Below are 55,061 nucleotides of genomic sequence, written 5' to 3'. Positions count from 1 at the left end.
ACGGCAACGACGGCAGCGACCTCCAACGGGGCCTGCTGGCCACCGACCCGGCCTACCTGGTCTCCGTCTACTTCGCCAACCGCGGCACCTTCAGCCTGACCTACACCCGCAACTCCTACCGCTGACCGCGCGAGTCGAACCTCCAGGTCCCGCGTGTCTCGGACGTAGGACACGCGGGACCTGGGCGTTCGAGGCGCGCGGCTTGAGGTTCGGTGGTGACGGGGGCGGGCAGGGGTTCGGTGGGCGGGGTGTCGGTGGGCAGGGGTCCGGTGGCTCGGGTGGCGGTCGTGCTCGGCGACCACACCACGGCGCAGGTCACCGTCGGCACGGCGCTCGGCGCGATCGTCGGCGGCACGGTGTTCTGGCTGCTCACGGCAGTGTGAGCGTGGTTACGCCCGGTCACCGCCGTCGAGGACTTACCCTCCGGTGATGACGCTGAGGCTCGACACCGCAGGCCCGGTCGCCACGCTGACCATCGACCGCCCGGCCAAGCGCAACGCCATGAGCTACGCCATGTGGTCGGCGCTGCCCGGCCTGCTGGCCCAGGTCGAGCACGACGACGCCGTGCGCGTGCTGGTCGTCCGCGGCGGCGAGCACTTCTCGGCTGGCGCGGACATCAGCGAGTTCTCCACCCTCCGCAAGGGCGCGGACGGCGCGGCGAGGTACGGCGAGGCCGTGCACAACGGCGAACGCGCCATCGCCACCCTCGGCAAGCCGACCATCGCCGCCATCACGGGCTTCTGCATCGGCGGCGGCTGCGAGATCGCGCTGGCCTGCGACCTGCGCGTGGCGGCGGCGGACGCCCGGTTCGGCATCACGCCCGCCAAGCTCGGCATCGTCTACAACTTCACGTCCACCAAGCAGCTGGTCGACGTGGTCGGCCCGGCCTGGGCCAAGCAGATCCTGTTCGGCGGCGAGATCGTCGACTCGGCCACCGCGCTGCGCATCGGCCTGGTCAACGAGGTCCACCCGGCCGAGGCCCTGGACGCCAGGGTCAAGCAGCTCTCGGAGACCATCGCGGCACGCGCCCAGGTCAGCGTCCGCGGCGCGAAGCAGATCGTCAACCGGATCACCGACGGGCAGCACGACGAGGACGACGCCGTGCGCGCGCTGTACGACGAAGCGGTGCACAGCGAGGAGTACGCGGAGGGCGTGGCGGCCTTCCTGGAGAAGCGGGCGCCGAGGTTCTGAAACGCCGCATGCGGGTACCTCGACCGCATGACCGAACACCCGCTCGAAGGCGACCCGAACGACCCGGACCAGCACATCAACCCCGAACCGCCGCACTCGCCGGGCACGCCTGAGCCGCCCGACCTCGACGTGGACCCGGAGCAGTTCCTCGACGAGGGCGAGCGGCGCGGGCAGGAGGACGAGCCGCCCTCCTGAGAGGGCCCTCCCGGCGGGCGGGAGGGCCCTCCGGGAGGGTCAGTCGTCGTACTTGTTCGTGTCACCGGGCCATTCGCCGGTGAGCTTGTCGTAGCCGGTCGCGCCGCCCCGGTCGATCGCGGCCTTCACCAAGCCGAAGATCGCGCCCTGGACGGACGCGGCCAGGAGCACCTCGCCCCAGCCCCGGTCCTTCTGGGTCGGGGTGGGCGCCTCCTTGGTGCCGGTGATCAGCTTCCACACCTGGCCGAACAACGCGCTGGCGGCCAGACCGCCGAGCACGCCGAACAGCATGCCGAGGGGCCGGTACAGGAGCTTGTTCACGTTCACCGCCCCCTCCGCAGGAGCCTCCACAGCACGAGCACGACCGCCGCGACGCCCGCCGCGACCGCCGCCGGGTGCTGGCGAGCCTGCTGCACGCCCTGCTCGACGCGGTGCTGCACGGGCGGCGGCAGCGACTCGACCGCCTGCGCGGCCTTCGTGCCGACCTGCTCCGCGACCACCCCGGCCTTGAGGCTGACCTGATCGGCCACCTCGCCGGCCTTCTGGCTCACCTGCCCGGCCACCTCGCTCGCCTTGTGGCCGACCTGCTCCGCCACCTCGCCGGCCTTGTGGCCGACCTGGGAGGCCACGGCGCCCGCCTTCTCGCCGATCACGGCCGCCTTCTCGCCGACGGCCGCACCGGCCGCGCTCGCCGCCGCGCCCGCCTTGCCGACCTGCTCGCCCGCCTTGTCGGTGGCGTGGCCGACCTTGGCGGTGGCCTTGCCCGCCGCCGCCGACACCGCCGCGTTGGCCCGCGTAGCGGTCTCCTTCACCTGTTCCACTCCTTCGTGCGCCTTGTCCTTCACCCGCCCGGGCACGTCGGTCTTGTGCACGAGCGCTTCCACCGTGTCCCCGAGCTCCCGCCGGGTCTGCTCGACGTCGGCGCGCAACTCGTCCGGGTCGGTGGGGCCGTCCTTGCCGCTCATCGGTGTGCCCTCTCGCTCACGGTGGCGATGTCCTGCTTGACACCCGCCATGGCCTCTTCCGGCAACGGCGGCGTGCCGCGTTCGAGCTGCTTGCGGCCGACCAGCGCGAGCACGCCCGCGACGGCGAGCACGACCACCGCGACGACGAACGCCGCGATCCACGCCGGCATGACGGTCGCCAGCAGCAGCACCAGCCCGGCGATCACCGTCATCAGGCCGAACCAGGCCAGCACGCCCGCGCCGCCGAGCAGCCCGGCGCCCGTGCCGACGCGCTTGCCCTTCGTGCGCATCTCGGACACGGCCAACCGGATCTCGTCCCTGGCCAGCCTGCTCACCTGCTCGGACAGCCTGTTCACCAGTTCCGCGGTGGACGGTTCCCGCGCGGCGGCACCCGCCGTAACCCGATCGGTGCCCGCGTCAGCCGCGCGGGTGGCGGCGACGTGACTCATGGCCGTCTCCTCTCTCCACTCGCCCTCCGACTACCCGGAAACGCGTGGGTGTACGCACCGTGTTCGGGGGAAACCCGTCGCCCATGTCGCACGCACCGGAGGCGCCCACCCAGCTCCCGAAGCGCTCGTGGTGGGCAGTGTTGAAGCGGACGGTCAAGGAGTTCGACGACGACAACCTCACCGATTGGGCCGCCGCCCTCACCTACTACGCGGTGCTGTCGCTGTTCCCCGGCCTGCTGCTGCTGACCGCGCTGCTGGGCCTGCTCGGCCCGGACGCGGTGCAGTCCATTGTGGACAGCCTGGACGCGCTGGGGCCGGGCGAGGCCAAGGACACCGTCGCGGGCGCGCTGGAGAACCTGCGGAAGTCACAGGCCAGCGGCGTGCTGGCGATCGTCGGCCTGGTGACGGCGCTCTGGTCGGCCTCCGGCTACGTGGGCGCGTTCATGCGCGCGTCGAACTCGATCTACGACGTCGAGGAGGGCAGGCCGTTCTGGAAGGTCATCCCGCTGCGGCTGGGCCTGACCGTCGGCGTGGTGGTGCTGCTGGCGCTCACGGCGCTCGGCGTGACGCTCACCGGTGGCGTGGCCGAGTGGCTGGGCGAGGTGCTCGGGCTCGGCTCGACGTTCGTCACCGTGTGGGACATCGCGAAGTGGCCGGTGCTGTTCGTGCTCGCGAGCCTGGCCATCGGCCTGCTGTTCTGGGCCTCGCCGAACGTGCGGCAGCCCAGCTTCCTGTGGATCACGCCCGGTGGCCTGCTGACCGTGGTGGTGTGGGTCGCGGCCTCGCTCGGCTTCGCGTTCTACGTGGCGAACTTCGGTTCCTACAACAAGACCTACGGCTCGCTGGCCGGTGTGATCATCTTCCTGGTCTGGCTGTGGATCTCGAACCTGGCCCTGCTGCTCGGTGCCGAGCTGGACGCGGAGCTGGAGCGGGGCAGGCGGATGGAGGCCGGACAGCCCGCGGGGCGGGACCCGGTGGCCCCGCCCCGCGACACGGCTGCGATGGACTGAGCCGCCGGCGACCTACCCGCGTGGGCTCAGGCCTGCTGCTCGGTGACCTGCTTGCGCACTTCTTCCATGTCGACCTTGCGCGCCTGCTCGATGAGGTCCTCGAGCGCCGCCTCGGGCAGCGCGCCCGGCTGCGCGTACAGCACGACGCCGTCGCGCACGATCATCAAGGTCGGGATCGACCGGATCTGGAACGCCGCGGCGAGCTGCTGCTGCGCCTCGGTGTCGACCTTGCCGAACACGATGTCGGTGTGCTTCTTGGCGGACTTCTCGTAGGTCGGGGCGAACTGGACGCACGGCCCGCACCAGCCCGCCCAGAAATCGACCAGGACCATCTCGGAGCCGCCGACAACCTCGTCGAAGTTCTCCGCGGTCAGCTCCACGGTGGCCATAGGTCCTCCTTGCTGTGGACACGGGGGTCGCCCCCCTTGTACCCGGAGCAACGATGGTCACTCCCCGACAATTCCCTTCAACAAGCAGTGGACGTCTTCAACAGAACGTTGTAGCTTTCGGTTCACCCGAATGCAGGAGGTGCCCGTGCGCAGGACCGCAGCCCTCGCCCTGTCCCTGTTCGCGCTGGTGGCGTGCGGTTCGCCCGCCGAGGACCCGCCGGCCGGGACCGGCGACGACCTGCCGTCGTCCTCGGCGATCGTCGACGCGGTCACCAAGGACGACGCCCTGGCCGCGACCCTGCCGGCCGCCATCGCCCGATCGGGCAAGCTGCGCGTCGGCTCGAACATCCAGAACCCGCCGAACAACTTCTACGCCGCCGACGGCAAGACCCCGGTCGGCTCGGAGGTCGACCTGGCCAAGGCGCTCGGCGCCAAGCTCGGGCTGACCGTCGAGCACCAGGACATGGCGTTCGGCTCGCTCATCACGAGCCTGCAGGCGGGCCGGATCGACGTGACCATGGCCGCGATGAACGACACCCCGGAGCGGCAGCAGGCGATCGACTTCGTCGACTACTTCACCTCCGGCATCACGATCATGGTGCAGAAGGGCAACCCGGCGGGCATCAAGAGCCCCGACGACCTGTGCGGCAAGTCCGTCGCGGTCAACCTCGGCTCCAGCCAGGAGACCTACGCGAAGGAGTTCCAGTGCCTGTCCGGCGAACCCATCGGGGTGACCGCCACCGACAGCGACACGCAGAACCAGAACCAGCTGCGCACCGGCCGCGTCGCCGCCATCCTCAACGACCTGCCGACCGCCGTGTACGTGGCCAAGACCGCGGGTGACGGCGAGTTCTTCGAGGTCGTGGACCTGGCCCCGATCAACGGCGGCCCGTACGGCATCGGCGTCAACAAGAACACCCCCGAGCTGACCGGGGCGTTGCGGAAGGCGTTGCAGGCGCTGATCGACGACGGCACCTACGGCAAGATCCTCGAAGCCTGGGACGTCGAGCAGGGCGCCGTCACGAAGGCGACCGTCAATGGCAAGTGACACCGACGAGCTGGTCGTCGTCCCGCTGCGGCACTGGGGGCGGTGGGTCGTCGGCGCGGCGATCCTGGCCGTGCTCGGCGCGCTGGTCTGGGCGCTGGCCGGCGCGAAGATCGACTACGCCGCGGTGCCGGGGTTCTTCACCCACGACATCATGCTGCGCGGCCTGGTCAACACGGTCGTGCTGGCGCTGGCCGCGCAGGCGGGCGCGATCGTGCTCGGCGTGCTGATCGCGCTGCTGCGCCGCTCGGCCAACCCGGTCGCCCGCTGGTTCGCCGCCGGGTACGTGTGGCTGTTCCGCGGCCTGCCGGTGCTGCTGCAGATCCTGCTGTGGTTCAACCTGGCGCTGGTGTTCGAGAACATCTCCATCCCGGGGGTGTTCGAGGAGAAGACCAACGTCCTGGTGACCGCGTTCGTGGCCGCGCTGCTCGGGCTGGGCCTCAACGAGAGCGCCTACATGGCCGAGATCGTGCGGGCCGGGCTGAACAGCGTGGACCACGGCCAGGTCGAGGCGGCCAAGGCGATCGGCATGACGCCCGCGACCACGTTGCGGCGCGTCGTGCTGCCGCAGGCCATGCGGGTGATCATCCCGCCGACCGGCAACAACTTCATCAACATGCTCAAGGGCACGTCCATGGCGTCGGTCATCGGGTTCCTGGAGCTGATCCACGCCGCCAACAACATCGCCTCGCGCAACCTCCAGATCATGGAGACGCTGCTGGCCGCCGCCGCGTGGTACATGGTCGTGGTCAGCGTGGCGAGCGTCGGGCAGCACTTCCTGGAGCGCTACTACGGCAAGGGGGTGGCCCGGTGACCCTCGTGCGGGCGGTGGGCGTGCGCAAGTCGTTCGGGTCCACTCCCGCCGCCGGAGGTGGCAATCGGATACAAGTGTTGCGCGACTTCAACCTCACGGTGGCCGCGGGGCAGGTGGTGTGCCTGCTCGGGCCGTCGGGTGCGGGCAAGTCGACGTTCCTGCGCTGCGTGAACCACCTGGAGACGATCGACGCCGGCCGGATCTGGGTGGACGGCGAGCCGGTCGGGTTCACCGCGCGCGGCGGGAAGCTGTTCGAGCTGCGCGAGCGGGAGGTGGCGCGGCAGCGGCGCGGTGTCGGCATGGTGTTCCAGCGGTTCAACCTGTTCCCGCACCGCACGGCGGTGGAGAACGTCGCCGAGGGCCCGGTGCACGTGCTGCGGACGCCACGCAAGGCGGCCGTGGACGAGGCGCGGGCGTTGCTGGACCGGGTGGGGCTGGCCGACAAGGCCGACTCCTACCCGCACCAGCTGTCCGGCGGCCAGCAGCAACGGGTGGCGATCGCGCGGGCGCTGGCCATGCGGCCCAAGCTCATGCTGTTCGACGAGCCGACGTCCGCGCTGGACCCGGAGCTGGTCGGCGAGGTGCTGGACGTGATGGCCGACCTCGCCCGCGACGGCATGACCATGATCGTGGTCACGCACGAGATCGGGTTCGCCCGGCAGGTCGCCGACTCGGTGGTGTTCATGGTGGACGGCGCGGTGGTCGAGACCGGGCCGCCGGGTCAGGTGCTGGACAATCCGCGACAGCAACGCACGCAGCAGTTCCTCGCGAAGGTGCTCTAGGTGGTCATGCGCATCCCGTCGTCCTACCTCGTCCAGTTCCACGAGCCGGAGGGGTACCTGGACTTCGCCCGCTTCGGGCCGCCGTCGTTCGCCGTGGTGGACGCCTCCACGCGGCTGGTGGAGGCCTCGGTGTCGGCCGGGCCGTCCACGGTGGACGACCTGATGCGCCAGGAGCTGCGCGCGAAGGCCGCGGTGGCCCGGCTGTGCCGCGGCGACACCGACCACGTGACGCTGCTGCCGAACACGAGCACCGGCCTGTTCCAGACCGCGCTGGGGGTGACCGGCGAGGTGCTGGTGTCGTCGGGGGAGTTCCCGGCGAACACCTACCCGTGGGCGCGGTCGCCGTCGGTCGACGTGTCGTGGCTGCCGCCCGGCCCGGTGACGGCCGACGTGGTGCGGGAGGCGTTGACGCCCCGCACGACCGCCGTGTCCGTGAGCGCGGTGGACTTCCGCACCGGCTACCGGGCCGACTTGGCGGCGCTGCGCGAGGTGGTCGGCGATCGGCTGCTGGTCGTGGACGGCATCCAGGGCTTCGGGGTGGTCGACGAGCCGTGGGAAGTGGCCGACGTGCTGGTGGTCGGCGGGCAGAAGTGGCTGCGGGCGGGCTGGTCGACGGGGTTCATGACGCTGTCGGACCGGGCGCTGGGCAGGCTCGACCCGGTGCTGTCGGGCTGGACGGGCGCCGAGGACCCCGGGTTGTTCGACAACGGCATCCACCCGGTCGGCGAGGGGGCCGCGGGCTGGTCGATCACCAACCTGAGCCCGATCGCCTCGGGTGCGCTGGCGGCGGCGTTGGAGCTGGTCGAGGTGGCCGGGGTCGAGGCCATCCACGCGAGGATCGTTGAACGATCCGGCGAACTGGCCGAGGTGATCCGCGCGGCCGGCGGGGAGGTCGTGTCCGCGCCGGACCGCCGGGCGGGCATCCTCGCGTTCACGCTGCCCGAGCACGCGCCGTCGGTGATCGGCGCGGCGCTGGCGGACGCGGGCGTGGCGGCGACCGTGCGGCCGGAGCACGTCCGCCTGTCGCCGCACGCCTCCACGACGGCCGACACCGTCGCCCGCTTCGCCACCGCGTTGAAGGAGATCCGCAAGCCGGTCGTCGTCGAAGTGCCCGCGCCCGCTCCGGCGGTGACCTCCGAGGTGCTCACCGCGCTGATCCCGACGGTGAACAGCCTGGCCACCGCGTTGGGACCGGGCACCGAGGTCGTGCTGCACGACCTCGGCGCCCTGCCCAACTCGATCATCGCCATCGCGGGCGAGCTGACCGGCCGCAAGGTCGGCGGCCCGATGACCGACCTGCTGCTCGGCCTCGTCCGCCGCGGCACGACGCAGGACCTCGCCGGCTACGAGACCTACGCGCCGGACGGGCGGGTGATCCACTCGTCCACCGTGTTCCTGCGCGACGCCGACGGCGTGGCGGTCGGCTGCCTGTGCGTGAACAGCGACCCGGGCCCGGACCGGCGCCCGGAGCAGGCGGTGTCGGGTGCACCGGCGGTGGAGGCCTTCCCCGGCGACGTCGACACCCTTCAACGGCTCCTGGTCGAACGCGCCGTGACCGCCGTCGGCGTGCCCGTGGAGCTGATGAAGAAGTCGCACAAGTCCCAGGTGGTGCGGGTGCTCGACGAGGCGGGCCTCTTCCTGATCCGCGACTCGATCGACTACCTGGCCGGCGTGCTGGGCGTGACCCGGTACACGATCTACAACTACCTCAACGAGGTCAGGGGCTGACTGCCCTCGTGCACGGCCGCGTGGGCGGCGTCCCGCGCGGCGTTGGCGTCGTCGTCGGTCAGGGTGCGGGTCGGGTGGCGCAGGACCAGGCGCAGCAGCACGTTCTTCTGGTCCGGTCGCGCGCCCAGCCTCGCCACGGCCGCCGGCGGCAGGTCGGACACCGGGGTCTCGCCGACCACGGTGACCTCCTCCACCAGGTCGCCGACGGCGGCGCGCACGACGTCGCCGATCGTCTCGCCATCGGCGTCCGCGCCGACCGCGACGGAGATGTCCCGCATGACCGGCGGGTGCCTGGACACCGGCCGGTAGGGCGTGAGGTCCAGCATCTGGGCGGCCACGCGCGGGTCGTCCGAGGACAGCAGCCGGATGTCCGGGACGCCCTTGCGCAGCATCAGCAGCCGGTCGAGGCCGACGCCCAGCGCCAGGCCGTGCACGTCGTCGGGCAGCCACGCCCGGCGCAGGACGTGCCGGGCCGCCAGGCCGCACTCGGCGACCTCCAGCCACTCGCCGTCCACCAGCACGTCCACCTGCCGTCCCGCCGTGGTGTACGGGTGGGTCGCGGGCGTCGTCCGGTACCGCAGACCGGGCACGGCGGTGGTGATCACGGCGTCGATCAACTCGTCCAGGTCGGCCCGGTGGTGGGAGATCCGCCACAGGTCGAGCTGGTGCGGCGTGCCCGAGTGCACCCGGTCGACCGCGTCGCGGCGGTACACCATCCCCACGCACGCCAGCAGCACGTCGTCCCAGCCGTCCTGCGTGCCGAGCAGCCGCAACGCGGGCGGCACCATGGCCGTGGTGTGGCTGCGCAGCATGCGGTTCTCGCCGGTGTAGCGCGTGTAGCGGGCGTCGCGGGTGACGGCGTCGGGCGGGTAGCCCAGCGCGGTGTAGTTGTCGTCGACCGACACCTCCGGGTGGTCGCGCAGCACGCGCGGCTCACCCGGCAGGGCGGCGAGGACGTCGTCGACCAGCAGTTGCATGGCGTGCGGCCCGTAGGTGGGGTCGCTGAGGTCGCGAGGCACGGCGGGTGGTCCCTTCGGAGGTGGTGGACGTCGGCTGGAGGGGGAATCCCCCGAGCCGGTCCGCCACCGGGACCGCGTGAACTAGCGCACGCCGCAGGCCCCAGCGGCCGGGTCTCCCGGCCGGGGGCGGCTAAATCGGCGCGTCACGTTTTCCACGATAGCCCGCGCGTGCCGCATGATGCACGCATGTTGTCGAGCAAGGGCGAGGACTTCCGCGCGTTCTGGACCGAGCGCCACCTGTGCACGCTGACCACGATCCGCCCCGACGGCACGCCGCACGTGGTGCCGGTCGGCGTCACGCTGGACGTGGAGACGGCCACCGCCAGGGTGATCACCTCGGGTGACTCGCACAAGGCGCGGCGGATCCTGGCCGCCGGCGGCGCTCCCGTGGCGGTGTGCCAAGTGGACGGACGTCGGTGGTCGACGCTGGAGGGGCACGCGGTCGTCCGCCGCGAGCCGGAGGTGGTCCGGGACGCCGAGCGGCGCTACGCCGACCGCTACCGCACGCCCCGGCCCAACCCGCGGCGCGTGGTGATCGAGATCGCCGTCACCCGCGTGCTGGGGACGGTGTGAGCGTCACGGTCGTCGGCATCGGCGCCGACGGCTGGGCCGGGCTGCCGGACGCGTCGCGGCACGAGATCGCGTCGTGCGAGGTGCTGATGGGCAGCGCCCGGCAGCTCGACCTGGTGCCGGGGGAGTTCGAGCGGGTGCCGTGGCCGTCGCCGTTGCTGCCCGCGCTGCCGGGGCTGCTGGCCCGGCACGCCGGGCGGCGGGTCGGCGTGCTGGCCAGCGGCGACCCGATGTTCCACGGCATCGGCGCCACCGTGGTGCGGCTGCTGGGCGCCGAACGGGTCCGCGTCGTGCCGCACCCGTCGTCGGTGTCGCTGGCGTGCGCGCGCCTGGGGTGGGCGTTGCACGACGTGGCCGTGGTGAGCCTGGTCGGCAAGCCCGCCGCGCTCGTCGTGCCGCACCTGCACCCCGGACGGCGCGTGCTCGTGCTCGGCGGGAACCCGCGCGAGGTCGCGGCCCTGGCCCCGGACGCGCGGCTGACCGTGCTGGAGCAGCTGGGCGGGCCGGGGGAGCGGGTGCACCACTCGCTCGACGACGCCGACCCGTTGCACGTGCTCGCGGTCGAGTGCGGCGCGGACGGCGCGTCGCTGACGCCGGGCCGGCCGGACGAGGAGTACGAGCACGACGGGCAGTTGACCAAGCGCGAGGTGCGGGCGGTGACGCTGGCGCTGCTCGCGCCGCGCCCCGGCGAGCTGCTGTGGGACGTGGGCGCGGGTGCGGGCAGCATCGCCGTCGAGTGGTGCCGGACCCACCCGGGCTGCCGGGCCATCGCGGTGGAGCGGCACCCCGAGCGGGCCGCGCGCATCACCCGCAACGCGGCCAAGTGGGGCGTGCCGGGCATCGAGGTCGTCGTCGGCTCGTCGCCGGGCGCGCTCGACCTGGAGGCGCCTGACGCGGTGTTCATCGGCGGCGGCCTCACCGCCGAGGGCGTGGTCGAGCGCTGCTGGGACGCCGTCAAGCCCGGCGGGCGGTTGGTGGCCAACGCCGTGACGCTGGAGTCGGAGGCAGTGCTGACCCGGTGGCACGGCAGGCTGGGCGGCGACCTGAGCCGGATCGAGGTGAGCCGGGCGACCGCGATCGGCGGCTTCACCGGCTGGCGCCCGCAGATGCCCGTGACCACCTGGCTAGTGACCAAGGAGCGTTCGTGACCGTCCACTTCATCGGCGCCGGGCCCGGCGCGGCCGACCTGCTCACCCTGCGCGCGGCGCGGCTCATCGCCGAGTCGCCGGTCTGCCTGTACGCGGGCGCGCTGGTGCCGGCCGAGGTGCTGGAGCACTGCCCGCCCGGCGCGCGCCTGGTCGACACCGCGAACCTGGACCTCGACGAGATCACGACCGAGCTCGCCGCCGCGCACGCCGCCGACCAGGACGTGGCCCGCCTGCACTCCGGCGACCCGTCGGTGTTCAGCGCGATGGCCGAGCAGATGCGCCGGCTGGACGCCCTGGGCATCGCCTACGACGTGACGCCGGGCGTGCCCGCCTTCGCCGCAGCCGCCGCGTCGCTGAACCGCGAGCTGACCGTGCCGGGCGTCGGGCAGACGGTGATCCTGACCCGCACCGCGGCCCGCGCCACCGCGATGCCGCCGGGGGAGGACCTGCTGACGCTCGGCCGCCCCGGCGCCACGATCGTGCTGCACCTGGCCGTGCAGCGGATCCTGGAGGTGGTCGCCGATTTGCTGCCGAACTACGGCGCGGACTGCCCGGTCGCCGTCGTCGCCCGTGCCGGCCGCGACGACGAGCTGGTGTTGCGCGGCACCCTGGCCGACATCGCCGACCAGGTGCGCGCGGCGGGCGTGAAGCGCACCGCCGTCATCGTCGTGGGCCGGGTGCTGACCGCCGAGGGCTTCCCGGACAGCCACCTCTACTCGACCACCCGCAGCCGGTCGTGACGGGGTCAGGCCCGGCCGACGACGGCGCCCGCGCGGTCGATCACGATCACGTCCACGGTGACCGGGGCGCCGCGCAGCACGTCGTCCGCCGTCGCCTTGGCGCGTTCGGCCACCAGGTCGCCCAGCGGCACCCCCGCCGCCTGGCACACCTGCAACGCGCCGAGCGCCGTGTTCGCTTCGAGGACGGCCGAGGCGAGCGCCGGGTCGGCCACGAGCGACGCCAGGAAGCCCAGGTTCACCTGCGACCGCCCCGAGTGCAGGTCCAGGTGCCCGTCCGCCAGCTTGGACAGCTTCCCGATCCCGCCCGCCACGGTCAGCCGGCGCACGGGGTGGCGGCGCAGGTACTTCAGCACCGCGCCGGCGAAGTCGCCCATGTCCAGCAACGCGTCCTCCGGCAGCCCGTGCAGCGCCGCCGCGACCTTCTCCGACGTGCTCCCGGTGCACCCGGCCACGTGCTCGTAGCCCTGCGCCCGCGCCACGTCGATGCCCCGCCGGATGCTGTCGATCCACGCCGAGCACGAGTACGGCACCACGATCCCCGTCGTGCCCAGGATCGACAGCCCGCCCAGGATCCCCAGCCGCGGGTTCCAGGTCTTGCGCGCCAACTCCTCGCCGTGCTCGACCGAGATCGACACGACCACGTCGCCGCTGCCGCCGTGCTCGGCCGCGACCCGCGCGACGTGCTCGCGCATCAGCTGCCGCGGCACGGGGTTGATCGCCGGCTCGCCGACCGCCAGCGGCAGGCCGGGCTTGGTCACCGTGCCGACACCGGGCCCCGCCTCGAACACCACGCCGCTGCCCGGCGCGCCGTGCCGGACGGTGGACCCGACCAGCGCGAGGTGCGTGACGTCCGGGTCGTCGCCCGCGTCCTTCACGATCGCGGCGAACGCCCGGCCCTCGCCCAACTCCTCGCGGGCCAGCGCGAACGACGGCGTCTGACCCTTCGGCAGCACGATCCCGACCGGGTCGGGGAACTCGCCGGTGAGCAACGCCGTGTACGCCGCCGTGGTCGCGGCGGTGGCGCAGGCGCCGGTGGTCCAGCCGAAGCGCAGGTTCGTGCTCACGACGACAGGATGCAACAGCCGTGAGGACCGTGCTGGTGCTGGGTGGCACGGGCGAGGCCCGCGCGCTGGCCGCCGCGCTCACCGGCGCCCGCGTGATCTCGTCGCTGGCCGGCCGGGTGGCCGACCCGAAGCTGCCCGCCGGCGAGGTCCGGATCGGCGGCTTCGGCGGCGTGGACGGGCTCGTGGCCTACCTGCGGGCCGAACGCGTGGACGCCGTCGTCGACGCCACGCACCCGTTCGCCGACCGCATCACCGCGAACGCCCTCGCCGCCACCACCGCGACCGGCACGCCGTTCCTCGTGCTGCGCCGCCCCGGCTGGCCGCCGGAGGACGACTGGCATTACGTGGACAGCGTCGCCGAAGCCGCCGCGCTCGTCGCCGGCCGCCGCGCGTTCATCACCACCGGCCGTCAGGAGCTGGCCGCGTTCACCAGCGGTGTCGCGCGCACCGTCGACCCGCCCGACCCGCCGAACCCGCACGTGCACCTCGTGCTCGACCGCGGACCGTACACAGTGGACGGTGAACTGGCGCTCCTGCGCGAGCACCGGATCGAAGTCCTGGTCACCAAGGACAGCGGCGGTCCGATGACGGCGGCCAAGCTGACCGCGGCCCGTCACCTCGGCATCCCCGTCGTCGTCGTGCGCCGACCACCGCCGCCACCGGCGCCGCTGGTGGAGACGGTGGCCGAGGCCGTCGACTGGCTCACCCGGGGTAGCGGCGCGGCGTGAACACCGTGCCGCGCGCGCTGACCCGCGTCTGCGAGGACCCGACCAGCAACAGGCACCGCATGTCCACGGTGGACGCGTCCAGGTCCGCCAACCGCACCACCCGCACGGACTCCTCCGGCCCGCCGACGTCGCGCCCGACGACCACCGGCGTGTCGGGGGAGCGGTGCCGCAGCAGCGCGTCCCGCGCCTTGTCCACCTGCCACGTGCGGCTGCGCGAGGCCGGGTTGTAGATCGCCAGCACGAGGTCGGCCCTCGCCGCCGCCTCCAGCCGCTCCTCGATCACGTCCCACGGCTTGAGCCGGTCGGACAACGACACCACGCAGTAGTCGTGCCCCAGCGGCGCGCCGACCCGGCTCGCCACCGCGTGCGCCGCGGTCAACCCCGGCAGCACCGTCACCGGCACGTCCGCGAACTGCTCCTCGGTCGCCACCTCCAGCACCGCGCTGGCCATCGCGAACACGCCAGGGTCGCCCGACGACACCACCGCGACCCGCCGCCCGCGCTTGGCCAGGTCCAGCGCGAACGCCGCCCGCTCGGCCTCCACCTTGTTGTCCGACGCGTGCCGCCGCTGCCGCGGGTTCACCGGCACCCGGTTCAGGTAGGTCACGTAGCCGACCAGGTCGTCGGCCTCCGCCAGCGCCCGCCGCGCCTCCGGCGTCAACCACTCCGGCCCGGCCGGGCCGAGCCCGACCACCACCACCCGGCCCTCGGGCGCCGGCCGCGCCGCGGGCTTGCTCGGCAGCAACGCCAACGAGAAGTACGGCACCCCCTCGGCGTCCACTTCGGACAGCGGCGCGGTCCGCTGCGCGCCGGTCGTCGCCCGCTCCACGTACCAGGCCTCGTCCAACCGCCCCGCGCGCGCCAGCGCCTCCCGCACCTGCGGGAACGTCCGCCCCAGCTTCATGATCGCCACCGGGTCGCCGCCGGCCAGGTGCTCCACCAGCGCGTCCGCCGACAACGTCCCCGGCAGCACGGTCAGCACCTCGTCCCGCTCCACCAGCGGCCGGCCGATCACCGCCGCGCCCGCGCTCACCGACGTCACGCCGGGCACGACCTCGGCCTCGTACCGGTGCGCCAGCCGCTTGTGCAGGTGCATGTAGGAGCCGTAGAAGAACGGGTCGCCGGCCGCCAGCACCACCACCGTGCGCCCGGCGTCCAGGTGCGCGGCCAACCGCGCCGCGCACTCCTCGTAGAACGCGTCGATCTCGCCCTGGTAGTCGTCGGAGTCCTCGGTCGTGACGGGGTAGACCAGCTGCTCCTCGACCTGCCCCTCCCGCAGGTACGGCGCGGCGATGCGGCGCGCGACGCTGCGCCCGTGCCGCGCGCTGTGGAAGACGACCACGTCCGCCTCGCCGATCAGCCGCGCCGCCTTGACGGTCACCAGCTCCGGGTCGCCCGGACCCACCCCGACCCCGTACAGCTTGCCCGTCATTCTTCCTCGCTCGCGATCGCGTTGAGCGCCGCCGCGGTCATGGCGCTGCCGCCACGCCGACCGCGCACGACCAGGTGCTCCAACCCCAGGTCGTTGTCCGCCAACGCGTCCTTCGACTCGGCCGCGCCGATGAACCCCACCGGCACCCCCAGCACGGCGGCGGGCCGGGGCGCGCCCGCCGCGATCATGTCCAGCAGGTGGAACAACGCGGTCGGCGCGTTGCCGATGGCGACCACCGCGCCGTCCAGCCGGTCGCGCCACAGCTCCAACGCCGCCGCGCTGCGCGTGGTGCCCAGCTCCGCCGCCAGGTCCGGCACGCGCGGGTCGCCCAACGTGCACACGACCTCGTTGTCCGCGGGCAGCCGCCGCCGCGTCACGCCCGCCGCGACCATCTGCGCGTCGCAGAGGATCGGCGCGCCGGCCACCAGCGCCGCCCGCGCGTCGCGCACCACGTGGGGCGAGAAGTCGACGTCCGCGACCAGGTCGACCATCCCGCAGGCGTGGATCATGCGCACCACCACCCGGGACACGTCCGACGGGAAGCGCGCCAGGTCTGCCTCGGCGCGGATGGTGGCGAAGGAGCGGCGGTAGATCTCCGCGCCGTCCTTGACGTAGCTGGTCAATTGATCTCCTCGTACCCGTCGCCGGTCGCGACGAACTCCACCACGTCGCCGGCCGGCCTGCCGCACCGGCGTGCGCAGCCCGACCAGTGCACCCGGCCCGGCGTGGACCGGGTGTCGAGCCAGCGGGTCGCGTCGGCGCGCACGTCGGCCAGCGACTTGGCGCAGCCCGGCCGCCCGGTGCACGCGCTGACGCCGTGCCACGGGGAGTCCGGCGAGGTGAACAGGCCGCCGGTGTCGCTCCCGGCCGGCAGCACCACGCTGCGCCACGGCGTGAGCCGGACCGGCACGCCGGCCAGCAGCCGTGCGTCCCAGCGCCCGAACGGCACGCCCGCCACGACCGCGGAACCGTGCGGCCCCGGTGCGACGGGCGTCACATCCGGCTCGATCCGGACGTCACCCGGAACGCCCAACGCCGCCGTGATCTTCCGCACACCGCCGTCCACTTCGGACAGCCGCCACGCGTCGCCGCGGAGCTCGCCGAACAGCCGCGCGGCGGTCACCACGGCCGCGACCGGATCGGCCACGCGCAGCCCTGAATCGTGGCCTGCCAGGAACAACGCGTCGCCGACCAGCCCGACGTCACCTCCCAGGCCGCTGACCGCGCCACCCACCGTGACCAGGAAACGCCCTGGCAGGGACGCCAGCTCCGGCACGGCCAGCAACGCCGCGTCGATCTCGTCGACCAGCGCCTGGTTGTCGTCCAACGGCGCGGCGACGATGTTCCGCATCCGCTCGTGGCTCATCGAGGGCAGCAGGCCGACGTCGCGCAACCGCGCGCCCAGCTCGTGCTCCGCCCCCGGCGTCAAGCCCCTGATCTGCAGGTTCGCCCGCGAGGTCAACTCCAGGACGCCGTCGCCCAGCTCGATCGCGGCGGACCGGAGCACGTCGACCTGCCCGGCGTCCAACGTCCCGCCGGGCACCCGCACGCGCGCCAGCCCGCCGTCGGCGGCCCGGTGCACGTCGACCGCGCCGGGGCAGGCGTCCGGGTGAGTTCGATCCGTGGGCATGGACTGGATGCTAACTGCCGTTAGGGTGACCTCCGAACGGCGAAGCAGCAGGAGGAAGCCGGTGTGAATCCGGCGCGGTCCCGCCACTGTGACCGGGGGAGGCCCCGGGAGTCAGGAACTCCGCTCGCCGTACCCACGACCGGGGCGAGGACCCCCGAGGGATGGAGCCCGCACGTGATCCTGCTGTTGTCGACCTCCGACACGGACCTGCTGTCCGCCCGCGCGAGTGGCGCCGACTACCGCCTGGCCAACCCCGCCCGCACCGCCGTCGACGACCTGTCGGCCCTGGTGGAGGGCGTCGACCTGGTGGTCGTGCGCATCCTCGGCGGGCGCCGGATGTGGGAGGAGGGGCTCGACCGGCTGCTCGCCTCGGGCCTGCCGGTCGTCGTGCTGGGCGGTGAGCAGAACCCCGACGCGCCGCTGATGGAGCTGTCGACCGTGCCCGGCGGGGTCTGCGCCGAGGCGCACGCCTACCTGGCGCACGGCGGCGCGGCGAACCTCGCCCAGCTGCACCACTTCCTGTCCGACACGGTGCTGCTCACCGGCCACGGCTTCGCGCCGCCCGCACCGACGCCCACCTGGGGCGTGCTCGAACGGCAGGACGCGGGCGAGGGCCCGACCATCGCCGTCCTGTACTACCGCGCCCACCACGTGGCCGGGAACACGGCGTTCGTGCACGCGCTGTGCGACGCGATCGTGGCCAAGGGCGGCCGTCCGCTGCCGGTCTTCTGCGCCTCGCTGCGCACCGCCGAGCCGGAGCTGCTGGCCGTGCTCGGCCAGGCCGACGCCCTGGTGGTGACCGTGCTCGCGGCCGGCGGCACCAAGCCCGCCTCCGCGTCCGCCGGCGGTGATGACGAGGCGTGGGACGTGGGCGCGCTGGCCGCCCTCGACGTGCCGGTGCTGCAGGCCCTGTGCCTGACCACGAGCCGGGCCGCGTGGGACGGCAACGACGACGGGCTGTCCCCTTTGGACACCGCCACCCAGGTCGCGATCCCGGAGTTCGACGGCCGGATCATCACGGTGCCGTTCTCGTTCAAGGAGGTCGACGAGGACGGCCTCACGGTCTACGTCGCCGACGACGAGCGCGCGGCGCGGGTCGCGGGCATCGCCGTGCGCCACGGCCGGCTGCGCCACGTGCCGCCGGCCGAACGGCGCATCGCGGTGATGCTGTCGGCCTACCCGACCAAGCACTCCCGCATCGGCAACGCGGTCGGCCTGGACACGCCGGCCAGCGTCGTGCGGCTGCTCACCGCCATGGCGGAGCACGGCTACGACATCGGCGACGAGCTGCCGGGCGTGGCCGACCTCGACGGCGACGCGCTGATCCACGCCCTCATCGCGGCCGGCGGCCAGGACGCCGACTGGCTCACCGAGGAGCAGCTCCAGGGCAACCCCGTGCGGCTGCCGGCGGCCCGCTACCGGCAGTGGTACGCCACCCTGCCCGAGGACACCCGCGAGGAGATGGAGCGGCACTGGGGCGAGGCGCCCGGCGAGCTGTTCGTGGACCGGTCGCGGGACCCCGACGGCGAGATCGTGCTGGCCGCCCTGCGCTCCGGCAACGTCGTGGTCATGGTCCAGCCGCCGCGCGGCTTCGGCGAGAACCCCATCGCCATCTACCACGACCCGGACCTGCCGCCGAGCCACCACTACCTGGCCGCCTACCGCTGGCTGGAGGACGAGTTCGGCGCCGACGCCGTGGTGCACGTGGGCAAGCACGGCAACCTGGAGTGGCTGCCCGGCAAGACCGTCGGCCTGTCGGCGGGCTGCGGGCCCGACGCGGCGCTGGGCGACCTGCCGCTGATCTACCCGTTCCTGGTCAACGACCCGGGCGAGGGCACCCAGGCGAAGCGCCGGGCGCACGCCACCCTGGTCGACCACCTCGTGCCGCCGATGGCCAGGGCCGACAGCTACGGCGACATCGCCCGGCTGGAGCAGCTGCTGGACGAGCACGGCACCATCGCCGCCATGGACCCGGCCAAGCTGCCGGCGATCCGGGCCCAGATCTGGACCTTCATCCAGGCCGCCAAGCTCGACCACGACCTCGGCCTGGCCGACCGGCCGGAGGACGACGGGTTCGACGAGCTGATCCTGCACGTCGACGGCTGGCTGTGCGAGATCAAGGACGTCCAGATCCGCGACGGCCTGCACGTGCTGGGCCAGGCGCCCACCGGCGGGACCAGGGTGAACCTGGTGCTGTCGATCCTGCAGGCCAAGCAGATGTGGGCGGGTCGGGTCGCCGCCCTGCCCGGCCTGCGCGAGGCGCTGGGCCTGAGCGAGTCCGGCGACGACCGGACCGCCACCGACCGGGTCGAGGAACAGGCCCGCGCGCTCGTCCAGGCGATGGAAGACGCCAATTGGGACGTGAACGCGGCCCGGACGCTCACCGACGACGAGGACGTGGCGCGGATCCTGGAGTTCGCCGCGCTGGAGGTCGTGCCCCGGCTGGCCCGCACCACCGACGAGCTGGCGAACGTGCTGCACGCCCTGGACGGCGGGTACGTGCCGGCCGGTCCGAGCGGCTCGCCGCTGCGCGGCCTGGTGAACGTGCTGCCGACCGGCCGCAACTTCTACTCGGTCGACCCCAAGGCGGTGCCGTCCCGGCTGGCCTGGGAGACCGGCCAGGCCATGGCCGACTCGCTGCTGGAGCGCTACCGCGCCGACACGGGGGAGTGGCCGCCGTCGGTCGGCCTGTCGGTCTGGGGCACGAGCGCGATGCGCACCGCGGGTGACGACATCGCCGAGGTGCTGGCCCTGCTGGGCGTGCGGCCCGAATGGGACGAGCAGTCCCGCCGGGTGACCGGACTGGAAGTGATCCCGCTCGCCGAGCTGAACCGGCCGCGAATCGACGTCACGGTCCGGATCAGCGGTTTCTTCCGCGACGCGTTCCCCCACGTCGTGGCACTGATCGACGACGCGGTGCGACTGGTCGCGAACTTGGACGAGTCGGCCTCGGACAACTACGTCCGGGCGCACGCCCAAGCCGATCTCGCGCAGCACAACGACCCGCGCCGGGCGACAATGCGGATCTTCGGCAGCAAACCCGGTGCGTACGGCGCCGGCCTCCTCCCGCTGATCGACAGCCGCAACTGGCGCGACGACGCCGACTTGGCCGAGGTGTACGCGGTGTGGGGCGGCTACGCCTACGGCCGCGAACTCGACGGCGTCGAAGCCCGGCCGGCGATGGAGAGCGCCTACAAGCGCATCGCGGTGGCGGCGAAGAACATCGACACGCGTGAACACGACATCGCCGATTCCGACGACTACTTCCAATATCACGGCGGAATGATCGCGACCGTGCGCGCGCTCACCGGAAAAGCGCCCGCCGCTTATGTCGGCGACAGCACGCGGCCCGATGCCGTGCGCACCAGAACGCTGAACGAGGAGACGAACCGGATCTTCCGCGCCCGCGTGGTGAACCCGAGGTGGTTGGCCGCGATGCGCGAGCACGGGTACAAGGGCGCGTTCGAACTCGCGGCCACCGTCGACTACCTGTTCGGCTACGACGCCACCACCGGCGTGGTCGCGGACTGGATGTACGAGCAGCTCGTGGCGAGCTACGTGCTGGACCCGGTGAACCGGGAGTTCCTGGCCCGGTCCAACCCGTGGGCGCTGCACGGCATGTCCGAACGGCTCCTGGAGGCGGCCGAGCGGGGTATGTGGGAGCACCCGGAGCCCGCGACGCTGGAAGCGCTGCGAAAGGCGTACCTGGAAACCGAGGGCGACCTGGAGGACGGCGGCTGAGCCTTCGGGCCGCCCGCCCGCGGTCCACGACGCCGTCTATAACGTCGCGGAAACGCGTCGATCATGAGGGGTACCCCTATATCCCCGGGCGCCGCGCGCGTGACGAAACACTTCGGTGAATCACTGGCCCGGAACGGACGTCCCGCCGCGCGCTGCGGGACGTCCGGAGGTGACTCGGCCGGCCGGTGACGCCACCCGGTCGGCCGACTCGCACTACCCGTCCGGACGACTCGGCGCGCCACTCCCCGCGACTCGCCGTGGGGCGGTGCCGGACACGCGCGCACTTCCGGTGCAGACTGGTGGCGGGTGAGCGGGTTCGCGACTCGGGAATCTTTTCGGGCCGTTCGGCGCGGAGATGAACCGAGCGTGTCCGACCGGTCTACGAACAGTGCCTGAACGGACCACTGGACCAGCGGCTAGCAGAATCGGTCCAGCAAGGCAAATGACGCAACGTCGGTAACAGCGCGGACACGGGAGCTTGACACAACTCCGTGGCGCGAACCACACTCCCCCAAAACCTGGGAGCGCTCCCAGAACGTTCACCGCCGATCAACTGAGGAGTTCTCGTGCGCTACCGTCGAGCAGGCTTGGCCAAAGTCCTGGCCTGCACCGCAGTGCTTGCCGCTGTCGCCACGGCCTGTGGCTCGGGAGGTTCCGGAGGGGCATCCGACGGCAAGGTCGAGCTGACCATCGCGACCTTCAACGAGTTCGGGTACGAGGAGCTCCTCAAGGAGTACGAAGCCGCGAACCCGAACGTCAAGGTCACGCAGCGCAAGACCGGCCAGGCCGCGCCGCACCACCAGAACCTGTTCACCAAGCTGGGCGCGGGTTCCGGCCTCGCCGACGTCGAGGCCGTCGAAGAGGGCTTCCTGAGCCAGGTCATGTCCAAGTCGGGCCAGTTCGAGAACCTCAAGGAGATCGGTCCGAAGGACGTCCGCGACGACCGCTGGCTGCAGTGGAAGGTCGACGCCGTCACGACCAAGGACAACAAGCTCATCGGCTACGGCACCGACATCGGCCCGCTGGCCATGTGCTACCGCAAGGACATGCTGGAGGCCGCCGGCCTGCCGGCCGACCCCGAGGGCGTCAAGGCCCTGTTCGCCACCTGGGACTCGTACTTCGAGGCCGGTGACAAGTACGTCAAGGCGACCGGCAAGCCGTGGTTCGACTCGGCCGCGCAGATCTTCAACCCGATGCACAACCAGGCCGAGACCGGCTACTTCGACCGCGACGACAAGCTCGTGATCGAGACCAACGACGACAAGAAGATCTGGGACCAGGTCACCGGCGCGGTCGCGCGCGGCCAGTCGGCCAAGCTCTCCGCGTGGAGCCCGGAGTGGCAGACCGGCTTCAAGGAGTCGGCGTTCGCCACCAAGACCTGCCCGTCCTGGATGCTGGGTGTCATCGAGGGCAACGCCGGTCCCGACCACAAGGGCAAGTGGGCCGTCACCGCGGCGTTCCCCGGCGGCGGCGGCAACTGGGGCGGCTCGTACCTGACCGTCCCGAAGCAGGGCAAGAACAAGGCCGAGGCCGCCAAGCTGGCCGCGTGGCTGACCGCGCCCGAGCAGCAGATCAAGGCGTTCAAGGCCAAGGGCACCTTCCCGAGCCAGACCGAGGGCCTGATCTCCCCCGAGCTGCTCAACCAGACCAGCGAGTACTTCGGTGGCGAGAAGGTCGGCATGCTGTTCGCCGAGCAGGCCAACAAGGTCGCGGCGGCCCAGTACAAGGGCCCGCAGGACGGTGAGATCCAGGACAACGTGGTCTCCCCGGCGCTGACCTCGGTCGAGCAGGGCACGTCGCCCGACGAGGCGTGGGCGAAGGTCGTCGAGGGAGCCAAGAAGGCTGCCAAGTAATGACGACCGAGCTTTCGGTCGCGCGCGGGCGGGGCGCCGAGCCCCGCCCGCCGCGGCGCGACGACAACGATGACATCGGCACGGGCAAGCTGAGCTGGCGCTACCGGTTGAACCGGCTGGACGTGAAGTTCTCGCCCTACCTGTACATCGCCCCGTTCTTCGTCCTGTTCGCGGTCGTGGGCCTGTTCCCGCTGCTCTACACGGCCTACATCTCCCTGTTCGAGTGGGAGCTCGGCGCGGACGAGCAGCCGTTCATCGGCGTCGAGAACTACACCAACCTGTTGGCCGACTCGCAGTTCTGGAACGCGATGGTCAACACGTTCAGCATCTTCGCGATCTCGACGATCCCGCAGGTCATCATCGCGGTGCTGCTGGCCGCGCTGCTCAACACCGCCCTGCGCGGGCGCACCGGCTGGCGCATGGGCGTGCTGCTGCCCTACGTGGCCAGCCTCGTCGCCCTGACCATCATCTTCGGCGACCTGTTCGGCGTGCAGTACGGCAGCGTCAACAACATCATCGAGCTGTTCGGCTTCGACCGGATCGACTGGCAGGCCGACCGCTGGTGGAGCCACGTGGCCATCGCCACCATGGTCAACTGGCGCTGGACCGGCTACAACGCCCTGATCGTGCTGGCCGCCATGCAGGCCATCCCGCGCGACGTCTACGAGGCGGCCTGGGTCGACGGCGCGAGCAAGGTGCGCCAGTTCGTCAGCATCACGCTGCCGATGCTGCGCCCCACCCTGATCTTCGTGATCGTCACGTCGACCATCGGCGGTCTGCAGATCTTCACCGAGCCGTTGCTGTTCTCGCCCTCGGCGGGCGCCAACGGCGGCGCGACCCACCAGTACCAGACGGTCGTGCTCTACATGTACCAAGCCGGCTTCCAGAGCCAGGACCTCGGCTACGCCTCGGCGATGGCCTGGATCCTGTTCATCGTCATCATCGCGATCGCGGGGATCAACTTCCTGCTCACCCGCAAGCTCGCGTCCAGTGGGGAGGCGTGATGGCCACCATCACCGATCGCCCGGCGCCGAGCGCGGCCGGGTCCAAGCCCGTCAAGCGGAGGCGCTCGAAGGCGGTGTCGCTCTCCGAGCGGCGCCCGAGCTTCGTCGTCTACGGGATCCTGATCGCCTTCATCCTGGGCTCGGCGTTCCCGTTCTACTGGTCGTTCCTGGTGGCCAGCCACGACGACGCGACCTTCACCAAGGACTCGCCGATGTTGCCGGGCGGGAACTTCTTCCAGAACGCGAGCCGCGTGCTGGACACGATCCCGTTCTGGAAGGCGCTGGGCAACAGCATCATCGTCTCCGGCACGGTCACGATCTCCGTCGTGGTGCTCTCGACGCTGGCCGGGTTCGCGTTCGCCAAGCTGCGGTTCAAGGGCCGCGGTCCGCTGATGGTGTTCGTGGTCGCCACGCTCGCCGTGCCCACGCAGCTCGGCATCATCCCGCTGTACATGGTGATGGCGGAGTACGGCTGGTCAGGCACCCTCGGCGCGGTCATCGTCCCCAACCTGGTGACCGCGTTCGGCGTGTTCTGGATGCGCCAGTACATCGCCGACGCCGTGCCGGACGAGCTGATCGAGGCGGCCCGCATGGACGGGTGCAGCATGATCCGCACGTTCTGGCACGTGTGCCTGCCCGCGGTGCGCCCGGCGGCCGCCATGCTGGGCATCTTCACGTTCATGATGTCGTGGAACGACTTCCTCTGGCCGCTGATCGTGCTCAACGCGGACAACCCGACGATGCAGGTCGCCCTGGAGAAGTTGCAGAGCGGCTACTACGTCGACAAAACGCTCGTGCTCGCCGGGACCACGATGGCCACGGTCCCGATTCTAATCGTCTTCCTCGTACTCGGTCGGCAGATCGTCGCCGGGATCATGCAGGGTGCTGTGAAGGGGTAGCTGTGGAGTCGATTTCCTTTCCCGAGGGATTCGTGTGGGGCGCCGCGACCGCGGCGTTCCAGATCGAAGGCGCGACCACCGCGGACGGTCGCACCGCGTCCATCTGGGACACGTTCTGCCAGCTTCCGGGCGCGGTCGTGGGCGGTGACACGGGTGATCCCGCGGCCGACCACTACTACCGCGTGGACGAGGACGTCCAGCTGATGGTCGACCTCGGGCTGCACGCCTACCGGTTCTCCACCGCGTGGCCGCGCATCCGCCCGGACGCCGGTCCGGTCAACCAGCCCGGCCTGGACTTCTACTCCCGGCTGGTCGACAAGCTGCTCGAGAACAACATCACCCCGTGGCTGACGCTCTACCACTGGGACCTCCCGCAGACGCTGGAGGACGAGGGCGGCTGGGCCAACCGCGACACCGCGTACCGCTTCGCGGAGTACGCCGAGTCGGTCGTCGGCGCCCTCGGCGACCGCGTGGACAACTGGACCACGCTCAACGAGCCGTGGTGCTCGTCGCTGCTCAGCTACGCCGCCGGCGTGCACGCGCCCGGCCGCCAGGAGCCGGAGGCCGCCGTCGCGGCCGTGCACCACCTGCTGCTGGCCCACGGCCTGGCCACCTCGGCGATCCGCGAGCAGGCGCCGAACGCCAAGATCGGCATCACGCTCAACATGTACCCGATCATCCCGGCGAACCCGGACGACCCGGCCGACCTCGACGCCGCCCGCCGGCTCGACGGCCTGCAGAACCGGATCTTCCTGGACCCGCTGTTCAAGGGCGAGTACCCGGCCGACATCGTGGAGGACCTGGAGCCGTACGGCTTCTCGAAGCACATCCGCGAGAACGACCTGGAGATCATCTCCGCGCCGCTGGACCAGCTGGGCGTCAACTACTACGCCGAGCACTTCGTGAGCGGCACGCCGGAGCCGGAGGTCGAGGTCCAGACCAACGGGCGTCGCCCGACCGGGTCACCCTGGGTGGGCGCCGAGCACGTGTCGTTCCCCAGCCGCGGCCTGCCGCGCACCGACATGGACTGGGAGGTGCAGCCGGACGGCCTGTTCAAGGTCCTCATGCGGGTGCACCAGGACTACCCCAGCATTCCGCTGTACGTCACCGAGAACGGCGCGGCCTACGTCGACTCCGTCAACGACGACGGGTCGATCAACGACCCCGAGCGCCTCGGTTACATCGAGTCGCACCTCAGGGCCGCGCACGCGGCCATCGAGGCGGGTGTCGACCTCCGCGGTTACTTCGCGTGGTCGCTCATGGACAACTTCGAATGGGCCGAGGGCTACGCCAAGCGGTTCGGGATCGTGCATGTCGACTACGAGACCCAGGTGCGGACGCCTAAGATGAGTGCCATGTGGTACTCACAGGTTGCCCGTGGCAACGTTCTCGCGGCGACGGTCGCTCCGTGACAGATGCCGTTGACCCGCCCAAGGCGCGACGACCCAACACCCGGCTCGAGGAGGTCGCTCGGGCAGCCGGGGTGTCGAAGTCGACCGTCTCCCGGGTGATCAACGGCGAGCCGTACGTCAGCTCCAGGGCGCGTGAAGCCGTCCACCAGGCCATCGGCAAGCTCGGGTACAGCCCGAACCAGGCGGCCCGGACGCTCGCGGGCAGCCGGGCGAACTGCATCGCCATGGTCGTGTCCGAGCAGGGCAGCCGGGTGCTGAACGACCCGTTCTTCGCCGGTGTGCTGCGCGGAGTGCACGCCGAGCTCGCGGGCAAGCGGGTCCAGCTCGTCCTCATGATGAGCAAGGAGGGCGACGAGCAGGACCTGGTGAACTACCTGTGCGGTGGCCACGTGGACGGCGTGCTGGTGATCAGCCTGCACGGCCAGGACCCGCTGCCCCGCACGCTCGCCGACGCGGGCCTGCCGACCGTGGTCTGCGGCAGGCCCCTCGGCGCCGGTGGAGTGCCCTATGTGGACTCGGACAACTTCAACGGCGCGATGGAAGCGGCTCGCTACCTGGTCGCGCGGGGTCACAAGCGCATCGGCACCATCGCGGGCCCCCGGGACATGGCGGTCGGCATGGACCGCCTGTCGGGCTGGAAGCGCGGCCTGAGCCAGGCCAGGGTCGACACCGGCCTGGTCGCGTACGGCGACTTCACGCCGGAGAGCGGCGCCGCGGCCATGGCCGACCTGCTCGAGCAGGCCCCGGACCTGGACGCGGTGTTCGTCGGCGCGGACATCATGGCGCTGGGCGCGTTGCAGACCCTGCACGCGCACGGCAAGAAGGTGCCCGAGGACGTCGCCGTGGTCGGGTTCGACGACCTGATGATCGCCTCGACCGCGGTGCCGCCGCTGACCACGATCCGGCAGGACGTGGAGCAGTTGGGCCGCACCATGACGTGGCGGCTCATGGCGGAGCTGGCCGGCGAGGAGAACCTCCCGCCGTTCCTGCTCCTCCCGACCTCGATGGTCACCCGTTCGAGCGCCTGAGTCGCTCTCGGAGGAACACTGCCGCGACCCGGGCCTTCGGTCCGGGTCGCGGTATTTCGAAGCGATTCGACGTCTCGTTCGACGCGTTCGACCCAATCCGGTGGGCCTGAGCGCACAGTTCACTCGGATGGCGTAGCCCCGACCCTTGCCGTGAGTCGATCAGCCTGGCTACGGTCCAATCCTGCCCGATCTGGGAGCGCTCCCAGAACTGGTAACCCGGACGGCCTCCCGCGCGCCCGGACCGCACGACCTCCAGAACCCCGACTTCCAGCCAGGGGGGAGGCGGATCCCTCTCGCCCACCGCCTCCTCCCACCCCGCGCGAAGGAGCGCAGCACCGATGGCCCGTCGCACCCCGTTCACGGCGGCAGCCCCGCCGGGCCCGGTGGGAGTCGCGGGCCGTCGTGCCGGGAACCACCCCGACGCCACCTCGACCGCGAACCCGGTCGGGGCCGGTGCGTTCGGACAGGTCGGGCGGGTCCGGCCGATCACCAGCGCGCCGGTCACGGCCGCGCCGGTCACGAATGGGGGAGTGGAGTCATGAAGCGCCTTCTCGCGTTGACCACCGCGGCCGTCGCCGCGCTCGGTGTGGTGCTGGTGACCGCCGCGGCGAGTCCCGCGTCCTCGCCGCCGCTGTCCGCCTCGGGCATCGTGCAGCCGCACGACTGGCGCAACGTGGAGATCGCGGGCGGCGGGTTCGTGCCGGGCATCGTGTTCAGCCCCGCGGAGAAGGACCTGGTCTACGCGCGCACCGACATCGGCGGCGCCTACCGGTGGAACCAGGCCACCGGCCGCTGGGTCCCGCTGCTGGACTGGGTCGGCTGGGACAAGTGGGGCTACAACGGCGTGGCGAGCATCGCGCCGGACCCGAAGAACGCCGACAAGGTGTACGCGGCCGTGGGCATGTACACCAACAGCTGGGACCCGAACAACGGCGCGATCCTGCGCTCCTCGGACCGCGGCGCCACGTGGCAGCGCACCGAGCTGCCGTTCAAGGTCGGCGGCAACATGCCGGGTCGCGGCATGGGTGAGCGGCTGTCGGTCGACCCGAACGACGGGCGGGTGCTGTACTTCGGCGCGCCGAGCGGCAAGGGCCTGTGGCGCAGCACGGACAGCGGCGTGACCTGGGCGCAGGTGACGAGCTTCCCCAACCCGGGCAACTACGTCGCCGACCCGAACGACCCCAACGGCTACTCCAACGACATCCAGGGCGTGGTCTGGGCGACCTACGACCCGCGCTCCTCGACCGCGGGCAGCCCGTCCAGGACGATCTACGTCGGCGTGGCCGACAAGGAGAACACGGTCTACCGCAGCACGGACGCGGGCGCGACCTGGACCCGGCTGGCCGGCCAGCCCACCGGCTACCTCGCCCACCAGGGCGAGCTGGACGCCGAGGGCGGCTTCCTCTACCTGGCCACCAGCGACACCGGCGGCCCGTACGACGGCGGCAAGGGCGACGTGTGGAAGTACGACACCGCCACCGGCGCGTGGACGCGGATCAGCCCGGTCCCGTCCACCAGCTCCGACGCCTACTTCGGCTACAGCGGCCTGACCATCGACCGGCAGAACCCGGACACGCTCATGGTCGCCACCCAGATCTCCTGGTGGCCGGACGTCATCATCTTCCGCAGCACCGACGGCGGCGCGACGTGGACGCGGGCGTGGGACTTCACGAGCTACCCCGAGCGCAGCTTCCGCTACACCATGGACATCGGCTCCTCGCCGTGGCTGAGCTGGGGCGCGAACCCGCAGCCGCCGGAGACCTCGCCGAAGCTCGGCTGGATGGTGGAGTCGCTGGAGATCGACCCGTTCGACTCCAACCGGATGATGTACGGCACCGGCGCCACCATCTACGGCACGACGGACCTGCTCAAGTGGGACGACGGCGGAAAGATCACGATCAAGCCGACCGCCGCGGGGCTGGAGGAGACCGCGGTGCTCGACCTGATCAGCCCGCCCACCGGCGCGCCGCTGATCAGCGGCCTCGGCGACATCGGCGGGTTCCGGCACACCGACATCACCAAGGTGCCGCCGCTGATGTTCCAGCAGCCCAACTTCACCACGACCACCAGCCTGGACTACGCGGAGAAGAACCCGTCGGTGATCGTCCGCTCCGGCAACGTGGACGGCTCGCCGCACGTGGCGTTCTCCACCGACGGCGGCGCGAACTGGTTCGCGGGCTCCGAACCGGGCGGCGTCACCGGCGGCGGCACGGTCGCGGCGTCGGCGGACGGCTCGCGGTTCGTGTGGAGCCCGGCCGGCGCGGCCGTGCACCACTCGGTGGGCTTCGGCACCACCTGGGCGCCGTCCACCGGCATCCCGGCGGGGGCCGTCGTCGAGTCGGACCGGGTGAACCCCAACAAGTTCTACGGCCTGGCCGGCGGCCGGCTCTACGCCAGCACCGACGGCGGCGCGACGTTCACCGCGGGGCCCGAGGTGGCGGCGACCAGGCTCAAGGCCGTGCCGGGCCACGAGGGCGACCTCTGGCTGACCGGCGACGGCTTGTTCCGGTCCACCGACTCCGGCGCCACGGTCCGGAAGAACAAGTGGGTCACCAAGGCGGTCAGCGTCGGGTTCGGCAAGGCCGCCGAGGGCAAGACCTACCCGGCCATGTACACCGTGCTGGCCTTCGAGGACGGCCGCCTGGGCGTCTACCGGATGGAGGGCTTCGGCTTCGACGGCCTGGCCGCGGGGTTCGTGCACATCAACACCGGGGCGAACCAGCAGTACGGCAACATGGGCGAGGCGATCACCGGTGACCCGCGCGTCTACGGGCGCGTCTACCTGGGCACCAACGGCCGCGGCATCCTCGTCGCCGACCCGGCCGGGAACATCTCGACCACCGAGCCGTTCCCCACCACGACCACCACGATCCCGAACACCACGTCGAGCACCACCTCCGGGACGACCACGGTCACCGACCAGCCGCCACCCGGCTGCTCGGTGCAGTACCGGGTCTCCTCCCAGTGGGGAGGTGGCTTCACCGGATCGGTGAGGATCACCAACCGGGACACCAGGGCCGTCACGGGCTGGAACCTGGGCTGGTCGTTCGCGAACGGCCAGAAGATCACCAACAGTTGGAACGGCAAGGCGTCGCAGACCGGCGCCGCCGTGACCGTGAGCAACGAGGGCTGGAACGGGACCATCGCGGCGGGAAGCACGGTGGAATTCGGATTCCAGGCGAGCTGGCAGGGCAGCAACGTCGCACCCACCGGCTTCACGCTGAACGGCAGGCCCTGCCTCGCAGGGTGACGCCGTCGACTACCGCAGCCCTCGTTTGGCCTGGCGGCGCAGCTGCATTATCCGGGCTGCGCCGACCAGGGCCACCAGGATCGCGCCGGCGATCGCCGCGAACAGCAGTGCCACGCCCAGCGGCAGCGTGCCCGCCGCGCCCAAGAAGTGGATCGTGGCGTCGGCGAGGTTCTGCAGGATGAACACCAGCAGCACGATCAGCACCACGATCGACGCCAGCACGGCGACCCACGTGCCGCTGATCCTGGTCGGCTTCAGCTTGGCCTGCGGCCCGGCCTTCCGCTCCGGCACGTCGGTCACCGAGGGCTCGACCGCGCCCGGTCCGGGCTGACCCGCCGGCGGCGGACCGCCCGGGATCGGGCTCGTCGGCGGCGCCTGGGTGCGGTCGTCGTCACGCGGAGTGGTCACGCGGTGATTATCTGCCCGCCCGCGCCGGCCCGCCAATCAACCGCACGGGCGGCGGTACTCCAGCGCGCCGACGTAGAGCTGCCACTCCTCCTGGGTGATGGGTGCGGTGACGCCGGCGCACATCTCGCGCACCGCCGTGTCGAAGTCGAACTCCCACGCGCGCGTCGTGCCGTTGGACTTCGAGGTCACCACCCTGGTCGCGGTGTCGTCGAACCGCACCGCGTAGACGCCTTCGGTGACCCCGTTGATCCGGCCGCGCCCCGAGGTCCGCCGCGGGTCCGACACGTCCCACAGCGCGACCACGTCCTGCGTGCCGACCGTGGCGAGCGCGTCACCGGACCTGTCGAAGCCGAGCGCCTGCACCGCGCCCCGGTGCGCCCGGCCGGACCACAGCTCCGCGGGCTTGGCCCGGTCGGTCACGTCGTACAGCCGGACCTCGCCCTTCGCGGTGCCGTACGCCAGCGTGCGGTGGTCGTGCGACACGGCGACCGCGGTGACGTCCCGCGCGGTGTCCAGCCGCGTGACCGGCTTCGGGCTCTTCGGGTCGGACACGTCCCACAGCCGGATCACGCCCATGACGTCGAAGGTGATGACGTCGCGGCCGTCCGGGCTGTAGGCGACGCCGACAACCTGGTTCGGGTGGTCGGTCAGGCGTGCCACCTCGACCGGCTCGGCCGGGTCCGACCAGTCCCACACCGCGACACCGGACGGCTCCGACACGGTGACCAGCGTGCGGGCGCGGGCTGGGTCCAACACGATCCGGTCGACCCGTGGGTCGAAGGTGTGCACGATCTCCGGGGTCAGGTCGGTGACGTCCCAGACCTTCGCGGGCCCGTCCACCAGCGTCGTGGCGAACGCCTGGCCGGCGTGGTTCACGGCGATCGAGGTCACGGTCTCGTTCGCCGGCCCGAGCACCCGGGCGGGCGTCGTCTGCTGCTCGCCGTCCGGGCTGCGGGCCAGGGCCGAGGCGAAGGCGGCGCGCGCGGCTTCGTTGAGCTCGCTGCTCGCCCGCGCGCTGAGCACGCCGTCCCGCGTCTCGTCGTTCGGGTTGAGGCGGTGGGCGACCAGGGCGAGCTGGTCGGCGAGCTCCGAGGCGCTGCTGCGCAGGCTCTGCGACTGGTTGGCCACGTACCAGGCGGCCGACGAGTTCCAGCCCGCCGCGGCCTCCTTCTGCGCGCTGATCGCGATCACCACGGCGGTGCCGGCGAGCACGAGCAGCACGGCCAGCAGCGCCACGAGCTGGCGCAGCCTGCGGGTGTGCCGCTGCGTGACCAGCCGTTCCCGGTCGCGCGCCTGGAGGCTCTCGGCCAGGAAGTCGCGCTCTTGCGCGCTGGTGCGCACGCCGTCGCGCCGCGTCCACTCGACCGCGGTGTCCAGCCGCGTGCCCCGGTACAGCGCGTCCGGGTCGCGGCCGAGCGACTCCCAGGTGGCCGCGGCCTCGGTGAGCCGGCGCATGGTGCGCAGCCCTTCCCGGTCCTCGGCCAGCCAGCCGCGCAGCCGCGGCCAGGAGCGGATCAGCGCCTCGTGCGCGATCTCCACGCTGTCGCGGTCCAGGGTGAGCAGCCGGGCGTGGGCGAGCCGGTCGAGCACCACGTCCACGTCCACGTCGTGGTCGAGCTCGGCGCGCGGCAGCCGGCGCTTGGTGTCCTCGGTGCCGTCGCCGAGCGCGGTGAGCCGCAGGAACACCTGCCGCGCCACCGCGCGCTGGTGCCGTTCCAGGGACGTGTAGGTGCGTTCGGCGGTCTGGGCGATGGCGTGCTGGACGCCGCCCGCGGCCTCGTAGCCGGCCAGCGTCAACGTGGTGCCGCGCCGTCGCCGCCACGTCTCCAGCAGCGCGTGCGACATCAGCGGCAGCACGCCCGCCTGACCGGTGGCGTCCGCGATGAGCCGGGACACCAGCGCCGTCTCCACCGTGCACGACGCCTTCACGGCGGGCTGCATGATCACCTGGCGCAGTTCCTCGGCGCCCATCGGCCCGAGCAGCAGCTGGGCGTCGGCCAGCGCCTCGACCAGCGCCGGGTGCTGCGCGCAGTGACCGTAGAAGTCGGCCCGCACGCCGACCACGACCTTGCACCGGGCGGCCAGCAGGGCGTCGATGTAAGCGGTGCGCCGGTCCGCGTCCGGCCACAGCGTGAAGACCTCTTCGAACTGGTCGACGATGAGCAGGTCGGCGTCCAGGTCCGGGTCGGCGGTCTCGCTCGGTGCGGTGACCACGACCCGGCCGGCCACCCTCGGCACCAGGCCGGCGCGCAGCAGGGACGACTTGCCCGCGCCCGACGCGCCGAACACCGCGATGAACCGGCGGTGCGCCAGGCGCTGCTCCAGGTCGTCCAGCAGGTGGTCGCGGCCGAAGAACCACTCGGCGTCCTCGGTGCCGTAGGCGGCCAGGCCCGCGTACGGCGGGTGGCCCTCGTCGGGGGCGGGGTCGGAGCTGGGCAGCACCTCGGCGGCGACCTGCCGCCACCGGTCCTCCCACTCGGCCACGTCGCCCTCGCAGGCGCGCACGTAGGCCAGCGTCACCGCGAGCGTGGGCAGCCTGCGCCCGCCCGCCGCGTCGGACAACGTGGTCGCCGAGTAGTGGGCGCGCGCGCCCAACTGCCGGTAGCTGTGCCCGCCCGCCTTGTCCCGCAACGACCTCAGGTCGGCGGCGAACTTCAGCAGCGGGCTGTCACCGACGTCCAACGGGCGTTCTCCGCGCGGCAACCGGTCCACCCCCCTGGCAGTCTCACCACGATTGTCCGCAGTGACAAACGTGCCGTCCAGGCTGTCATGCGAGGTCCCGCGGCGCGCCCGCTTCGGGGGACTGCATTCGGGTGAAGCGGTCCGGAGCAGGTCGTCCGGTGTGCGTGCGGGCTCGGGTCTGAGGCGCGCCGGGGTAGGCGCGCGGGCGCGTGTCCGGTGCTCCGGTGCAGGTCTACGGCCTGGAAGCGGTCCCGGTCGCGCCCAGGGCTAGGCTCGGCGGAGTGCCTCGCCTGATCGCTCTGAACGGTCCGCCAGGGTGCGGCAAGTCGACCATCGCGCGCCGTTACGCCGACGACCACCCGCCCGCGCTGGCGCTGGACGTGGACCGGGTGCGCGACCTGATCGCGGGCGACCTCGGCGAGGCCGGCCGCCTGGCGCGCGACATCGCCGTCGCCGCCGCCCGCGTGCACCTGACGTCCGGCCACGACGTGGTGGTGCCCCAGTTCCTCGGCCGCCCGGAGTTCCTGGACCGCCTCGCCGCCCTGGCGGCCGAGGTGGGCGCGGCCTACTACGAGGTCGTCCTGATCGACACCAAGGACAACGCGATCCGCCGCTTCACCGAGCGCGGCACGATCCAGGCCACCCCGGCCGAGCTCTCGGCCATGTACGACAACCTGCAAGCCGTCATCGCCGCGCGCGGCCCCACCCTCATCCGCTCCGTCGAAGGTGACCCGGCTCACACCTATGAGGCGCTCCTGGCCGTTCTGGACGCAGGGCAGGCGCGGGGTCAGGTCAGGGCGGTGGTGACGTAGGGGTCGGGGTCGGCGAGGATCGCGCGGACGGCGGTGGTCGCGGCGCCGCGCATGGCGGCCTCCGCGCCCAGCGACGAGGCGACCACCCGAACGGGTGACCACTCGGCGCTGACGACCCGCCGGTCCAGCTCGGCGTGCAACGGCTCCTGCAGCCACGGCTCCAGGCGGGCGTACGTGCCGCCCAGCACCACCGTCGGCAGGTCGAGCAGGTTCACCGCGCCCGACAGCGCCACGCCCAGCCATCGCGCCGCCGAGCGCACCGCGGTGGTGGCCGTCCGCTCGCCCGCGGCCAGCCTGACCAGCAGCTCGTCCACCCCCGACACGCCCGCCGCGCGCACGATCTCGTCCTGCCCGGCCAGCCGCTCCAGGCACCCGCGCGACCCGCACGCGCACCGCGGCCCGCGCGGGTCGACGGACAGGTGCCCGATCTCGCCGCCGAACCCGGACACGCCCTCGAACAGCGCGCCGCCCACCACCAGGCCCGCGCCGATGCCGATCTCGCCCGAGATGTGCAGGAAGTCGGTCGCCACGTCCCCGTGCCACAGCTCGGCCAGCGCGGCGAGGTTCGCCTCGTTGCCCACCAGCACCGGCACGTCCAGCTCGACCCGGCGGGTCAGCTCGCCCCGGACGTCCACCTCGCGCCAGCCCAGGTTCGGCGCGACCCGCAGCGACCCGCCGGCCACCTCCACCAGGCCCGGCACGGCCACGCCGACCCCGCCGATCGGCACGTCCTGCTTCGCCGCCGTGCGCACCGCCGTCGCCACCTTGGCCAGCACCCGGGCGGGGGAGGAGGCACGATTGTCGCTGGGCCGCACCCAGCGCGCCCGCACCCGCCCGGTGAGGTCGACCAGGCACGTGGCCAGGTAGTCGACCCCGACCTCCACCCCGAGCCCGTGCGGCCCGGTCGGCGAGAGGTGCAACGCCGTGCCGCGCCGCCCGGGACCGGATCTGGCCTGCGCCTCGCCCTCGGCCACGAGCCCGGCGCCGATCATCCGGTCGACCAGGCTCGACACGGTGGCCTTGGTCAAGCCCGTCCGGGCGGCCACGGCCGCGCGCGACGACCCGGGCGCCTCGGCGATGGCGTCGAGCACGAGGGCGGAGTTGTGCCGTCGCACGGTGTGCTGGCTCGCGGGCTGCGGTCTGGACACCACTGGATCCTAGCGGCTGAGTGCGATAAGTTCAGGCATCAAACTTATTGGAGGTGCCCTCGTGGACAAGTTCAGCTTCGGCCTGTGGACGGTCGGCTGGCCGGGACGCGACCCGTTCGGTGACGCGACCCGTCCGCCGCTGGACGCGCCGTTGGCGGTGCGCAAGCTCTCGGAGCTCGGTGCGTGGGGCATCACGTTCCACGACGACGACCTGTTCCCCTTCGGCTCCGACGCGGCCGAGGTGGGCAAGCGGGTCGCCGCGTTCCGCGCGGCGCTGGACGAGACCGGCATGGTCGTGCCCATGGTGACCACCAACCTGTTCACCCACCCGGTGTTCAAGGACGGCGGCTTCACCAGCAACGACCGCACGGTCCGGCGGTTCGCGCTGCGGAAGGTGCTGCGCAACCTGGAACTGGCGGCCGAGCTCGGCGCCGAGACCATCGTGATGTGGGGCGGCCGGGAAGGCTCCGAGGTCGACGCGGGCAAGCCCGTGTCCGCCGCCCTCGACCGCTACCGCGAGGCCGTCGACACGGTCGCGCAGTACTCGGTCGACCAGGGCTACGGCTTCCGCTTCGCGCTGGAGCCCAAGCCGAACGAGCCGCGCGGCGACATCCTGCTGCCGACGATCGGCCACGCGCTGGCGTTCATCTCGACGCTGGAGCACCACGAGCTGGTCGGCGTGAACCCCGAGGTCGGCCACGAGCAGATGGCGGGCCTCAACTTCGTGCACGGCATCGGCCAGGCGCTGTGGCAGGGCAAGCTCTTCCACATCGACCTCAACGGCCAGAAGGGCCCGCGCTACGACCAGGACTTCGTGTTCGGCCAGGGCGACCTGCTGTCCGCGTTCTTCCTGGTCGACCTGCTGGAGAACGGCGGCTACGAAGGGCCCCGGCACTTCGACTACAAGCCGCTGCGCACCGAGGACCTCGACGGCGTGTGGGAGAGCGCGGCGGCCAACATGCGCACCTACACGCTGCTGCGCGAGCGGGCGGCGGCGTTCCGGGCCGACCCCGAGGTGCAGGAGGCGATGAAGGTCAGCGGCGTGTACGAGCTGGCCGAGCCGACCCTGAACCCCGGTGAGTCGATCGAGGACTTCCTGAAGGGCGAGGACTTCGACCCGGACACCGCTGCCGAGCGCGGCTTCGGCTTCGTGCGCCTGGCGCAGCTGGCGACCGAGCACCTGCTGGGCGCGCGCTGATGGCGCTCGTCGCGGGCGTCGACTCGTCCACCCAGTCCTGCAAGGTTGTGGTCCGCGACGCGGACACCGGCGCCCTTGTTCGGCAAGGGCGTGCGACGCACCCGACGGGCACCGAGGTGCATCCCGCCGCCTGGTGGGACGCGCTCCAGACGGCCATCGCGGACGCGGGCGGCCTGGACGACGTGGCCGCCGTGTCGGTGGCCGCGCAGCAGCACGGCATGGTGACGCTCGACGAGGCCGGTGAGGTGGTCCGGCCGGCGCTGCTGTGGAACGACACCCGTTCCGCGCCGGCGGCGGCCGACCTCACCGCCGAGCTGGGCGGTCCGGACCGGTGGGCCGAGGCGATCGGCAGCGTGCCGGTCGCCTCGCTCACGGTGACCAAGCTGCGGTGGCTGGCGGCCAACGAGCCGGAGTCGGTCGCCCGCACCGCGGCGGTCTGCCTCCCGCACGACTGGCTGACGTGGAAGCTGGCCGGCGGCACGTCGCTGGACGCGCTGACCACCGACCGCAGCGACGCCAGCGGCACCGGGTACTGGTCTCCGTCCACAGAGGACTACCGACCGGACCTGCTCGAACTGGCCCTGGGCAAGGTCGTCGCGCTGCCGCGGGTGGTGGGCCCGGCGGAACTGGTCGACGGCCGGTTCGGCGCGGGCGCGGGCGACAACGCGGCGGCGGCCCTCGGCGTGCAGGCGCAGCCCGGTGACGTGGTGGTGTCCATCGGCACGTCCGGCACGGCGTTCGCGCGCTGGCCGAACCCCGTCGCCGACGGCACCGGCATCGTCAACGGCTTCGCCGACGCCGAGGGCGGCCACCTGCCGCTGGTGTGCACCCTGAACGCGTCCCGGGTGCTCACGTCGACCTCGTCGGTGCTCGGCGTCGACCTGGCGGACCTGTCGGACCTGGCCCTGACCGCGCCCGCGGGCGCCGACGGCCTGGTCTTCGTGCCCTACCTGGAGGGGGAGCGGACGCCGAACAAGCCCGACTCCACCGGCGCCCTGCACGGCATGAGGCTCGACACCATGACCCCGGCGCACCTCGCGCGCGCCGCGGTCGAGGGCCTGCTGTGCAGCCTGGCGGACGCGATCGACGCACTGCGGGCGCTCGGCATGCCGGTCACCCGCGTGCTGCTGATCGGCGGCGGGGCGCGCATGCCCGCCGTCCGGCAGCTCGCGCCCGCGATCTTCGGCTGCCCGGTCCTGGTACCGGCGCCGAGCGAGTACGTGGCCGACGGCGCCGCCAGGCAGGCGGCGTGGGCGGCGGGCGGCGCGGACACCCCGCCCCACTGGTCGGAACTGGCCTCGACCTCCGTCGAAGCCGACCCGACCCCGTGGGTCCGGGACCGCTACGCCTCGGCGCGCGACCTGACCGTCAACCGCTGACGCAAGGGGTGAAGGGGGCGCCTCCGGCCGCGGGGGCGCCCCCTTCACCACGGCGAGTCGCCGAGCACTTCCGCCACGACCCGCCGCGGCCCGTCGTCGCGGTCGTCGCCGTCGGCGAGCGTGATCAGGGCCTTCCACAACGCCCAACCACGCGCACGCGCCCACGTGGCGTCGTCCAGCCCGACCGCCTCGCGGAAGGCCCGCCTGCTCTCGCCCGAGAACATCGTCCAGGCGATCACGAGGTCGCAGGCCGGATCCCCGACCCCCGAGGTGCCGAAGTCGATCACCGCGGTCAACTTCCCGCCGTCGACCAGCAGGTTCCCGTGCGCGATGTCGCCGTGGAACCACACCGGCGGCCGCGACCACCCCGGCGCGTTCACCGCGTCGTCCCACACCGCAGCTGCCCGTGCGGTGTCGACGCGCCCTTCCAGCACGGCGAGCGCCCGCCGCGTGCCGTCGTCGTAGTGGCCCGGCGGCGCGCCCCGGTAGAAGCTGTGCGCACCGGCCCGCGGCCCCTCCGCCGCGTCGACCCGCTGCAACGCGCGGAGGAACTCGGCGATCGACTCCGCGAACGCCACCAGGTCCTCGACGCGCTCCGGCGACGCCGTCCGCCCGGCCAACCACCGCCGCACCGACCAGGGGAACGGATAGCCCGCGCCCGGCGCGCCCAGCGCCAGCGGCACGGGCACGGGCACCGGCAGCGACGGCGCGAGGACCGGCAACCACCGGTGTTCTTTCTCCACCGCCGGCGCGTAACCCTCGCCGGTGGGCAGCCGCACGGTCATGCCGTCACCCAGCCGGTACGTGCGGTTGTCCCACCCGTCGACCTCGACCGGCGTCACGGGCAGTCCGGCCCACTGCGGGAACTGGCTCGCGATCAGCCGCCGCACCAGCCCGGCGTCGATACCGGCACGACCGTCGCGCGGGGAGATGTCCACCATCCCGCCACCCTCCCGATCACCCCGCGTGCCGGGCAACGCATTTTCCGGTTCGGCGCGGGTATCCCGGCGGTTGGCCGACCGGATGCGGAGGTGCCCGTGATGAGGGCCGTGGTGCTCAACTGCACGTTGAAGAAGTCGCCCGACCCGTCCAACACGCAGATGCTGGCGGACGTCGTCGTCAAAGCCCTCGAACAGCGGGACGTGGAAGTGCGGACGTTCCGGGTGGTGGACCACGACGTGCCGCCGGGCGTCGTGACCGACCTGGGGGACGGCGACGAGTGGCCGGTGCTCCACGACGCGCTGCTCAACGCCGAGATCCTGGTCGTCGCCACCCCGACGTGGGTCGGCCACCCGTCGTCCGTCGCGCAGCGCGTGATCGAGCGGATGGACGCGATGATCTCCGAGCAGGACGACGAGGGCCGGCCGGTCGCGTACAACCGCGTGGCGGGCGTCGTGGTGACCGGCAACGAGGACGGCGCGCACCACGTGATCAGCGAGGTGGCCGGCGCCCTGGGCGACATCGGCTACACCATCCCGGGCCAGGCGTGGACCTACTGGAACATGGGTCCCGGGCCGGGCCCGAGCTACCCGGACACCGCCCACGGCCACGACTGGTCGAAGAGCACGGGTGAAGCCATGGCCGCCAACCTCCACGCCGTCGCCCAGGCGCTGGCGAAGTCCCCGATCCCGGCCCCGCCGTCGAGCGGCTGACACGTGCACGAACGTTCGTGCAGGTGGTGGCCGCTCAGATGTGCGACAGCGCGAACGCGCTGAGGAAACCGGCCACGGTGACCACGCCGACCAGCAGGTGGGCGTCGTCGAACGCCTCGGGGATCATGGTGTCGGCGATCATCGCCAGGATCGCGCCGCCCGCGAACGCCGTGATCGCGGCGAGCCACTGCGGCGGCGCGTCGGCGAGCAGGCCGCGGCCCGCCATCGCCGCCAGGCCGCTCACCAGCGCTATCGCGATCCAGAGGCCGAACACGTACGTCCGCGACCGACCGGCCTGCCGCATCCCCGCGGCCGAGGACAGCCCTTCCGGCACGTTGCTGACGAACACCGCCGCCACGGTCACCGCGCTCACCCCGCCGCCGCCGAGCAGGCTCGCCCCGATCACCACCGACTCCGGGATGCCGTCCAGCAGCGCGCCGACCGCGATCGCCGAACCCGACCCGCTCTGCTCGGACTCCGACGGCTGCAACCCGCCCGACCGCTTCCGGTGGCGCGCGCCGCGCTTGGCCAGCGCCACGTTCGCCGCGGTGTAGACCAGGGCGCCCAGCGCGGCGCCGGACGCCGTCGGCAGCAGTCCGCCCAGCTCGTGGGCCTCGTCGATCAGGTCGAACGACACCGCCGACATCAGCACGCCGCTGCCGAACCCCATCACCGCGGCGACCACACCTCGCGGCACCCGGACCAGGTAGCCCACGAGCGCGCCGAGCACCAGCGCCGACCCGGCCAGCAACCCCCACCCCGCCGCCTGCAACACCCGGCCTCCCCGTGTCGCACCCGGCCCGCGCGGGTACCCGACCGCCATGAGGATCGTCGTCACCGGCGCCACCGGCAATCTGGGCACCGCGCTCCTGCGCCGCCTCGCCGACGAACCGGACATCGCCGTGCACGGCACCTCCCGCCGTCCGCCGGGCGTCGAACCGCCCTACGACACCATCACGTGGACCCCGGTCGACCTCAGCCGCGAAGGCGCGGAGGAACCCCTCGCCGAGGCCTTCCGGGACGCCGACGCCGTCGTGCACCTCGCCTGGCGCATCCAACCGGGCCACGACGAGCGCCTCCTCTACCGGACGAACGTCGCCGGCAGCGAGCGCGTGTTCGCCGCGGTCGCGAAGGCAGGCGTCCCGCACCTCGTCCACATGTCGTCGGTCGGCGCGTACTCGCCGGCCTCGAAAGACCACACCGTGGACGAGACCTGGCCGACCGACGGCCTCGCGAACTCGTACTACAGCCGGCACAAGGCCGCCGTCGAACACCTGCTCGACCAGGTCGAACGCGAACAGCCCCGACTGGTCGTCACCCGCGTCCGGCCCGGCCTGGTGCTGCAACCGGCGGCCGCCGCCGAGATCAAGCGGTACTTCCTCGGGCCCCTGGTCCCGCACGCCCTGTTCCGGCCCGGCGTCCTCGCCAAGCTGCCCGTCCTGCCCCTGCCTCGCACGATGGTGCTGCAGTTCGTGCACGCCGACGACGTGGCCGACGCCCTGGTGAAGATCCTCACCACGCGGGCCGAGGGCGCGTTCAACCTGGTCTCCGAGCCGGTCGTGACGCCCCAGGTGCTCGCCGAGGTCATGGGCACGCGGCACGTGGCGATCCCGCCGGCCGTCCTCCGCAACGCCGCCCGGATCAGCTGGCGCCTGCGCCTGCAACCCACCTCGCACGGCTGGGTCGACCTGGCCCTCACCGCGCCGCTGCTGGACGCCACCAAGGCGTTCGCCCGGCTCGGCTGGGCGCCCCGGCACAACGCCCGCGACACCCTGGCCAAACTCCTGGAGGGCCTCGGCCGGAAGGAGGGCCTGCGCCCGAGCCCTCCGCTGAAGCCCTGACCGCCCGACCTCGTCAGTAGCCCTCGAACAGGTTCGTCCAGCCCATCACCTGGGCCACGACGAACGCCAGCGCCAGCAGCGTCACGACCAGCACGGCCACCAGCGTGATGATCGGGCCGCGCCGCGAGGGCATCGGCTGCGGGTGGGACAGGCCGGAGGTCTGACCCGAGTCGGGCGGTGTCTCGCCGGGCGCGACCCCGCCACCGGGCTCGAGACCGGGCGTGCGGTCCGGGTCCGGGTCGGGCGGTGTGGCAGTCATGCCGAGTGGACTACCCCGTGTCGACGGCGCTACCCGCGGCCGTGTGAAGACCCAGCCGTACGGGTAATCAGCACGCATGAGCGGTGTCCAAGACGAGTTGCTGCGCACGTTGACGAAAGTCGCCAAGGCCCTGCGCGCGCACGACATCCCCTTCGCCCTGGCGGGCGGGTGCGCGGTGTACGCCAGAGGCGGTCCCGCGACGGAGCACGATGTGGACATCCTGGTTCGGGAGGAGGACGCCAGTGCGGCGGTGAGCGCGCTCGTCTCGGTCGGCATGCGTGCCGCGACGCCGCCCGAGGACTGGTTGCTCAAGGTCTACGACGGCGACTCGCTCGTGGACCTGCTGTTCCGTCCCAACGAGGTGCCGGTGACCGACGCGACGCTGTCGCGGGCCGAGGAGCTGCAGGTCGGCTCGGTGGTGCTGCCGGTCATGCCGGCCACCGAGGTCCTGATCGGCAAGCTGCTGGTCCTCGACGGCCACCGCTGCGACTTCAGCGAGCTGCTGCCGTTCGCCCGCGCGCTGCGCGAGCAGATCGACTGGGAGCACGTCCGCGCGGCGACCAAGCACTCCCCGTACGCCGAGGCGTTCCTCGTGCTCGCCGAACGCCTCGACCTCCTGCCCTCACCGATGACCAGGAGCGCCTGATGACCGCTGAACAGTACCTCTCCGCCCGGCTGCGCCAGGCGTTGGCCGAGGACCCGCGCACCACCGAGCTGGGCGTGCGGGTCACCGTGCGCGGTGACCACGTGCTGCTGTCCGGTGACGTGGCCAGCCCGGAGCGCCGCGCCGAGCTCGAAGCCGTGATCCACGACGTGGCGCCGGAGTTGACCGTGCTCGACGACGTGAAGGTGGTGCCGTCCGACGCGCCGGTCGGCCGAGAGGAGCTTCGATGATCCGCATCGCCGCGGTGGGTGACGTGCACCTGGGCGAAGACGCGCGCGGTCGGCTGCGGCCCGCGTTGGACGAGCTGGGCGGCTGCGCCGACGTGCTGCTGCTGGCGGGCGACCTGACCCGGCACGGCACGGTGTCCGAGGCGCGGGTGGTGGCCGACGAGTTCGGCGGCCTGGCCGTGCCCGTGGTCGCGGTGCTGGGCAACCACGACCACCACGACGACAAGCCGGACGAGGTCACCTCCGTGCTCCGCGACGCGGGCATCACCGTGCTGGAGGGCGAGGCGACCACGATCGGCGTGGACGGCCACACGTTGGGCGTCGCGGGCGTGAAGGGCTTCGGCGGCGGGTTCGCCGGCAAGTGCGGTAGCGCGTTCGGCGAGCCGGAGATGAAGGCGTTCATCCGGCACACCAGCGAGATCGCCGACTCGCTCGCGGCGGCCCTCGGCAGCCTCGACACCGACGTGAAGGTGGCGTTGACGCACTACTCGCCGGTGCCGGACACGTTGCGCGGCGAGCCGCCGGAGATCTACCCGTTCCTCGGCTCGTACCTGCTCGGCGAGGCGATCGACGCCAACGACGCGCAGCTGGCCGTGCACGGGCACGCGCACTTCGGCAACGAGCACGGCATGACGCCCGGCGGCGTGCGGGTGCGCAACGTCGCGCAGCCGGTCATCCGGTCGGCGTACACGGTCTACTGCGTGGAACCAGCCGTGGTGGAGGTGTAGCCGCATGCAGGAGGAACCCAGGGCCGGCGGTCCGTCCGTGGTGTGGGCGGGCCCGCCCGACGCGCCGGCGGTGATCGTGCTCGACCCGGCCGGCGTCGGCAGGCACGGCGACCTGCCGGGCACGTGGCGGCCGTTGACCGAGCACCTGCAGGTCATGTGGTGCCGGCTGCCCGCGGCGGACGAGCCGTGGCACGAGGTGGACGAGGTGCTGTCGGAGTTCGCCGACCGCGAGGTGCCGGTGCACCTCGTGGCGGGCGCGGCGGCCGGCGCGGGCGTCGGGGAGCTGATCCGGCGGCACCAGGACCTGATCAGCTCCGCCCAGACGTTCGCCGCCCCCGTGCCGCTCGGGCACCCGGAGGTGGTGCTGGAGGTGCTGCGCGAGCTGCTGGCGCAGGACGTGGAGCCGCAGAGCGCGGAGGGGACCGACCGGGCGGTGAACGGCAGCCCTCCCGAGTCGGGCTCGCTGCTCGGCGACGCGGCCTCGGCACTGCGACGGTCGGTGGGACAGCTGTTCGAACGACTGAAGAACGGCTAGGACGGCCGGCAGAACACGGCCGGCAGAACACAGCCGGGAGGACACGGCTGAGGAATGCCGCCTGGAGGAACTCCTCGAAAGGCCCGCGGGTACCACGCACCCGCGGGCCTTTCGCATTCCAGGCCAGAAGCCCGACCGCCACCGCTGCGCTCCCACCCCCACTACTGCACTGGGCACGAAGAACTGCACTGGGCACGAAGAGGCCCCGCCGACCGGAGTCGGCGGGGCCTTCGCTTCACGTCGGTCGCGACGGTGGTCGACCGGGACGGTCAACCGTCGTCGACCGGCGGCCGGGGGTGGGGGATCGGAGGGTGTGACCGGCTCCGATCCCGTGGCTCCCGAACCGCCTTCGGGCTCATCGCAGCGGATCACCCGGGCGACCGGCGTCCGGCAGGTCGTGGCGCGTCTCGCCGGCCTGCGGCGGTCGGCTCACGTCACCCCGCCACGCGCCCGTCTCCAGGCCGCGGCCCTCGATGAACTCCTTGAACCGCTCCAGGTCACCGGAGACGCGGTGGCCGACCACGCCGACCGCCGCACCCGCCTTCTCGGTGAGCGTCTGCGGGTCGTACTCCATCTGCACGTGGACTCGCGTCCGCCGGTCGTCGAGCCGGTGGAACGTCACCACACCACCCTGCGGCGGACCGTCGACCGTGTGCCAGGCGACCCGCTCGTCGGGGTGCTGCTCGGTGATCTCGGCATCGAACTCCCTGGTCACACCACCGATCTTGGTGACCCAGTGGGTCCGGGTGGGAGTGACCTGGGTGATGCGCTCGACGCCCTCCATGAACCGCGGGAACGACTCGAACTGCGTCCACTGGTTGTACGCGGTCGTGACCGGGACCTCGACGTCCACGGACTTCTCGATCGTCGTCACTGCAACAACCTCTCCTCGGGGAATCGAGTTCGACATCCGGTTACCCGTCCGGGCGGCCTCACACACATTCGCTCCCCCGAAGGGTGACCGTGAGTAGCGCCTCTCGGAGAAGTGTTTGCTTCTCCTGCTACCGGCTAAGTCTCCTCTGTGGACCAGTACCCCGATGCGGTTCTCTTCGACCGCGACGGCACGCTCATCACCGACGTGCCCTACAACGGCGACCCCGAGCGGGTGCGCCCGATGCCCGGTGCGCGAGACGTCCTCCGGGTGCTCCGCGCGCACGGGGTCCGCACCGGGGTCGTCAGCAACCAGTCCGGCATCGGCCGCGGTCTGCTGACCCGCGCCCAAGTGGACGCGGTGAACGCCGAGGTCGAGGCCCGGCTCGGCCGGTTCGGCACGTGGCAGGTGTGCCCGCACCACCCCGACGACGGCTGCGAGTGCCGCAAACCCGCGCCCACCATGATCCTCCGCGCCTGCGCGGCCCTCGGCGCGCGCCCCGAGCGCACCTACTTCATCGGCGACATCGAGGCGGACGTCCAAGCGGCCCTGGCCGCCGGCGCGACCCCGATCCTCGTGCCCACGCCCGCCACCCTGCCCGACGAGGTCGACCGCGCGCCCCACACGGCACCCGATCTGCGGTCCGCGGTGGCGATGGTCCTATGAGGACACTGGTGGCCCGACTCGACAGCGACGGCGACGTGCTGCTCGCCGGCCCGGCCGTGCGCGCCGCCGCGCACGCGGGCGAAGTCGTGCTGCTGTGCGGTCATTCCGGCGCGCAGGCGGCCGAGCTGCTGCCCGGCGTGCGGCGCGTCGTGCGGTGGGACTGCCCGTGGATCGCCTACCCGGCGCCCGACGTCCGCACCCCGGACGTCGAGGGGATCGTCGCCCTGCTCAAGGGGATTCGCGCCGACGTGGCACTGGTCCTCACCTCCTTCCACCAGAGCCCGCTGCCGCTCGCCCTGCTCCTCAAGCTCGCCGGCGTGCCGAAGGTCGTGGCCCGCTCCACGGACTACCCGGGCTCCCTCCTCGACGTCCGGCTGCGCGACGACCCCGACCTCCCCGAAGCCGAACGTGCGCTGGAAGTCGCCCGCGCCGCCGGTTTCGAGCTCCCGCCGGGCGACGACGGGAAGTTGGCGATCACCACCCCACCGGAACCGGCCGAGATCGGGCCGTACGTCGTCCTGCACCCGGGAGCCTCCGTGCCCGCCCGCGCCTGGTCGCCCGACCGGTGCGCCGAGGCCGTCACGGCGCTCACCGAGGCCGGGCACCGCGTCCTGGTCACCGGCGGACCGGGCGAGACCGCGTTGACCAGGCACGTGGCCGGCACGCGCGGCGTCGACCTCGGCGGCCGGACGACGTTCGCCGAACTGGCCGGGCTGCTGGCCCGCGCGGACGCGGTCGTGGTCGGCAACACCGGACCGGCGCACCTCGCCGCCGCGGTCGGCACGCCGGTCGTGTCCTTGTTCTCACCCGTCGTGCCCGCCGGCCGGTGGGCGCCGCACGGGCCGCACGTGTTGCTGGGCGACCAGGGCGCCCCGTGCCGCGACTCGCGCGCACGCGAGTGCCCGGTGCCCGGCCACCCGTGCCTTGACCGGGTGACGGCCGACCAGGTCGTCACCGCCGTCGCCGAACTCGTGGGGGTGCGGACGTGAAGATCCTGCTGTGGCACGTGCACGGCTCGTGGACGAACGCGTTCGTCCGGGGCGGTCACGAGTACCTGATCCCCGGGCCGCCCCAGGGCATCGGACTGTCCGGGCGCGACTGGCCCGCCGCCCGCGAGGTCGACGTGTCCGAAGCCGACGCGGACATCGCGGTGCTGCAACGGCCGGCGGAGGTCGGCCTGGTGCCCGCCGGGATCCCGGTCGTGTACCTGGAGCACAACACGCCCAAGTACCCGAACCAGGCGCACCCGCTCAAGGACTGGTCCGGCACGATCGTCCACGTCACCCACTTCAACGACCTGATGTGGGACTGCGGCGCGACGCGCACCGTCGTGATCGAGCACGGCGTGGTCGACCCCGGCCCCCGGTACACCGGTGAGCTGCCCCGTGCCGCCGTCGTGGTCAACGAGCCGGTGCGGCGCGGCCGGGTGGTCGGCACGGACCTGCTGCCCCGGTTCGCCGAGGCGGCGCCGGTGGACGTCTACGGCATGAAGACCCGCAAGCTGGGCGCGATGGGGCGCGGCGACCACGACCTGGAGTCGCTGCACCGGGAACTGGCCCTGCGACGGCTCTACCTGCACCCGGTGCGGTGGACGTCGTTGGGGCTGTCGCTGATCGAGGCGATGCACCTGGGGATGCCGGTGGTGGCGTTGGCGTGCACCGAAGTGGTGCGCGCGGTGCCGCCGGAGGCGGGCGTGGTGTCCACCGACGTGGACGAGCTGGTGCGGGCCGTGTCCGAGTTGGTCGCGGACCCCGCGCTGGCCAGGCAGAAGGGAAAACAGGCCAGGGAGTTCGCCCTGGCCCGGTACGGGCTCGACGCCTTCCTGCGGAGTTGGGACCGGTTGCTGACAGGAGTGAGCGGATGAGGATCGCGATGGTGTCCGAGCACGCCAGCCCGTTGGCCGCCCTGGGCGGTGTCGACGCCGGCGGGCAGAACGTGCACGTCGCCGCGTTGTCGTCGGCGTTGTCGGCACTGGGGCACGACGTGGTGGTGTACACCCGTCGGGACGACCCCGGCCTGCCCGAGCGGGTGCGCGCCGAGCAGGGCTACGAGGTCGTGCACGTGCCCGCCGGTCCCGCCCGCACGGTGCCGAAGGACGAGCTGCTGCCGCACATGGGCGAGTTCGCCCGCTTCCTGGAGCAGCGGTGGTACGAGGAGCGGCCCGACGTCGTGCACGCGCACTTCTGGATGTCCGGCCTGGCCTCGGTGCTCGCGGCGCGCAAGGTCGGCGTGCCCGTCGTGCAGACCTACCACGCCCTGGGCACGGTGAAGCGCCGCCACCAGGGCGCCGACGACACCAGCCCGGCCGAGCGGATCGGCATCGAGCGGATGATCGGCCGCGAGGCCGACCGGATCGCCGCGACGTGCGACGACGAGGTGACCGAGCTGATGCGCATGGGCGTGCGGCGGTCGCGGATCTCCGTCGTGCCGTGCGGCGTGGACCCGGCCCGCTTTCGGCCCGACGGCCCGGCCGCCCGCCGCCGCCACCCGCACCGGATCGTCTCCGTCGGCAGGCTGGTGCCGCGCAAGGGCTTCCAGGACCTGATCACCGCGTTGCGGTCGTTGCCGGACACCGAGCTGGTCATCGCGGGCGGCCCGGTGGACGTCGAGTCCGACCTGGAGGCGCGGCGGCTGGCCGAGCACGCGGACCGCGTCGGCGTGCGCGCTCGGCTGTGGCTGGCCGGCCAGGTCTCGCGGGACGCCATGCCCGAGTTGCTGCGCTCGGCCGACGTGGTGGCGTGCGTGCCCTGGTACGAGCCTTTCGGCATCGTGCCGCTGGAGGCCATGGCGTGCGGCGTGCCCGTGGTGGCCAGCTCCGTCGGCGGCCTGATCGACACCGTGGTGGACGGCGTCACCGGCGTGCTCGTGCCGCCGCGCGACCCGTCCGCGCTGGCCCGCGCCCTGAACGCGCTGTTGACCGACCAGGCCCGGCGGGAGGCGTGCGGGCTGGCGGGCCTGGACCGGGTCGGCGTCCGCTACACGTGGAGCCGGATCGCCGAGGACACCGAACGCGTCTACGAGCGGGTCATGGCTCCGCGGGCCGTGGCCGTGGGAGGTGCGCGATGAGCGTCGAGACCCACCTCAACGGGCTGGCCCAGTCGCTGGCCGGGCTGCGCGCCCAGGCGCCGCGGCTGACCCGCTGGGGTGGCGTGCTGGCCCGCCGGCTCGCCGACGGCGGGCGGCTGCTGGCGGCGGGCAACGGCGGGTCGGCCGCCGAGGCGCAGCACCTGACCGCCGAGCTCGTCGGCCGGTTCCGCGACGACCGGCGGCCGTTCTCGGCGATCGCGCTGTGCGCGGAGTCCTCCAGCGTCACCGCGATCGGCAACGACTACGGCTACGAGGAGGTGTTCGCCCGCCAGGTCACCGCGCACGCCCGGCCGCAGGACGTGGTCGTGCTGCTGTCGACCAGCGGGCGCAGCCCGAACCTCATCCGGGCGGCGAAGGCGGCCAGGCGTGCGGGCGCGCACGTGTGGGCGATGACGGGCCCCGCCCCGAACCCGCTGGCCGAGGCGGTGGACGAGGTGCTGGCCCTGCCCGGCGAGCCCGCGAACGTGCAGGAGGCCCAACTGGTCGCGGTCCACGCGCTGTGCGCCGCGTTCGAGGCGGCGTTGGATGGCGCCGCCTCCGGGGTCGCTGGCTCGGTCGCCTGCCTGGAGCCGGAGTGGCCGCTCCGCGGCGGGCAGGCCGCCGGCGCCTGATTCCCCGACGATCGAGAGCGTGATCACCGGGAGACGAGTCGCGAACGACAGACGCGACCTCGCGGTGGTGGGAATGACCTGGAGGTGAAGAGATCGTGAAGCTGGTGGTCGTCGGCGACTCGCTGCTCGACGTGGACGTGCTCGGCACCGCCGAGCGCCTGTGCCCGGACGCCCCCGCGCCCGTCCTGGACGTGACCGGGGAACGCGCCCGACCCGGCGGCGCGGGACTGGCCGCCGCCCTGGCCGCCGCCGACGGCGTGGACGTCACGCTCGTCACCGCCGTCGCCGACGACGAGGACGGTCACCGGCTGCGTGACGAGTTGGCCCGGGTGCCGTCGGTGCTGGGCCCCTCGCCGACGCCGACCCCGGTGAAGACCCGGCTGCGCTGCGGCGACCAGTCGATCGCCCGGCTCGACCGCGGCGGCGGCCCCGGCACGCCCCACGCCACCGACGACATGCTCGACGCCGTCCTGGAGGCCGACTGCGTGCTCGTCTCCGACTACGGCCGCGGACTGGTGCGCGACGAACGGCTGCGCGCCGTGCTCGCCCGCCGCCCGGTGGTCTGGGACCCGCACCCGCGCGGCCCGGACCCGGTGCCCGGCGCCCGCCTGGTCACGCCGAACGCCGCCGAGGCGAAGGCGTTCAGCGGCCTCTCCGACCCGATGGACGCCCTGGAAGCACTGCGGGCCCGGTGGCGGGCACGGGCCGTCGTCGTCACGCTCGGCGCCGACGGCGCGCTGCTGCACGGCGGCGGCACGCCGGTCGCCGTGCCCGCGCCACGCGTGCCCGTGGTCGACCCGTGCGGCGCGGGCGACCGGTTCGCGGCGACGGCCGCGGCACGGCTCATGCAGGGCGCGGCGATGGACGACGCGGTCGCCGACGCCGTGACCTCCGCCGCCGAGTTCCTGCGCTGCGGCGGCGCGTCGGGCTTCCGGCCCGTGGACCGACTGTCCACCGTGGACGCGATACGGGCGCGCGGCGGCACGGTCGTCGCCACGGGAGGGTGCTTCGACCTGCTGCACGCGGGCCACGTCCGCACCCTGCGCGCCGCCCGGTCGCTCGGCGACTGCCTGGTGGTGTGCCTGAACTCCGACGCGTCCGTGCGCCGGCTCAAGGGCCCGGACCGGCCCGTCACCAAGGAGCAGGACCGGGTCGAGGTGCTGCGCGCGCTGGGCTGCGTGGACGACGTGGTGGTGTTCGAGGACGACACGCCGGAGCGCGTGCTGGCCGCCCTGCGCCCGGACGTGTGGGTCAAGGGCGGCGACTACACCGTTGATTCGTTGCCGGAGGCGGACCTGGTGCGGGGCTGGGGCGGGCGGACCGTCGTCGTGCCCTACCACCGGGGCCGCTCGACCACCGAGATGCTGTCGAGGAGGGGCTGATGCTCGGCCAGGTGTTGGTGACCGGAGGCGCGTCCGGCTTGGGCGCGGCCGTGGTGCACGCGGTGCACGAGTTGGGCGGGCAGCCGCTGGTGCTGGACAAGGCCGCGCCGGCGTCGTCGGAGGTGGCCGACTTCGAGTCGGTCGACCTGTCCGACACCAGGGCGGCGGAACGCGCGGTGAAGGCCATCGCCGAGCGCAACGGCGGCCTGCGGGCCGTCGTCACGGCGGCGGGCACGGACGCGTGCGGCCGGCTGGACGACGTGCCCGGCGCGGACTGGGACCGGGTGGTGATGGTGAACCTGCTCGGCACCGCGGCGGTGGTGCGGGCGGCGCTGCCCCTGCTGGAGGGCGGCCGGGTGGTGACCATCGCGTCCACGCTCGGCATCAAGGCGGTCAGCGACGCCACCGCGTACTGCGCCTCGAAGTTCGGCGTCGTCGGCTTCACCAGGGCGCTGGCCGCCGAGACCGCCGGGCGGGTCGGCGTCACGCTGGTGATCCCCGGTGGCATGCGCACGCACTTCTTCGACGACCGCGCGGAGCAGTACCGGCCGCCGGACGACAGCAAGTTGAACCCGCCCGAGCGGGTCGCCGACGCGATCGTGTTCGCGCTGCGCCAGCCCGAGGGCTGCGAGGTGCGCGAGCTCGTCGTCGCCCACGCCGAGGAGGGGTCGTGGCCGTAGCGTCCCGGCTCGACACGGGACGGGTGTTCGCCAAGGTGCTGCTGCCGACGCTGGCCAAGGGCGTGATCGTGCGCCGGCCGGCGGTGACGGCGATGGCCGAGAAGGCGCGGGTGGATGCCGCGGCGGTGGCCACCATGAGGCGGTTGCGCGCGCGGTACGGTCCGGAGCCCTTGCGACTGCGGGTGACGGGCCGCAGCGTCGCGCTGCTGCTCGACCCGGTGGACGTGGCGCGGCTGCTGGCCGACTCGCCGTCGCCGTTCGCCCTGGCCACCCGGGAGAAGACCGCCGCGCTGGCGCACTTCCAGCCGCACGGCGTGCTGATCTCGACGGGGGAGGAGCGGGCGCGGCGGCGCGCGGTGAACGAGGACGTGCTGCGGCCGGACAAGATCGACGTGCCGGGGATCGTGGCCGACGAGGCGGACCTGTTGCTGCGGCACGTCCGCAGCACGGGCGTGCTGACCTGGGACGCGTTCGCGCAGGCGTGGTGGCGGGCGGCGCGGCGGATCGTGCTCGGGTCGTTCGCGCGCGAGGACGTCGAGCTCACCGACCTGCTGAAGACGTTGCGCGGCAACGCCAACTGGGCCTACCTGCACCCGCGCCGGGACGCGCCGCGCGAGCGGTTCGAGCGGCGGTTGCGCGCGCACCTGGCCCGCCGCGAGCCGGGCAGCCTCGCGAGCCTCGGCTCACCGGAGGAGCTGCTGGGCCAGGCGCCGCACTGGCTGTTCGCGTTCGACGCGGCGGGCATCGTGACCATGCGGGCGCTGGCGCTGGGCGGCGAGGGCGAGGCCGGCATCTGGGAGTCGGCGCGGTTGTGGCCGACGACGCCGGTGATCCTGCGCGAGAGCACCGAACCCACGCGCTGGCACGGCGCCTGGCTGCCGGCCGGCACCACGTTCGTCGTGTTCGTGCCGTACTTCCACCGCGACCCGGACCGGTTGCCCTACGCCGACTCCTACGCGCCGGAGAACTGGCCCGCGCCGAACGACCCCGGGCTGGTGCCGTTCAGCGGCGGTCCGGGCATCTGCCCCGGGCGCGACCTCGTGCTGGTCGCCGGCGGCACGATGCTCGACGCCCTGCGCGAGCACCTGGACGTGCCGACGCTGCGCGCGCCGCTGCCCGTGACGCTGAACCACTTCGGGCTGTCCTTCGTCACCCGTAGTAATGGTTGAACCGCTCCTCCGTTGGGTACGTGGTGGCGGTGAGTCAGGCTGAGGAATCACACCAGCGGAGGTTGGCCCGCAACCTCAACGAGTTGCTGCAGGAACTGCGCGTGGCGCAGGCCGGCGTGCAGATCCTGTTCGGCTTCCTGCTGTCGATCGCGTTCACCGAGCGCTACGCGTCGGCCGGCGGCTACATCCGCGCCACCCACCTGATCACCGTCCTGTTCGCGGCGTGCGCCGTCGCGCTGCTGACCGCGCCGGCCGCCTGGCACCGGCTGCTCTTCCGCCGCGGCAGGCGGGAGGACGTGATCGAGGTGGCCAACCGCTTCGCCATCATCGGGCTGGCGTGCCTCGCGGTCGCCATGACGGGCACGATACTGCTGCTCGCCGAGGTCATCGTCGGGGGTTGGCCGGCCATCGTGCTCGGCGCGTTCGCGGCCGTGCTGTTCGGCACGTTGTGGTTCGCGTGGCCGTGGCGCGAGCGGAGCCGGGACACCATCGCGGACGACGACGTGGACGACGAGGACCGCATCGAGTGAGCGGGTCCGGTCAGCCCGTCTCGTCCGTGCGGTCGTGCGGCGCGCCGACGGGCTTGGACTCCGGCGATCCCCGCTGGCGCAGGTAGACGCTCAACACCACCATCGAGCCGATGGCCAGGAACTCGGACTGCCAGTTCTGCAGCGAGCGGTTCCAGAAGTCGGCCGACAGCACGTAGTCCCACCAGGTCACCGGGTCCTGGAAGGTGTTGAGCTGGTCGTTGTTGTACGCGCTGCGCCCGGCGATCGACTGGGTCAGCCACGAGCCGACGAACAGGCCGAGCATCACCAGGCCGAGCGAGTTCGAGTACAGCGCCGTGCGCCACCCGCCCGCCTTCGCCCACGGCGGCGACTGCTCCTTCACGTGCGCACCCAGCAGCTGGTCCTCGTCGGACTCCGCGCCCATGCGGCCGGCCGGCTTCGACTCGGGCGAGCCGCGCTGCATCAACCACACCGTGGCGAAGATGAACAGGAAGAACTGGAGGTACTCGGACTGCCAGTTCTCGGCCACGTCGACGGCGAAGTCCGACGACGTCACGTACTGCCAGAAGCCGATCGGGTCACCGCCGTCGGTGAGCCGGTGGTCGTTGAGGTCGGCGTTGCCGGAGAACGCCTGGCCGACCAGCGTCGCCAGGCACAGCAGGCCGAACACCAGCCCCAAGCCGTTGTCCCGCAGGAACCTCTTCACAGGCCCACCAGCCCGATGACGCTGAAGTACACCAGCAGGCCCAGCACGCCCAGCAGGTAGGCGTAGAACATCCCGCGCTGCGTCACGGTCCTCCCACCTCGCACTCGTAGGGCCGTTCACCCCGCGACTCGCAGCCCGCGCCCGACACCCGCCACCCGTCCGTCAGGTCCCGGAGGAACAGCACGTCGTCGGAGGTGCGGACCTGTGCCGCGTCACCCCAGACCTCGACTGATCGCACCGCCCCGCCGGGCACGTCGAGCGAGGAGCACTCCACGTCCTCGCGCGCGCGTTCGGTCAGCAACCCGCAGGCCCGGTCGGTGTCGCCCGAGGCGACCGCCGCGGTGAACTCCTCCGCCGCGCGCCGCGCCAGGTCGTCCGAGGCCGTGCCGCACCCGCCCACCACCAACACCGCCGGCAACGCCACGGCGGGCAACCACCGAAAGCGGATCATGGTCGGACGATAACGCCTCACGGGCGCAGCAGCACCTTGACGGCGTTGTCCTGCTTGCGCTGGAAGATCTCGTAGGCGTGCGGCGCCTCGTCGAGCGGCAGGTGGTGGGTGGCGAAGGAGTCCACGCCGAGCGGGTCGTCGTCGGTGAGCAGCGGCAGGATCTCCGGCACCCAGCGCCAGACGTTGGCCTGGCCCATGCGCAGCTGCACCTGCTTGTCGAACAGGGTCAGCATCGGCATCGGGTCCGCCATCCCGCCGTACACGCCGGACACCGAGATGGTGCCGCCGCGCCGCACGATGTCGATCGCGAGCCTCAGCGCGTGCAGCCGGTCGACGCCCGCGGTGCGCATGAACGGCGCCGCGATGGCGTCCGGGAGCAGGCCGACGGCCTGGTGCGCGAGCTTCGCGACCGGCGCGCCGTGCGCCTCCATGCCGACGGCGTCGATCACGGCCTCCGGCCCGCGCCCGCCGGTGAGCTCGCGGATGTGGTCGACCAGGTGGCTGTCGCGCACGTTGAGCACGGTCACGCCGTGCCCGCGGGCCCGCGCCATGCGCTCGGGCACGAGGTCCACGCCGATGACCGTCTCGACGCCGCGGTGCTGCGCGATCCGGGTCGCCATGTCGCCGATCGGGCCGAGCCCGAGCACGACCAGGCTGTCCCGGGTGCCCGCGTACTCCACCGCCTGCCACGCCGTGGGCAGCACGTCGGAGAGGTAGACGAACCGGTCGTCCGGCGGGCCGTCCGGGACCTTGATCGGCAGCGTGTTGCCGAACGGCACCCGCAGGTACTCGGCCTGCCCGCCCGGCACCTGCCCGTACAGCTTGGTGTAGCCGAACAGCGCGGCGCCCGACCCGTGCTCGCGCACCTGGGTCGTCTCGCACTGCGACTGCAGGCCGCGGTCGCACATGAAGCACGTGCCGCACGAGATGTTGAACGGCACCACGACGCGGTCACCCGGCGCGACCTCGGTGACCTCCGCGCCGACCTCCTCGACCACGCCCATCGGCTCGTGCCCGAGGATGTCGCCCTCGTCGATGAACGGACCCATCACCTCGTACAGGTGCAGGTCGGAGCCGCACAAGCCGGTGGACGTGATGCGGACGACGACGTCGGTCGGCTCCTTGAGGATCGGATCCGGCACGGTGTCCACGCGGACGTCCCGCTTGCCGTGCCAGGTGACGGCCTTCATCAGTGCTCCTCTGTTGGATTGCCGCTGCTCCGCAGACGGCGGCGAGGTCGCCGGGAAGTCGGTCGTTCGCGCCCTGATTCCCGACGATCGAAAAGCGTGATCGCCGGGAATGAGGACGCG

The 55,061-nt window shown here is 72.6% G+C and carries 57 protein-coding genes and 1 riboswitch (1 of these 58 running past the window's edge); of the genes, 38 read left to right on the top strand and 19 right to left on the bottom strand.

What is annotated here, in order from left to right; all coding sequences use genetic code 11:
- The 4 genes from ABTZ99_RS24160 to ABTZ99_RS24145 all read left to right on the top strand — a co-directional run.
- Positions 1-125: the final stretch of a hypothetical protein gene (locus ABTZ99_RS24160; protein ID WP_498772599.1), read on the top strand. 808 nt of this gene lie to the left of the window's left edge; only the last 125 of its 933 coding nucleotides appear in the window; the start codon falls outside the window, past its left edge; the stop codon is at positions 123-125.
- A 123-nt stretch (positions 126-248) separates the two neighbouring features.
- Positions 249-383, top strand: coding sequence for a hypothetical protein (locus ABTZ99_RS24155; RefSeq protein ID WP_499614134.1), 135 nt, complete (start codon positions 249-251; stop codon positions 381-383).
- Between the two features lie 46 nt (positions 384-429).
- The gene (locus ABTZ99_RS24150) at positions 430-1,191 is read left to right on the top strand and encodes an enoyl-CoA hydratase/isomerase family protein (RefSeq protein WP_498772601.1); all 762 of its coding nucleotides are present in this window, start codon (positions 430-432) and stop codon (positions 1,189-1,191) included.
- Between the two features lie 27 nt (positions 1,192-1,218).
- Complete coding sequence (locus tag ABTZ99_RS24145) at positions 1,219-1,386, top strand: hypothetical protein (RefSeq protein ID WP_498772603.1); 168 nt, start codon at positions 1,219-1,221, stop codon at positions 1,384-1,386.
- A 39-nt stretch (positions 1,387-1,425) separates the two neighbouring features.
- On the opposite strand, the gene ABTZ99_RS24140 is transcribed toward ABTZ99_RS24145, so the two are convergent.
- Genes ABTZ99_RS24140 through ABTZ99_RS24130 form a run of 3 tightly spaced genes read right to left on the bottom strand, consistent with a single transcriptional unit; the run spans position 1,426 to position 2,800 of the window.
- The gene (locus ABTZ99_RS24140; RefSeq protein WP_499614131.1) at positions 1,426-1,713 is read right to left on the bottom strand and encodes a DUF4235 domain-containing protein; all 288 of its coding nucleotides are present in this window, start codon (positions 1,711-1,713) and stop codon (positions 1,426-1,428) included.
- Positions 1,710-2,351 carry a DUF3618 domain-containing protein gene (locus ABTZ99_RS24135; protein WP_499614128.1) on the bottom strand — a complete coding sequence of 214 codons (642 nt, stop codon included), beginning with the start codon at positions 2,349-2,351 and terminating at the stop codon, positions 1,710-1,712. Before ABTZ99_RS24135 ends, ABTZ99_RS24140 begins: the two co-directional genes overlap by 4 nt.
- Complete coding sequence (locus tag ABTZ99_RS24130; protein WP_498772609.1) at positions 2,348-2,800, bottom strand: phage holin family protein; 453 nt, start codon at positions 2,798-2,800, stop codon at positions 2,348-2,350. Before ABTZ99_RS24130 ends, ABTZ99_RS24135 begins: the two co-directional genes overlap by 4 nt.
- A gap of 83 nt (positions 2,801-2,883) precedes the next feature.
- Here ABTZ99_RS24130 and ABTZ99_RS24125 point away from each other — a divergent pair, with 83 nt between their 5' ends.
- A complete protein-coding gene (locus ABTZ99_RS24125; protein WP_499614125.1) occupies positions 2,884-3,810 on the top strand; it encodes a YihY/virulence factor BrkB family protein in 927 nt (308 codons plus the stop codon).
- A 26-nt stretch (positions 3,811-3,836) separates the two neighbouring features.
- Here the strand turns inward: ABTZ99_RS24125 and trxA are convergent, their stop codons facing one another.
- Positions 3,837-4,199 (bottom strand): thioredoxin, encoded by a 363-nt coding sequence (gene trxA, locus ABTZ99_RS24120; protein ID WP_498772613.1) that lies wholly within the window; start codon positions 4,197-4,199, stop codon positions 3,837-3,839.
- A 130-nt stretch (positions 4,200-4,329) separates the two neighbouring features.
- Between trxA and ABTZ99_RS24115 the strand changes: the two genes are divergently transcribed.
- The 4 genes from ABTZ99_RS24115 to ABTZ99_RS24100 are packed head-to-tail and all read left to right on the top strand — an operon-like array spanning position 4,330 to position 8,568.
- On the top strand, positions 4,330-5,247 hold the full coding sequence (locus tag ABTZ99_RS24115) for an ABC transporter substrate-binding protein (protein WP_499614122.1): 918 nt from the start codon (positions 4,330-4,332) through the stop codon (positions 5,245-5,247).
- A complete protein-coding gene (locus tag ABTZ99_RS24110) occupies positions 5,237-6,058 on the top strand; it encodes an amino acid ABC transporter permease (RefSeq protein ID WP_498772617.1) in 822 nt (273 codons plus the stop codon). Before ABTZ99_RS24115 ends, ABTZ99_RS24110 begins: the two co-directional genes overlap by 11 nt.
- Positions 6,055-6,840: an amino acid ABC transporter ATP-binding protein gene (locus ABTZ99_RS24105; RefSeq protein WP_499614119.1), complete on the top strand. Its 786-nt coding sequence runs from the start codon at positions 6,055-6,057 to the stop codon at positions 6,838-6,840. Before ABTZ99_RS24110 ends, ABTZ99_RS24105 begins: the two co-directional genes overlap by 4 nt.
- A 6-nt stretch (positions 6,841-6,846) precedes the next feature.
- The gene (locus ABTZ99_RS24100) at positions 6,847-8,568 is read left to right on the top strand and encodes an aminotransferase class V-fold PLP-dependent enzyme (RefSeq protein ID WP_499614184.1); all 1,722 of its coding nucleotides are present in this window, start codon (positions 6,847-6,849) and stop codon (positions 8,566-8,568) included.
- Here the strand turns inward: ABTZ99_RS24100 and srmL are convergent.
- Positions 8,544-9,587: a PheS-related mystery ligase SrmL gene (gene srmL / locus ABTZ99_RS24095; RefSeq protein ID WP_499614117.1), complete on the bottom strand. Its 1,044-nt coding sequence runs from the start codon at positions 9,585-9,587 to the stop codon at positions 8,544-8,546. The two genes, ABTZ99_RS24100 and srmL, sit on opposite strands and share 25 nt — an antisense overlap.
- Positions 9,588-9,773: 186 nt before the next feature.
- On the opposite strand from srmL, the gene ABTZ99_RS24090 reads away from it, so the two are divergent.
- From ABTZ99_RS24090 to cobM, 3 genes are read left to right on the top strand one after another with little or no spacing between them, the layout of a single operon-like run.
- Entirely contained in the window at positions 9,774-10,160 is a 387-nt protein-coding gene (locus ABTZ99_RS24090) for a pyridoxamine 5'-phosphate oxidase family protein (RefSeq protein WP_498772623.1), read from the top strand.
- Positions 10,157-11,305, top strand: coding sequence for a precorrin-6y C5,15-methyltransferase (decarboxylating) subunit CbiE (gene cbiE, locus ABTZ99_RS24085; protein WP_499614114.1), 1,149 nt, complete (start codon positions 10,157-10,159; stop codon positions 11,303-11,305). Before ABTZ99_RS24090 ends, cbiE begins: the two co-directional genes overlap by 4 nt.
- Positions 11,302-12,045 carry a precorrin-4 C(11)-methyltransferase gene (gene cobM / locus ABTZ99_RS24080; protein WP_499614111.1) on the top strand — a complete coding sequence of 248 codons (744 nt, stop codon included), beginning with the start codon at positions 11,302-11,304 and terminating at the stop codon, positions 12,043-12,045. The genes cbiE and cobM overlap by 4 nt, the downstream gene beginning before the upstream one ends.
- A 5-nt stretch (positions 12,046-12,050) precedes the next feature.
- Here cobM and ABTZ99_RS24075 read toward each other — a convergent pair whose 3' ends face one another.
- Positions 12,051-13,109 (bottom strand): cobalt-precorrin-5B (C(1))-methyltransferase, encoded by a 1,059-nt coding sequence (locus ABTZ99_RS24075; protein ID WP_498772629.1) that lies wholly within the window; start codon positions 13,107-13,109, stop codon positions 12,051-12,053.
- A gap of 20 nt (positions 13,110-13,129) precedes the next feature.
- Between ABTZ99_RS24075 and ABTZ99_RS24070 the strand changes: the two genes are divergently transcribed.
- Complete coding sequence (locus ABTZ99_RS24070; protein WP_499614108.1) at positions 13,130-13,837, top strand: cobalt-precorrin-6A reductase; 708 nt, start codon at positions 13,130-13,132, stop codon at positions 13,835-13,837.
- Here the strand turns inward: ABTZ99_RS24070 and ABTZ99_RS24065 are convergent.
- The 3 genes from ABTZ99_RS24065 to ABTZ99_RS24055 are packed head-to-tail and all read right to left on the bottom strand — an operon-like array spanning position 13,812 to position 16,899.
- On the bottom strand, positions 13,812-15,269 hold the full coding sequence (locus tag ABTZ99_RS24065) for a precorrin-2 C(20)-methyltransferase (protein ID WP_498772633.1): 1,458 nt from the start codon (positions 15,267-15,269) through the stop codon (positions 13,812-13,814). The two genes, ABTZ99_RS24070 and ABTZ99_RS24065, sit on opposite strands and share 26 nt — an antisense overlap.
- A complete protein-coding gene (locus tag ABTZ99_RS24060; protein WP_498772635.1) occupies positions 15,266-15,892 on the bottom strand; it encodes a precorrin-8X methylmutase in 627 nt (208 codons plus the stop codon). Before ABTZ99_RS24060 ends, ABTZ99_RS24065 begins: the two co-directional genes overlap by 4 nt.
- Positions 15,889-16,899, bottom strand: a complete 1,011-nt coding sequence (locus ABTZ99_RS24055) for a ferredoxin-like domain-containing protein (protein ID WP_499614104.1) — start codon at positions 16,897-16,899, stop codon at positions 15,889-15,891. Before ABTZ99_RS24055 ends, ABTZ99_RS24060 begins: the two co-directional genes overlap by 4 nt.
- Before the next feature lie 11 nt (positions 16,900-16,910).
- Positions 16,911-17,040, top strand: a riboswitch (cobalamin riboswitch).
- Between the two features lie 33 nt (positions 17,041-17,073).
- Here ABTZ99_RS24055 and cobN point away from each other — a divergent pair.
- The 7 genes from cobN to ABTZ99_RS24020 all read left to right on the top strand — a co-directional run bounded on the left by cobN (position 17,074) and on the right by ABTZ99_RS24020 (position 30,086).
- On the top strand, positions 17,074-20,640 hold the full coding sequence (cobN, locus tag ABTZ99_RS24050; protein WP_499614102.1) for a cobaltochelatase subunit CobN: 3,567 nt from the start codon (positions 17,074-17,076) through the stop codon (positions 20,638-20,640).
- 566 nt (positions 20,641-21,206) lie between these two features.
- Complete coding sequence (locus ABTZ99_RS24045; protein ID WP_498772641.1) at positions 21,207-22,493, top strand: ABC transporter substrate-binding protein; 1,287 nt, start codon at positions 21,207-21,209, stop codon at positions 22,491-22,493.
- Complete coding sequence (locus tag ABTZ99_RS24040) at positions 22,493-23,497, top strand: carbohydrate ABC transporter permease (RefSeq protein ID WP_498772643.1); 1,005 nt, start codon at positions 22,493-22,495, stop codon at positions 23,495-23,497. The genes ABTZ99_RS24045 and ABTZ99_RS24040 overlap by 1 nt, the downstream gene beginning before the upstream one ends.
- On the top strand, positions 23,497-24,396 hold the full coding sequence (locus tag ABTZ99_RS24035) for a carbohydrate ABC transporter permease (protein WP_498772645.1): 900 nt from the start codon (positions 23,497-23,499) through the stop codon (positions 24,394-24,396). The genes ABTZ99_RS24040 and ABTZ99_RS24035 overlap by 1 nt, the downstream gene beginning before the upstream one ends.
- A gap of 11 nt (positions 24,397-24,407) precedes the next feature.
- The gene (locus ABTZ99_RS24030) at positions 24,408-25,808 is read left to right on the top strand and encodes a GH1 family beta-glucosidase (RefSeq protein ID WP_498772821.1); all 1,401 of its coding nucleotides are present in this window, start codon (positions 24,408-24,410) and stop codon (positions 25,806-25,808) included.
- Positions 25,805-26,836, top strand: coding sequence for a LacI family DNA-binding transcriptional regulator (locus ABTZ99_RS24025; protein WP_498772647.1), 1,032 nt, complete (start codon positions 25,805-25,807; stop codon positions 26,834-26,836). Before ABTZ99_RS24030 ends, ABTZ99_RS24025 begins: the two co-directional genes overlap by 4 nt.
- Before the next feature lie 538 nt (positions 26,837-27,374).
- Positions 27,375-30,086 carry a cellulose binding domain-containing protein gene (locus ABTZ99_RS24020; protein WP_499614098.1) on the top strand — a complete coding sequence of 904 codons (2,712 nt, stop codon included), beginning with the start codon at positions 27,375-27,377 and terminating at the stop codon, positions 30,084-30,086.
- Between the two features lie 9 nt (positions 30,087-30,095).
- On the opposite strand, the gene ABTZ99_RS24015 is transcribed toward ABTZ99_RS24020, so the two are convergent.
- Both ABTZ99_RS24015 and ABTZ99_RS24010 read right to left on the bottom strand, forming a co-directional pair.
- Positions 30,096-30,443: a LapA family protein gene (locus tag ABTZ99_RS24015; protein WP_498772823.1), complete on the bottom strand. Its 348-nt coding sequence runs from the start codon at positions 30,441-30,443 to the stop codon at positions 30,096-30,098.
- An 87-nt stretch (positions 30,444-30,530) separates the two neighbouring features.
- On the bottom strand, positions 30,531-33,176 hold the full coding sequence (locus ABTZ99_RS24010; protein WP_499614095.1) for an nSTAND1 domain-containing NTPase: 2,646 nt from the start codon (positions 33,174-33,176) through the stop codon (positions 30,531-30,533).
- Between the two features lie 281 nt (positions 33,177-33,457).
- Between ABTZ99_RS24010 and ABTZ99_RS24005 the strand changes: the two genes are divergently transcribed.
- Positions 33,458-33,988: an AAA family ATPase gene (locus tag ABTZ99_RS24005; protein ID WP_499614092.1), complete on the top strand. Its 531-nt coding sequence runs from the start codon at positions 33,458-33,460 to the stop codon at positions 33,986-33,988.
- On the opposite strand, the gene ABTZ99_RS24000 is transcribed toward ABTZ99_RS24005, so the two are convergent.
- Positions 33,964-35,136 (bottom strand): ROK family protein, encoded by a 1,173-nt coding sequence (locus ABTZ99_RS24000; RefSeq protein ID WP_498772655.1) that lies wholly within the window; start codon positions 35,134-35,136, stop codon positions 33,964-33,966. The two genes, ABTZ99_RS24005 and ABTZ99_RS24000, sit on opposite strands and share 25 nt — an antisense overlap.
- 61 nt (positions 35,137-35,197) lie before the next feature.
- Here ABTZ99_RS24000 and xylA point away from each other — a divergent pair, with 61 nt between their 5' ends.
- Together xylA and xylB are read left to right on the top strand one after the other, a co-directional pair.
- A complete protein-coding gene (gene xylA, locus ABTZ99_RS23995; protein WP_498772657.1) occupies positions 35,198-36,334 on the top strand; it encodes a xylose isomerase in 1,137 nt (378 codons plus the stop codon).
- Complete coding sequence (xylB, locus tag ABTZ99_RS23990) at positions 36,334-37,713, top strand: xylulokinase (protein ID WP_498772659.1); 1,380 nt, start codon at positions 36,334-36,336, stop codon at positions 37,711-37,713. The genes xylA and xylB overlap by 1 nt, the downstream gene beginning before the upstream one ends.
- A 44-nt stretch (positions 37,714-37,757) precedes the next feature.
- Here the strand turns inward: xylB and ABTZ99_RS23985 are convergent, their stop codons facing one another.
- Entirely contained in the window at positions 37,758-38,654 is an 897-nt protein-coding gene (locus ABTZ99_RS23985) for an aminoglycoside phosphotransferase family protein (protein WP_499614088.1), read from the bottom strand.
- A 99-nt stretch (positions 38,655-38,753) separates the two neighbouring features.
- On the opposite strand from ABTZ99_RS23985, the gene ABTZ99_RS23980 reads away from it, so the two are divergent.
- Positions 38,754-39,365 carry a flavodoxin family protein gene (locus ABTZ99_RS23980; RefSeq protein ID WP_499614085.1) on the top strand — a complete coding sequence of 204 codons (612 nt, stop codon included), beginning with the start codon at positions 38,754-38,756 and terminating at the stop codon, positions 39,363-39,365.
- A gap of 34 nt (positions 39,366-39,399) precedes the next feature.
- On the opposite strand, the gene ABTZ99_RS23975 is transcribed toward ABTZ99_RS23980, so the two are convergent.
- Positions 39,400-40,188 (bottom strand): ZIP family metal transporter, encoded by a 789-nt coding sequence (locus ABTZ99_RS23975; RefSeq protein WP_498772825.1) that lies wholly within the window; start codon positions 40,186-40,188, stop codon positions 39,400-39,402.
- Between ABTZ99_RS23975 and ABTZ99_RS23970 the strand changes: the two genes are divergently transcribed.
- Positions 40,187-41,206, top strand: coding sequence for an NAD-dependent epimerase/dehydratase family protein (locus ABTZ99_RS23970; RefSeq protein ID WP_499614083.1), 1,020 nt, complete (start codon positions 40,187-40,189; stop codon positions 41,204-41,206). The two genes, ABTZ99_RS23975 and ABTZ99_RS23970, sit on opposite strands and share 2 nt — an antisense overlap.
- Positions 41,207-41,219: 13 nt before the next feature.
- Here the strand turns inward: ABTZ99_RS23970 and ABTZ99_RS23965 are convergent, their stop codons facing one another.
- Positions 41,220-41,465, bottom strand: coding sequence for a DUF6480 family protein (locus tag ABTZ99_RS23965; protein ID WP_498772667.1), 246 nt, complete (start codon positions 41,463-41,465; stop codon positions 41,220-41,222).
- A gap of 76 nt (positions 41,466-41,541) precedes the next feature.
- On the opposite strand from ABTZ99_RS23965, the gene ABTZ99_RS23960 reads away from it, so the two are divergent.
- The 4 genes from ABTZ99_RS23960 to ABTZ99_RS23945 are packed head-to-tail and all read left to right on the top strand — an operon-like array spanning position 41,542 to position 43,619.
- Entirely contained in the window at positions 41,542-42,111 is a 570-nt protein-coding gene (locus ABTZ99_RS23960) for a nucleotidyltransferase family protein (RefSeq protein WP_498772669.1), read from the top strand.
- On the top strand, positions 42,111-42,359 hold the full coding sequence (locus ABTZ99_RS23955) for a BON domain-containing protein (RefSeq protein WP_461120832.1): 249 nt from the start codon (positions 42,111-42,113) through the stop codon (positions 42,357-42,359). Before ABTZ99_RS23960 ends, ABTZ99_RS23955 begins: the two co-directional genes overlap by 1 nt.
- Positions 42,356-43,084 carry a metallophosphoesterase family protein gene (locus ABTZ99_RS23950; RefSeq protein ID WP_498772671.1) on the top strand — a complete coding sequence of 243 codons (729 nt, stop codon included), beginning with the start codon at positions 42,356-42,358 and terminating at the stop codon, positions 43,082-43,084. The genes ABTZ99_RS23955 and ABTZ99_RS23950 overlap by 4 nt, the downstream gene beginning before the upstream one ends.
- Before the next feature lie 4 nt (positions 43,085-43,088).
- Positions 43,089-43,619, top strand: coding sequence for a hypothetical protein (locus tag ABTZ99_RS23945; protein ID WP_499614078.1), 531 nt, complete (start codon positions 43,089-43,091; stop codon positions 43,617-43,619).
- Positions 43,620-43,974: 355 nt separating this feature from the next.
- Here the strand turns inward: ABTZ99_RS23945 and ABTZ99_RS23940 are convergent, their stop codons facing one another.
- The gene (locus tag ABTZ99_RS23940) at positions 43,975-44,493 is read right to left on the bottom strand and encodes an SRPBCC family protein (RefSeq protein ID WP_498772675.1); all 519 of its coding nucleotides are present in this window, start codon (positions 44,491-44,493) and stop codon (positions 43,975-43,977) included.
- Between the two features lie 147 nt (positions 44,494-44,640).
- Here ABTZ99_RS23940 and ABTZ99_RS23935 point away from each other — a divergent pair, with 147 nt between their 5' ends.
- The 9 genes from ABTZ99_RS23935 to ABTZ99_RS23895 all read left to right on the top strand — a co-directional run bounded on the left by ABTZ99_RS23935 (position 44,641) and on the right by ABTZ99_RS23895 (position 52,615).
- Complete coding sequence (locus ABTZ99_RS23935) at positions 44,641-45,156, top strand: D-glycero-alpha-D-manno-heptose-1,7-bisphosphate 7-phosphatase (protein ID WP_498772677.1); 516 nt, start codon at positions 44,641-44,643, stop codon at positions 45,154-45,156.
- Entirely contained in the window at positions 45,153-46,145 is a 993-nt protein-coding gene (locus tag ABTZ99_RS23930) for a glycosyltransferase family 9 protein (protein WP_498772679.1), read from the top strand. Before ABTZ99_RS23935 ends, ABTZ99_RS23930 begins: the two co-directional genes overlap by 4 nt.
- Positions 46,142-47,020 carry a glycosyltransferase gene (locus ABTZ99_RS23925; protein ID WP_498772681.1) on the top strand — a complete coding sequence of 293 codons (879 nt, stop codon included), beginning with the start codon at positions 46,142-46,144 and terminating at the stop codon, positions 47,018-47,020. Before ABTZ99_RS23930 ends, ABTZ99_RS23925 begins: the two co-directional genes overlap by 4 nt.
- Positions 47,017-48,222 carry a glycosyltransferase gene (locus tag ABTZ99_RS23920; protein ID WP_499614072.1) on the top strand — a complete coding sequence of 402 codons (1,206 nt, stop codon included), beginning with the start codon at positions 47,017-47,019 and terminating at the stop codon, positions 48,220-48,222. Before ABTZ99_RS23925 ends, ABTZ99_RS23920 begins: the two co-directional genes overlap by 4 nt.
- Positions 48,219-48,854 carry a D-sedoheptulose-7-phosphate isomerase gene (locus ABTZ99_RS23915; RefSeq protein ID WP_498772685.1) on the top strand — a complete coding sequence of 212 codons (636 nt, stop codon included), beginning with the start codon at positions 48,219-48,221 and terminating at the stop codon, positions 48,852-48,854. Before ABTZ99_RS23920 ends, ABTZ99_RS23915 begins: the two co-directional genes overlap by 4 nt.
- A 92-nt stretch (positions 48,855-48,946) precedes the next feature.
- Positions 48,947-50,236 carry a D-glycero-beta-D-manno-heptose 1-phosphate adenylyltransferase gene (rfaE2, locus tag ABTZ99_RS23910; protein WP_498772827.1) on the top strand — a complete coding sequence of 430 codons (1,290 nt, stop codon included), beginning with the start codon at positions 48,947-48,949 and terminating at the stop codon, positions 50,234-50,236.
- Positions 50,236-50,916: an SDR family oxidoreductase gene (locus ABTZ99_RS23905; protein ID WP_498772687.1), complete on the top strand. Its 681-nt coding sequence runs from the start codon at positions 50,236-50,238 to the stop codon at positions 50,914-50,916. Before rfaE2 ends, ABTZ99_RS23905 begins: the two co-directional genes overlap by 1 nt.
- A complete protein-coding gene (locus ABTZ99_RS23900) occupies positions 50,907-52,085 on the top strand; it encodes a cytochrome P450 (protein ID WP_499614067.1) in 1,179 nt (392 codons plus the stop codon). The genes ABTZ99_RS23905 and ABTZ99_RS23900 overlap by 10 nt, the downstream gene beginning before the upstream one ends.
- 29 nt (positions 52,086-52,114) lie before the next feature.
- The gene (locus tag ABTZ99_RS23895; protein ID WP_498772691.1) at positions 52,115-52,615 is read left to right on the top strand and encodes a DUF6328 family protein; all 501 of its coding nucleotides are present in this window, start codon (positions 52,115-52,117) and stop codon (positions 52,613-52,615) included.
- A gap of 10 nt (positions 52,616-52,625) precedes the next feature.
- Here ABTZ99_RS23895 and ABTZ99_RS23890 read toward each other — a convergent pair whose 3' ends face one another.
- The 3 genes from ABTZ99_RS23890 to ABTZ99_RS23880 form a co-directional block, all read right to left on the bottom strand.
- Positions 52,626-53,300, bottom strand: coding sequence for a DUF6766 family protein (locus tag ABTZ99_RS23890; protein WP_498772693.1), 675 nt, complete (start codon positions 53,298-53,300; stop codon positions 52,626-52,628).
- 82 nt (positions 53,301-53,382) lie between these two features.
- A complete protein-coding gene (locus tag ABTZ99_RS23885) occupies positions 53,383-53,751 on the bottom strand; it encodes a hypothetical protein (protein ID WP_498772695.1) in 369 nt (122 codons plus the stop codon).
- A 17-nt stretch (positions 53,752-53,768) separates the two neighbouring features.
- The gene (locus ABTZ99_RS23880; protein WP_498772697.1) at positions 53,769-54,941 is read right to left on the bottom strand and encodes a zinc-dependent alcohol dehydrogenase; all 1,173 of its coding nucleotides are present in this window, start codon (positions 54,939-54,941) and stop codon (positions 53,769-53,771) included.
- Between the last annotated feature and the right edge of the window lie 120 nt (positions 54,942-55,061).

Origin of the sequence: Actinosynnema sp. NPDC002837 (assembly GCF_040295345.1) — a bacterium.
In the GTDB taxonomy this organism is placed as follows: domain Bacteria; phylum Actinomycetota; class Actinomycetes; order Mycobacteriales; family Pseudonocardiaceae; genus Actinosynnema.
Note: the sequence above shows the minus strand (reverse complement) of the source record. Positions and strands in the feature narration are given on the sequence as shown.

Excerpts from the sequence above, each read along its gene's own strand:
- ABTZ99_RS24150 (WP_498772601.1), top strand. The coding sequence starts at position 430 with ATGACGCTGAGGCTCGACACCGCAGGCCCGGTCGCCACGCTGACCATC.
- ABTZ99_RS24145 (WP_498772603.1), top strand. The coding sequence starts at position 1,219 with ATGACCGAACACCCGCTCGAAGGCGACCCGAACGACCCGGACCAGCAC.
- ABTZ99_RS24135 (WP_499614128.1), bottom strand. The coding sequence starts at position 2,351 with ATGAGCGGCAAGGACGGCCCCACCGACCCGGACGAGTTGCGCGCCGAC.
- ABTZ99_RS24130 (WP_498772609.1), bottom strand. The coding sequence starts at position 2,800 with ATGAGTCACGTCGCCGCCACCCGCGCGGCTGACGCGGGCACCGATCGG.
- ABTZ99_RS24125 (WP_499614125.1), top strand. The coding sequence starts at position 2,884 with ATGTCGCACGCACCGGAGGCGCCCACCCAGCTCCCGAAGCGCTCGTGG.
- trxA (WP_498772613.1), bottom strand. The coding sequence starts at position 4,199 with ATGGCCACCGTGGAGCTGACCGCGGAGAACTTCGACGAGGTTGTCGGC.
- ABTZ99_RS24115 (WP_499614122.1), top strand. The coding sequence starts at position 4,330 with ATGCAGGAGGTGCCCGTGCGCAGGACCGCAGCCCTCGCCCTGTCCCTG.
- ABTZ99_RS24110 (WP_498772617.1), top strand. The coding sequence starts at position 5,237 with ATGGCAAGTGACACCGACGAGCTGGTCGTCGTCCCGCTGCGGCACTGG.
- ABTZ99_RS24100 (WP_499614184.1), top strand. The coding sequence starts at position 6,847 with ATGCGCATCCCGTCGTCCTACCTCGTCCAGTTCCACGAGCCGGAGGGG.
- ABTZ99_RS24090 (WP_498772623.1), top strand. The coding sequence starts at position 9,774 with ATGTTGTCGAGCAAGGGCGAGGACTTCCGCGCGTTCTGGACCGAGCGC.
- ABTZ99_RS24065 (WP_498772633.1), bottom strand. The coding sequence starts at position 15,269 with ATGACGGGCAAGCTGTACGGGGTCGGGGTGGGTCCGGGCGACCCGGAG.
- ABTZ99_RS24055 (WP_499614104.1), bottom strand. The coding sequence starts at position 16,899 with ATGCCCACGGATCGAACTCACCCGGACGCCTGCCCCGGCGCGGTCGAC.
- ABTZ99_RS24040 (WP_498772643.1), top strand. The coding sequence starts at position 22,493 with ATGACGACCGAGCTTTCGGTCGCGCGCGGGCGGGGCGCCGAGCCCCGC.
- ABTZ99_RS24035 (WP_498772645.1), top strand. The coding sequence starts at position 23,497 with ATGGCCACCATCACCGATCGCCCGGCGCCGAGCGCGGCCGGGTCCAAG.
- ABTZ99_RS24020 (WP_499614098.1), top strand. The coding sequence starts at position 27,375 with ATGAAGCGCCTTCTCGCGTTGACCACCGCGGCCGTCGCCGCGCTCGGT.
- xylB (WP_498772659.1), top strand. The coding sequence starts at position 36,334 with ATGGCGCTCGTCGCGGGCGTCGACTCGTCCACCCAGTCCTGCAAGGTT.
- ABTZ99_RS23985 (WP_499614088.1), bottom strand. The coding sequence starts at position 38,654 with ATGGTGGACATCTCCCCGCGCGACGGTCGTGCCGGTATCGACGCCGGG.
- ABTZ99_RS23980 (WP_499614085.1), top strand. The coding sequence starts at position 38,754 with ATGAGGGCCGTGGTGCTCAACTGCACGTTGAAGAAGTCGCCCGACCCG.
- ABTZ99_RS23970 (WP_499614083.1), top strand. The coding sequence starts at position 40,187 with ATGAGGATCGTCGTCACCGGCGCCACCGGCAATCTGGGCACCGCGCTC.
- ABTZ99_RS23975 (WP_498772825.1), bottom strand. The coding sequence starts at position 40,188 with ATGGCGGTCGGGTACCCGCGCGGGCCGGGTGCGACACGGGGAGGCCGG.
- ABTZ99_RS23965 (WP_498772667.1), bottom strand. The coding sequence starts at position 41,465 with ATGACTGCCACACCGCCCGACCCGGACCCGGACCGCACGCCCGGTCTC.
- ABTZ99_RS23960 (WP_498772669.1), top strand. The coding sequence starts at position 41,542 with ATGAGCGGTGTCCAAGACGAGTTGCTGCGCACGTTGACGAAAGTCGCC.
- ABTZ99_RS23955 (WP_461120832.1), top strand. The coding sequence starts at position 42,111 with ATGACCGCTGAACAGTACCTCTCCGCCCGGCTGCGCCAGGCGTTGGCC.
- ABTZ99_RS23950 (WP_498772671.1), top strand. The coding sequence starts at position 42,356 with ATGATCCGCATCGCCGCGGTGGGTGACGTGCACCTGGGCGAAGACGCG.
- ABTZ99_RS23945 (WP_499614078.1), top strand. The coding sequence starts at position 43,089 with ATGCAGGAGGAACCCAGGGCCGGCGGTCCGTCCGTGGTGTGGGCGGGC.
- ABTZ99_RS23930 (WP_498772679.1), top strand. The coding sequence starts at position 45,153 with ATGAGGACACTGGTGGCCCGACTCGACAGCGACGGCGACGTGCTGCTC.
- ABTZ99_RS23920 (WP_499614072.1), top strand. The coding sequence starts at position 47,017 with ATGAGGATCGCGATGGTGTCCGAGCACGCCAGCCCGTTGGCCGCCCTG.
- ABTZ99_RS23915 (WP_498772685.1), top strand. The coding sequence starts at position 48,219 with ATGAGCGTCGAGACCCACCTCAACGGGCTGGCCCAGTCGCTGGCCGGG.
- ABTZ99_RS23905 (WP_498772687.1), top strand. The coding sequence starts at position 50,236 with ATGCTCGGCCAGGTGTTGGTGACCGGAGGCGCGTCCGGCTTGGGCGCG.
- ABTZ99_RS23885 (WP_498772695.1), bottom strand. The coding sequence starts at position 53,751 with ATGATCCGCTTTCGGTGGTTGCCCGCCGTGGCGTTGCCGGCGGTGTTG.
- ABTZ99_RS23880 (WP_498772697.1), bottom strand. The coding sequence starts at position 54,941 with ATGAAGGCCGTCACCTGGCACGGCAAGCGGGACGTCCGCGTGGACACC.